The following is a 57671-nucleotide window of genomic DNA, read 5'->3' as shown; positions in this document are numbered from 1 at the left end:
AGCTCCTCCTGGCCGACCCGCACGAGCTGGGCTCGCGGATTGGCCAGTACGGCGAACTGCGCGCCCGGCACCCAGGACTTGGCGTGCGACTTGAGGGAGACGGGCACCCGGTCGAGCTTGGCGACGGAGCCGAGGTGGGCGCCGGCGTAGATGTAGTGGGCGAGCAGCCGGGCGGCGGAGGCGAGCACTCCCGGACTGAAGTCGCACACGGAGAGCTGCCTCAACTGCTGGGCGAGCAGGGCGAGTCCGAGAGGCGGCAGATCGACGGCGAGCAGGGCGATCCGGTCGCTCTCCAGGACGGAACGCACGGTGTGCAGCCGCCGGGTGACGGCCGGGTCCGTGGACGCCGGGTAGAGGGCGATGACGTAACCGTGCTGCTCGACGAGCGTGTGCAGCCCCATGAGGGCGCCGTCGAGGGTGTCGAGGGACGGGACGGCGGCGGGCGGGGTCTGCCGGTCATGCGGTGGGAGCACCAGGTCGGAACTGGTGACGGCTATCGCGGTCGGCACGCTGCACACCACCCCGTTCACTGCGGCGGGGTGGTCGGCCACCGCCTCAGATCGCCTCTGTGACGCCTCTTGAACCAGCACCTTATCCACGGCATGGCCCGATCAACACTGAATCTTCGAGAACATCTAACGGATGGTGGAGCTTGATCGACGGAGAGTACCGGGAGAGTAAGGCGAATATGCCACAAGTCGGGTGCGGGGGAGGGTAGTTGAAGGGGTACTCCCATCGGGGCCGATGCACCCTTCACCGACAGGTCTGCCAGATTTCTTCACACCTTCGACAACTTCCCGCGTAAACCTCACCCTTGGAATTGTGGCCTCCGTCACAGCGCGAGCGGTTGGCTCCTGATCCACTGCCCGAATGCTGATCAACGTGATACTCCGCCTCCTTCCCTGGTGGCTCCGCGAACCCATCGTCATGGCCATCTGCCTCGCCCTCGGCGGCTCGTGCCTCTACAGGACCATCACGGACGGAGGCTGGGCCGTTTTCGGCTTTGCCGTCTTCTTCCTCGCCGTCGCAGTCCTTCGGGCGTTCGTCCTCAGAGGGGAGTTGAGAAAGTGGCAGGCCGGTAGAGGCGGCGGCGCGAAGAGCGCGGGTGCGCCTGCGGGTTCTCCGGCCTCCCCGGCGGCCGACGGCGGCTGAACCGAGTCCGTGTCCGACAGCGATGGCCGGCGACCGCGTTGCGGTGACCGGCCTTTGCCGTTGCCAGAGCGCAACTTCCCTGCCTGGCGCGAGCACCGGCCGCACCGATAGCGTCGTGGCTTCACCAGCACATCTGTCGCACGGGGAGTCCACTGTGAAGCGCCGCTCTTTGCCCGTTGCTGCCGCGCTCGTCGCGTCCGCCGCCTTGCTGTTGACCGCCTGTGGCGGCGACGACAGCGGCGGCGGCTCGAAGGCCAACGACAAGATCGCCGGGGCGAACACCGGGAACGGGGCCTCGGCGTCCCCGACGGCGTCCGCGTCCGCGCCGGCTGCTTCCGCCGACCGACCGAAGATCGAGCTGCCGTCCGACGTCACGGACACGTTCGAGAGCTGGAAGACAGGCGACGCGGCCAAGGACGCTGTCCTCGCGGATACCGCCGGGCGTATCGACGCGACGAACGACGCCATCCTGCGCGGCGACACGGGTGCGCCGGGCCTTTCCTTCTACTACCGGGACAAGGCGCTGAGCGACGCGGTCGCATGGGTGCAGGCGTACGTCAACGCCAACATGACTTTCACCGGGACAACTCGGTACTACGCACCGCAGGTCACCTTGTCGGGCAAGACGGAGGCGTCCGTCGTCTACTGCGCCGATGAGAGCAAGGGGTTCAACAAGAACCGGAAGACCAACAAGGTCGACCGGACGCCTTCGGGCGAGAGCCCGTACGTGCTGTACAACACCCGCCTGGAGAAGAGCGCGCGGGGCGTGTGGCAGTCGATCAACCTGGTCTCGAAGCGAGGGGACGAGACGTGCACGGCGTGACCAAGTGGAGCAGGGTCGTGGCACTGGGCGCGACCGCGGTCGTGTGCGCCGCAGGACTGTCGGGCACGGCGGTGGCGTACGGCCCCGGTGACGGGCAGGGTTCCACCACGGGCCCCTCCGGCAATACGGACGGCAAGGGCACGCTCTCCGCGACCGCCGGGGTCGTCGTCTTCAACCGCGACAACAACGGCTCCGGCCGGTCGACCGGCCGTGTCACTTCGGCGTCGACCTGGACTCCGCCTGCCTGTTACTACGCACCTATGTACACCCCGGAGCAGTTGCAGAAGGCCAGGGAGCCGGTCTGGAACGCCGATTCGACCGGCCCCGAATGGGACGCCACGCAGCGGGACCGGTTCGTCAACGGCAAGCCCTACAAGGACTTCAACAAGGACAAGGCCGGCAAGGGCTACTTCTGGGGCTCTTACGTCAGTGAAGGCCGCGCGGGGGACCCCGGTGCGCTCGACTGCACCGAGGATTACTTCTGGGTCGACACCGGCGACGCCCCTCCGGCCGACATCCCCGAAGCGATCACACCGAAGATGCTCGCCGCCCTCGCCTACGCCGAGATCCGCGTCCCCTCCACCAAAGTGACCCTCGCCCCCGCGGGCCCCACCAAGGTGAACCTTCCCACCTGGGCCTGGCTGGACGCGGCGCAGTTCAAGCCCGTCTCCGTGACCGCGTCCGTGCCGGTGCTCGGGATCCAGGCCACCACCGTCGCCGAGCCCGTCTCGCTGAGGATCGAACCCGGTACCGCCGACGCGCAGGTCTACCCCGCGTCCGGTGTGTGCGCGTTCGTCGGCGGGCGTATCGGGGAGCCGTACGCCACCGGGAAGGCGGGCCGGACGCCGCCCTGCGGAGTGCGGTACCTGCGCTCCTCCGGTGACGGGTCCTACCCGCTCCGCGCCACGATCACCTGGAAGATCCACTGGACCGGTACCGGCGTCAACAACCCGCAGGCGCTGCCCGACGGTGAGTTCGGGGCCGAGCAGGCCGTCGTCGTCCAGGAGATCCAGTCGCTCAATCACTGAAACATTTCCCCCTGTTCACCGCGTCAAGGAGGTGAAGGCAGACCACGCGCCCACGACCTGAGCGCGACGCGGGCAACAGGGGGACGTATGAGAAAGGTTCGCGCGGACGAGTACGCGGAGTTCGCGGTGGCCCGTGCCGGGCATCTGTACCGCTCCGCGTGTCTGCTCACCGCCGGGGACACGTATCTCGCCGAGGACCTCGTGCAGGAGACGCTCGGGCGGCTGTACGTCAACTGGGGCCGCGTCTCCCGGGCCAGCAACCCCGTGGGGTACGCGCAGACCGTGCTGACCCGCGTCTTCCTCACGCATCAGCGGCGCCGCAGCAGCAGCGAGCGGGCCACCGACGTACTGCCCGACATGGCCGCCCCCGCCGCCGGATCCGACGTGACCATACGGCTCACCCTCGTCGAGGCACTCGCCCAACTCCCGCCCAAGGACCGGGCGGTGGTCGTCCTGCGCTACTGGGAGGACCGTTCCATCGAGGAGACGGCGGGCGCGATGAACGTCAGCTCGGCCGCCGTACGCACCCGTTGCGTCCGCGCACTCGCCCGGCTGCGCACCCTCCTCGGCGAGGAACTCGGCGAGTACGCCCTCCACTGACGCCCGCCTCCCTCCTCATGCCTCCCGGTACACAATTCCCGTACACAGCAGAAGTGGTGGTTGCCCATGTCCGTTGACCATCGAGACGACCAGTTCGAGGACCGGCTCGGCGCCGCCCTGCGCGACGCGGGTGGTGCCTTCGACGCCGATCGTGCCGCCCTCGTCGCCGGGGGCGAGAGCCGGGGGCGCCGGCTCCGCATGCGCCGCCGAACCGCTGTCGTGAGCGGCGCCGCCGCCATCGCGCTGGTGGGGGTGGGCGGCGCGCTCGTCGTGCCCTGGGGCGGCGACGGCTCCGGACAGCGGGCCGTGGCCGGCGGGACCACGGTCGGGCCCGGCGATGCCACCGGCACCGCCACCTCGACCACGGGCACCGCCACCCCCCTCTCCGGTCCCCAAATGCTCGGCATCCTCAAGGCGTTGCTCCCCGAGGGGAAGCTCAGCGAGGAGTCGGCGCGGGGCACGGACTCGAAGCTGGGTCCGCACGCGTATGCCGTGTTCGACGACGGGAAGGGCGCCGCTGCCCTCTCCGTCGGCCTCGGCCGGGTCGAGCCGGGAAGCGGGCCGCTCCGGGAGGAGACCTCGTGCCCGGACCGCGCGTTCGTCCCGTACGACGACTGCACGAGGAGCAAGCTGCCCGGCGGCGCGGTGCTCAGGATCGTCAAGGGGTACGAGTACGCGAACCGCGCCATCGACACGAAGCTGTGGACGGCGGACCTCGTCACACCCGGCGGGGAGCATGTGTCGGTGAGCGAGTGGAATGCCGCCGCCGAGAAGGGCGCGCCCGTCAGCCGCCCCGAACCGCCGCTGTCCGGAAGCCAGTTGAGGGCCTTCGTCACCGACCCGGCGTGGCTGAGGGCTGCCAAGGCCATTCCCGCGGCCACCGCGACGGGCACCCCACCAACCCCATCGGCCCCATCGACCTCGTCACCCACATTTGTCCCTTCGGCCCCGTCGACCCCGTCGACCCCAGCAGCGTCTTCCACGCCTCCGGCGTCGAACGGCAACCCGGCGGCCGATGGCGGCGCCATCGTGACGGCGCTCTCCGGTCTCCTCCCGAAGGGCCTCACCGTGGTCGGCAAGAGCGACGGCGACGGGACCGAGTACGGCTATGTCGTCGTCGACGACGGCAAGGGCAAGAGCTTCGTCCAGATCAATGTGCAGCCCGATATGGGTGACGTCGAGGAGGAGTTGTTCGGTGCGGGCTCCGGCGCCGTGACCATGCCCGACGGCGTCAAGGTCGTCGTCCGGCAGGGGCCCGGCGACGACAAGGGCCTGGGGCTCGTCATGCGCACCGCCGACGTCTACTGGCCCGACGGTCTGCGGGTGGTCGTCAGTGCCTTCAACTCCGCCAGCCAGATCACCGGCCCGACCCGGAAGAATCCCGCGCTGACCCTCGACCAGCTCAAGAAGATCGCCACCGACTCGAAGTGGCAGCAGCTCCAGCCGCCCCCCAACTGAGGCTCACTGTCGCCCGGTTCACGCCAACGGCCTTTATGCGGTCTTGACCTGCCCATGTCAGAGCAGCACCATGGCGCCACACCCGCACCAGTACGTCGCACCGAAGAACCACCCCCACGCTCCACTCCCCAGCTTCCGGAGAACCCGGAACTCCCGGAGAAATCAGGAGACTTCATGCGACTTCGCACACGCGGCTCAGGCGCTCGCGGCGCCAGACGGTCCGCCGCCGTCGGTCTGCTGTCACTCGCTCTCGCCGTCGGTGTCACCTCCACGGCACCCGGCACCACCGCGACCGCCACCAGCGCCAAGCGCCCGGCGGCCTCGGCGGACGACATCCACCAGTACGAGATCGACTTCGCGAACTCCACGTCCGCCGTCCGCACCGACATCATGGCGTCGGGCGTGACCGTGGACGAGGCCGACGAGGAGCACGTCGTGGTCTCGGGCCGCGCCGACCAGGCCAGAAGACTGGCCCGGCGCGGCTATCAGATCACCCTGCTGGGCTCGGCCCCGAACCGCTCCAACGGCCCCGGCGACGTACGGCCGTTCGACTTCCCCTCGGCCGACTCCCGCTATCACAACTACGCGGAGATGACGGCGGAGATCAACTCCATCGTCGCGGCGAACCCCTCCATCGCCAGCCAGCAGGTCATCGGTACCTCGTACTCGGGCCGGAACATCGTCGCCATCAAGCTCAGCGACAACGTCGGCACCGACGAGGCCGAGCCCGAGGTGCTGTTCACCCACCACCAGCACGCCCGGGAGCACCTCACCGTAGAGATGGCGCTCTACCTGCTGCGCAATCTGACGTCCACCTACGCCACCGACCCCCGGGTCAAGGCGATGATCGACTCCCGCGAGATCTGGATCATCCCGGACCTCAACCCGGACGGCGGCGAGTACGACATCGCGACCGGCTCGTACCGGTCATGGCGCAAGAACCGCCAGCCCAACAGCGGTTCGTCGAACGTCGGTACGGACCTCAACCGCAACTGGAACTACCGCTTCGGCTGCTGCGGCGGCTCCTCCGGCTCGACCGGGTCGGAGACGTACCGAGGCAAGTCGGCCGAGTCCGCGCCCGAGGTCAAGGTGGTCGCCGACTTCGTACGCAGCCGGGTCGTCGGCGGGGTCCAGCAGATCAAGACCGGCATCGACTTCCACACGTACAGCGAGCTGGTGCTGTGGCCCTTCGGGTACACGACCGCCGACACCGCGTCGGGCATGACCCAGGACGACCGGGACGCCTTCGCCACGGTCGGCGGGAAGATGGCCGCCAGCAACGGCTACACGCCCGAGCAGTCCAGCGACCTGTACATCACGGACGGCTCGATCGACGACTACCTCTGGGGCACGCAGAAGATCTTCTCGTACACCTTCGAGATGTATCCGGAGTCCGGCGGTGGCGGCTTCTACCCGCCCGACGAGGTGATCGACCGCGAGACCGCGCGCAACCGGGACGCGGTGTTGCAGTTGCTGGAGAACTCCGACTGCATGTACCGGTCCATCGGGAAGCAGGCGCAGTACTGCTCCTGAGAGGACCTGCCGGTCTGAGGTGGTGAGTGGGGAACTGCGGGCCGTTGTGGCCGGTCGCGCAGTTCCCCGCGCCCCTTAAGAGGCACTCTCCGCGGCCTTGACCTCGGATTCGTCCTCGTCCTCGACCTCGCCCTCAGCCGCGGCCCCGGATTCGTCCTCGCTCGCGTCCGCGTCCTCGAAGTAGGCGTCCAGGACCGCGTCCAGTTCCGTTTCCCACTCCTGGAACTGGGACTTCGCCTTCGCCTCGATCTCGACCGGGTACCAGCGGCGGTCCGGGGTGTGGACCGTCACCGTGAACCGCTTGCCGAAGCGTGCCGTCTCCGTCTCCACGGCCCCGATCTCGTCCCAGCGGAACTCGCACTCCTGGTCGTCCAGGAAGAGCCGTACGCCACGGTGGTCGGCGATGATCTTCGCCCGGCGGTCGGAAGCCTCGAAGACGGGCCCGTCCGGGGCGGCTGCCTCCGGGGCTGCCGCCTCCGGGGCTGCCGCCTCCGCGTCCGTGGCCGCCTCCGCGACCACCTTCGCGTCCGAACCGGTGTCCGAATCCGTGTCTGAGTCCGCCTCCGTGGTGATCTCCTCCGGTGCGGCTTCCTCCACCGGGTCCGGAATCCCGTCCTCCGGCTCGGCCGGCACGGGTGAAGTGAGCCCGGGGATGGCCGCAGGGTCGATCGCGGCGGTTTCCAGGGGCTTGCTGCTCGAACCTATGCGCTGCTCCACAGGCGGAAGTATGGCGGACATTGCTGTGTCATGGGACAGCAGGGGCCAGAGAGATCCGGAGAGCGGGCAGAGGACAGGCGGAGGACGGGCGGAGAGATCCCTAGTTGTCCAGTACCGCCAGCGCGTCGATCTCGATCAGCAGGCCTGCCGGGAGGCCCACGTACACCGTGGTGCGGGCGGCGGGGGGCGCGGTCAGGGCCTGTTCCTCGAAGTACGCGTTGTAGATCGCGTTCATCTCGGCGAAGTGGTCCACGTCCGTCAGATAGACGCGGATCATCATCACGTCGTCCCAGCTCGCGCCGCCCTCCTCCAGGATGGACTTGACGTTGGCGAGCGTCTGGAGGGTCTGCTCGGCGAGGGTCGGGCCGGCGGGTGTCGGGGGCTGCCCCTCGACAGCGGGCAGGAAGCCGACCTGCCCGGCGACCTGGAGGATGTTCCCCTTGCGCACGCCGTGCGAGAACCTGGCGGGCGGGGTGGTGTGGGTCTTGGGAACGAGAGCGATCTTCTCGGACTTCTCCGACATCTCTGACTTCTCTGTCATGAACCGTTGTCCTTTGCGGGCGTGGTGGCCCTGCCGGAGTACTCGCCGCTGATGGCGTCGGCCGTACGCCGCAGCAGCGGGAGCAGGGCGAGGAGTTGTTCGGCGGTGACGACGACGTTGGGGGCGGAGACGGACATGGCGGCGACCACGCGTCCGTCGGTACCGCTGATGGGGGCGGCGACGCAGTTGATGGACTCTTCGTGACCGCCGAGGTCGGCGGCCCAGCCCTGCTCGCGCGCCTTCTCCAACTCCCGTAGGAAAGCGGGCGCGTTGGGGGTGGAGCGGGAGGTGTACAGGGGGTAGTCGAGCTTGTCGGCGACGGCACGCCGCTCGGGCTCCGGCAGATCGGCGAGGAGCAGCTTGGCGACGGCGGCGACGGTGATGGCGACGGGTTTGCCGATCCGCGAGTACATGCGCACCGGGTAGCGGCTCTCGACCTTGTCGATGTAGAGGACCTCGCCCTCGGCGTACACGGCGAGGTGGACGGTGTGCCCGCAGTGCTCGTTGAGGCGTACGAGGTGGGGGTGCGCGATCTCGCGGATGTCGAGGTTCTCGACGGCTTCCTGGGCGAGCGCGAAGAGACGGGCGCCGAGCCGGTAGCGCTGGTCGGACTGGCGGTAGACAAGTCCGTGTTCGTGCAGGGTACGCAGCAGCCGTAGCGCGGTGGACTTGTGGACGCCGAGCCGGTCGGCGACCTGGCCGAGGTCGGCGGGGCCCTCGGCGAGCAGCGGCAGGATGCTCAGCGCGCGGTCGACGGTCTGGCTCACTCGGTGCCTGCCCCCTTGGGGGCCTGCGCCTCTTCCGTCCAGCCGGGGCCGAGCCGGAGCGTCTCCCACACCTTGTCGTCGAGAGCCACCAGCCGGTCGGCGTGGTCGCGGGCGGGCGGTGCGGCCAGGTCGCCGGGGGAGGTGAGGGCGGCGGCGGCCATGAGGTGGCCGTGCCGGATGCGGTCCCGTACGGGGAGGTCGCGAAGGGTGGCGGAGAGGAACCCGGCGGCGAAGGCGTCCCCGGCGCCCACCGCCGCGACGACGTCGACGCGGGGCGCCGGCACGCGGACGGCATCGGTGTCCTTGCCGAAGGCGACGGTCACGCCCTCGCCCTGCTTGACGACCACGAGACCGGGCTCGGGCAGCGCGTCCGCGATGGCACGCTCCCCTTCCAGCCCCCAGGCGTCCTCCGCCTCGTCGGCCCCGACGAAGACGATGTCGGCCCGTCGCGCCAGCTCCAGCAGAACCTTGGGGCTGTCGCCGTCGGCCCACAGCCTGGGCCGGAAGTTGATGTCGAACGAGACGACCGGCCGGTCCGCCCCGGGCTCGGTCAGCTCCCACAGCAGGTCGAGACAGTCACCGGACAGGGCCGCGGTTATCCCGGACAGGTGCAGCACCCGCCCCGCCCGCACGGCCGCCAGATCCAGGTTCTGCGTCGACATCGCCGAGGCCGCCGACCCCGCCCGGTAGTACGCCACCTCGTGGGCGTCGGTCGCCCGGTCCCCGGCGGTACGGAAGTACACGCCCGTCGGACGTGCCGGATCACGGCGTACGGACGCCACGTCGACCCCGTACGACCCGATCGCCTCGACCAGGTGGTCGCCGAAGCCGTCGGCGCCGACGCGGCTGATCCAGCGGGTGGAGTGGCCGGCGGCGGCGAGGGCGCAGGCCAGGTTGGACTCGGCGCCGCCGATGCCCCGCGCGAAGGACGGTACGTCGGCGAGGCGGCCCGGCCGGGAGGGCAGGAAGGTGACCATGGACTCGCCGAGCGCGACGACGTCCACGACGTCAGGGGCGTTGTCGGCTCCGTTGCCGGTTCCGTTACCGGTTCCGTTGCTGGTCACGATCGTCGTAGCTCCTCGGTGAGGCGGGAGAGGCGGTGGAGAGGCCGTGGAGAGGCGGTAGCTCCGTTGACCCCGCGTTGGCGAGATGTTAGACAGCGGTGAGCGATATACGCAATGGCCATTGCAGATGACGCAACGCATCCGACCAGGGAGGCCCCATGGGAACCGAGAGCAGTGAGACCACCGGGACACTCACCGCACTCACCTCGCTCGCCGGGCTGGCGGCCGAGCGCGTGGACGCCCGTTTCAAGGGCCTCCCGCCGGACGCGGACGGGCTGACCGTCGGCGAGCTGGCCGCTCAGCGCCGCAACCTCTTCACCGGCGGCTTCAGCACCCCCGTACTGACCCTCTCCGCCGAGCGCCTCACCCACAACCTGGAGCTGATGGAGACGTACGCGGCCCGGCACGGCCTCGCGTTCGCCCCGCACGGCAAGACCTCCATGGCCCCCCAGCTCTTCCACCGCCAGATCGAGCACGGCGCCTGGGGCATCACCCTCGCGGTCCCCCACCAGGTACGCGTGGCCCGCGCCTTCGGCGTCCAACGAGTGGTCCTGGCGAACGAGTTGGTGGACCCGGCGGCCCTGCGCTGGATCGCCGCCGAACTGGCCGCCGACCCCGGCTTCCACTTCGTCTGTTACGTCGACTCCGTGCGCGGGGTGGAACTGATGGACGCGGCTCTGACGGAGGCGATGGCCGGGGCGGGTGCGGGCGGCCGTCCGCTGGACGTGGTCGTCGAACTCGGCGCCGGGGAGGGCGCCCGGACGGGCGTGCGCACGGAGGCGGAGTGCGCGGCGGTCGCGGACGCGGTGGCCGCCGTACCGACGCTGCGGCTGGTCGGGGTCGCGGGGTACGAGGGCGAGGTGCCGCAGGCGGACCCCGAGCGGGTACGGGCGTGGCTGCGGCGGCTGGTGGCACTGGCGGCGGAGTTCGACAAGGCGGGGCGGTTCGAGGTGGGGGCCGGGGAGATCATCGTGAGCGCGGGCGGCAGCGCCTGGTTCGACGCGGTCGCCGACGTCTTCACGGAGATCCCCGAACTGTCGCTCCCCGTACTGAAGTTGCTGCGCTCGGGGGCGTACGTCTCGCACGACGACGGCCGCTATCGCGAGGTCACCCCCTTCAACCGGGTGCCCGAGGAGGGCGCTCTGGAGCCCGCCTTCCGCCTGTGGACGCAGGTCGTCTCCCGCCCCACCCCCGAGCAGGCCTTCGTGAACGCGGGCAAGCGGGACGCGGCGTACGACCTGGACCTGCCGGTCCCCCAGGTCGTACGGAGGGAGGGCGCCGGGGAGCGGCCCGCCATCGGCATCTCGGTCACCGGGCTGTCCGACCAGCACGCCTGGCTGAGTACTGCCCCGGAAGCGGACCTGGAGGTCGGCGACTGGGTGGGCCTGGGCCTGTCCCACCCCTGCACGTCCTTCGACAAGTGGCCGCTGATCCCGGTCGCGGAGGCGGACGGGACGGTCGTCGACTACATCCGTACGTTCTTCTAGGCACGCTTCTAGACACGCTTCCAGGCAAGTTTCTAGGCACAGGAGGCCCGGGGTGGAAGACCTGGTCATTCGGGACGCGGACGTCGTGGACGGCTCCGGCGGCCCGTCCTACCGCGCGGATGTGGTGATCGACGCCGGCCGGATCGTCGGGATCGTCCAGGAGGCGGCGGCTGCGGGCTGTCAACGCCCCAGGGCGCGAAGGGAGTTGGACGCGGAGGGCCTGACCCTCTCCCCCGGCTTCATCGACATGCACGCCCACAGCGACCTGGCCCTGCTCCGGGACCCCGACCACAGCGCCAAGGCGGCGCAGGGAGTGACCCTCGAAGTCCTGGGCCAGGACGGGCTGTCGTACGCCCCGGTCGACGACCGGACCCTCGCCGAGGTCCGCCGCGCGATCACCGGCTGGAACGGCCACGGCGACGGCATCGACTTCGACTGGCGTTCCGTGGGCGAGTACTTGGACCGCCTGGACCACGGTTTCGACGGCGAGGGCATCGCCGTCAACGCGGCCTATCTGATCCCGCAGGGCACGGTACGGATGCTCGCGGTCGGCTGGGAGGACCGGGAGGCGAAACCCCAGGAGCTGGACCGGATGCGGCAGTTGGTCGCGGAGGGGATGGAGCAGGGCGCGGTGGGCATGTCGTCGGGGCTCACGTACACGCCCGGCATGTACGCCAAGGACGCCGAACTGACCGAACTCTGCCGGGTGGTGGCGTCGTACGGCGGCTACTACTGCCCGCACCACCGCTCGTACGGGGCGGGGGCACTGGAGGCGTACGCGGAGATGGTGGAGCTGACCCGCGAGGCGGGCTGCGCGCTCCATCTGGCCCACGCCACCATGAACTTCGGCGTGAACGAGGGCAGGGCACCGGAACTGCTGGCGCTGCTCGACGAGGCGCTGGCGGCCGGCGCGGACCTGACCCTGGACACGTACCCTTACACTCCCGGCTCCACAACCCTCATGGCGCTGCTGCCGAGTTGGGCGAGCGAGGGCGGCCCGGAGGAGATCCTGCGCCGCCTGACGGACGCCGACACGGCCGAGCGAATCCGCCACGACCTGGAGATCGTCGGCGCGGACGGCTGCCACGGGGTGCCGGTCGACTGGAACACGGTCGAGATCTCGGGGGTGACGGACCCGGCGCTGGGCGACTTCGTCGGCCGTACGGTCCTGGAGTCGGCGGACGCGAGAGCGGAAACCCCCTGGACGACGGCCCGCCATCTCCTCCTGGCCGACCGCCTGGGCACGACGATCCTCCAGCACGTGGGCCACGAGGAGAACGTCCGCGCGATCATGCGCCACCGCGCCCACACGGGCGGCTCGGACGGCATCCTCCAGGGCACGAAACCGCACCCGCGCGCCTACGGCACGTTCCCGGAGTATCTGGGCCGCTACGTACGGGAGTTGGGCGTCCTCTCCATGGAGGAATGCGTGGCCCACCTGACATCCCGCCCGGCGGCAAGGCTACGGCTCCCGGACAGGGGCCTGATCCGCGAGGGCTACCGGGCGGACCTGGTCCTGTTCGACGCGACGACGGTGGCGGCGGGGTCAACGTACGAGAACCCGCGCACACCGCCGACAGGCATCCCGTACGTCCTGATCGACGGCCGGTTCGTGATGGAGAACGGCCGCAGGACGGACGTACTGGCGGGGCGGGCGATCCGCCGGAATCCCAGGTAACGAACGCCCACCCCAACCCCCTGGGGGCGCGGGGAACTGCGCGACCAGCCACAACGAAGCAGCAGGTCGCGCAACGACAGATCCACCCCCCACAGAGCGCTACGGCTTCAGCAAGGTGCAACCATCAGCACCGAGGTCCAGCTTGTTGCCCACACCGAAGCAGGCCGGTATCTGGTACGTCTCCTGGGCATAGTTGATGCCCTCGCGCACGGTCACCGTGCCGTCGGCGTCGACCTCGCACGGGTTGTTGTCCGTGCACCGCGCCCCGTCCTCGTTGCCGGTGTTGTTGACGGCGACGACATTGCCGGTGGCGTTGTCGACGACCGGCGAGCCCGAGGTACCGCCGATGGTCTTGCAGGCGGGGGTGTAGCGGACCGAGTCCTTCCAGGTCCACTCGCCTTCCTTGAGGCGGTAGGCGAAGCCGTCGACGTTGCAGGCGTACGTCCGCTTCCAGTAGCCGGAGACGACGGTGATCGGGGTGCCGACGACCGGGTGGGTGTCGTTGACCGTGAGCGGGCTGATGTTGTACGAGCTCTTGATCGCCGCGTAGGTGGTCGTGAGCTGGTAGATCGACACGTCCGTGTCGGTCATCGTCGCGTACGCGATCTTGCTGGCGCGCAGGGTGGCGACACGGGTGGCCGAGGCGTTGAGCAGCCCGAAGGTACGGGTGGACCGCTGGTCGACGATGACCTCACCGGCCGCCGGGAAGCCCGTCTCCAGGCAGTGCCCGTTGGACATGACCAGTGCCGGGTCGTTGGCCGCGGAGTTCGGGAAGCGGATGAGGGAGCCGGAACAGTTGGAGAGCGAGACGGTACCGGCGAAGTTCACGGCACGGACGGCCGGCGCGGCCTTGGTGGCCGGAGCCGCCTTGGTGGCGGTGGCGGCGCTCTGCGCGGCGGGCGCGGACGGTTCGGCCTGCGCGGCGAGCGCGGGTGCCGCTCCGGCCCCGGTGATCACCAGGGCTGCGAGCGCGGCAAGGAGAGGCTTGCTCATGTGGGGGTCCCCTCGTACGAAGAAGCGACCGGAGGTTTTCCGGCCGCTCATTTCCTGTTCGCGTTTTGTCATGCGCATTGTGATGCTGGAGGGGCTGCTGGGGCAAGGAACCATTTCCGGCCGGGAGTTGGCGGGATTGTGCGCATGGGGTGGTCGTGAGAGGGGTGTGAGGGGGTGTTGGGGCGTGTTCTACGACGGGGTCGAGGAGCCGACGGGCGTCTCGCTCGACGGAACGCGTGCGGGCTCCGACCCATGACCCTCCGGCTCCGCCCCATGCCCCTCCGGGGCGCCGAACCAAGCCACCGCCACCGCGCCCGTGACCGCCAGCACGAAGCCGAGGACGGCCAGCCAGGCGAAGCCCGGGCGGGAGGCGTCGCCCAGCCACCACACGCCGATCATCCCCGGCACCACGGTCTCGCCGACCACGAGCGCCGCCGTCGCGCCGTTCACCGAGCCGAGCTGAAGTGCGACCGTGTGCAGGTACATGCCGCCGACGCCGGCCACGAGGACCGCGTACAGGGCCGGGTCCGTCAGGAGCGCGCCAAGGTCGAAGGGGTCGATGCCGTTCAGGATCCGCACCCCGATCCCGAGCGCGCCGAAGCCGAGGCCCGACAGGAGGCCCGCGAGGATCGCCGCCCGGGCACCGAGCACCCGTACGAGGACCGTGCCGCCGAGCATCAGCAGCACCGAGACCGCGAGCAGCCACCAGTGCGTCGCGATCGGGGTGCGCCCGCTGCCCTCCGGGCCCGCCGCGCTCGCCAGCAGCACCAGGGCCGAGCAGACCACACCGATCGAGGTCCACTCCGCGCGGGTCAGCCGGATGCCGAGCAGCCGCACGCTGAGGACGGCCGTGATGACCAGGTTGGCGCTGATCACGGTCTGGGAGAGGAACAGCGGGAGCAGGCGGGCGGCGAGCGCGCCGAGGCCGAAGCCGACGAAGTCCAGGATCGTGCCGACGATGAACTCCCAGGTCATCGCGGCGTTCGCGGTCGACGCCAGGCTCGGCCCGCCGTGCTGGGTGGTCTGCCCCGCCGTGGCCGCCTCGCGCCGGGCGGACTTTCGGGAGCCCACGGCCTGCAGTACGGATCCCGTGCCGTAACAGATCGAGGCGGCGACGGCGGTCAGCAGTCCTATGAGCACCAGCGGGCTCCCTTCACAGAGTGGGGGATGGTCCGCCCAGTTTGTTCTCCGCTTGGCAGACGTCGGATCGGGCGCCCGCGTTGCCTCCGGCCTCCGACCTCAGGCCTCCCACCTCAGGTGAAGGGGCGCCCCTACGGGTGCGGCTTCTCCCCGGCCGCCAGCATCGCCACGAACTTCTCGATCCGGCGCGCCCTCGTCTCGGCCCGTTTCGGCTCCTGGACGCGGTGGAGGATCGAGTAGCGGTTCGCCCCGTTCAGGGTTTCGAAGAACGCCGCCGCGGCCGGGTTCGCGGCCAGGGCCGCCGCGAGGTCGTCGGGCACCGTGGCGTTCTTCGGGCTGTCGTACGCCGCATCCCAGCGGCCGTCCGCCTTGGCCCGGTCGATCTCCGCCTGCCCCGCCGGACGCATCCGGCCCTGTTCGATCAAGGCGGCCACCTTGTCCCGGTTGACCTTGGACCACCGGCTGCGCGCCCTGCGCGGCGTGAACCGCTGCAACCACCACTGATCGTCGAACGCGGCCTTCTGACCGTCGATCCAGCCGTAGCAGAGCGCCACGTCGAGCGCCTGGGCGTAGTCCAGGGCCACGATTCCGGGGCCCTTCTTGCGCAGCTTGAGCCAGATGCCGGGCGAGTCTGCGTGGTTCGCACCGAGCCACGCCTCGAACGCCTCGGCGGATTCGAATTCGACGGTCTCCCGGCCCTGATCCCGGTCCTGGTCCTGAGTCATGTCGGCAGCGAACCACATGCCACTGACATCCAGGCCGAATCCGCGTCGCGAACGGCCGCTCAGGGGCGCGGACAGGGACAGCCCCGACCCCCGTCGGCGGGGGCCAAAGGCAGGAACAGCACAGGCCGGGCGGACCACTCGACACGCGTGTCCCCCGAGGACGCGACGAACGCGTACGGTTCACCGGCCCTGAGCCGCATGACCGCCTCCCACTGACCGTGGTCGAACCACCGGTACGCCCGCTCGGCGTCCTCGGGGTCGAAGGCCGAGAGCAGTGGGCGCACAGCGAGGCGCATCCACACCAGCGCCCGTTGCGGAGTATCGACCGCGTGCGCCCGGAGTCTCGCCCCGGCTTCACGGCCGTCCGCCATCGAGTACGCGCTGAACTCGCACCACCAGCCCTGCCGAAGGCCGGACGCGGGGCGGTGCATCAGGCTGCGGCGCATGTCGCCTCCCGGGCGGCGTCGTGGCATACGAGGACAACGGGGGCGGCGGCGAGTACGTACCGCACGTCGCCGTCGTGGATCGTGTAGGCGTACGTCTCCTGCCGTCCGAGCCGCAGCAGGGCTCGGGCGTGCTCCTGGCCGTCGGACGTCCACGCCCGCACCGGAGCGTCGGCGGGCGGGTCGAGCTGGTCGGCGATGTCACCGGCCCGCCGCACCAGCCAAACCATGGCGAGCCAGGCGGAGTTGGCGCGGTGGCCGCCGAGTTCGTACAGCGAACGGCCAGGGACGCTGTACGCCACACAGCCGACGTCGAAGGCGACGGGCGGGGCGGGCCACGCGTTCAACACGCCACTCCCCCACGGTTGATGGCCAGGTGGGCCCAGACCGTCTTGCCGGACTCCCGGGGCCGCACGCCCCACTTGTCGGACAGCCCCTCGACGAGGACGAGCCCGCGCCCGCAGGTGTCGTCGGGATCCGCGTCGCCCCGTACCGGCATCCGCCACTGGAACGAGTCGGACACCTCGACGACCAGTACGCCGTCGCGGCGGCGCAGCCCCACCTCGAAGAACTCGCCGATCCCCTTGGCGTGCACGACGGCGTTGGCGGCCAGCTCGCCGACGATCGACTCGGCGTCGTCGGCGAGTTCGCCGAGCAGCCAGAGGGTGAGTATCGAGCGAACGTGCGCGCGGGCGACCGGCACCGAGCCCTTCCGCAAACGGAACCTTTTGCTGTGCGTGCGCCCGGACATGCGGCCTCCTGCGGGTTGCGGTTGCGGACACGCGGAACCAGTCACCCTCCGCACCGATTCAGGAACGGACGGTCACGCAATGAAGGTAGCGTGGGATAGTGGAGCCACGCAATGAATCACCACGCAAGCTTGCGCGAGAGTGGTGCATCAACACGCTGGCGACCACGCTGAGTCGCCAGGCAGACTGAGAACCTGCATCAAGAAAGGGGGCTGAATGTCATCAGACGGACGGCCTGCGATTCGCGGCCGACGGCTCGGAACCGCGCTGCGCAAGCACCGCGAGAGCCTTCGCTTCGACTTGAAGGACGCGGCCGAAGCGGTCGGTTGCTCCACGTCCAAGATCAGCCGACTGGAGTCGGGGCTGTCGCCCGCGCGCGTAGGGGACGTACGCATCCTGCTGGACCTCTATCAGATCCATGACGCGGAACAGCGCGTCCGGCTCGAGAGTCTGGCGCGCCAGAGCAACAAGCGCGGCTGGTGGGCGAATTACCAGACGACACTCAAGGACGGCTTCACCGACTTCGTGACGCTGGAGGCGGACGCGTCCTTCATCCGCACCTGGCAGACCATGTTCATCCCCGGAATCCTGCAGATCCCCGAGTACACGCGGGCGCTCTTCGAGGGCAATCCCATGGCGATGCCGGAGGAGATGATCAAAGAGGCTCTCAAGATCCGTCAGGAGCGACGCCGGACCGTCGAGGAGGCGGGCACGCGCATCGCCGCCGTCATCTGGGAGCCCGCGCTCACTTCCCCGATGCCGGGTTCGGATCACCGTAAGCAGATCGAGTACATCGTCAAGATCGCGCGCCGGAAGAGCACGACGGTCCAGATCCTGCCGCAGAGCCAGTGGGCAGCGGCGAGGGTCGTCGGCCCCTTCGTCGCCTTCTCGTTCGACGAGGTGTGGGCTCCCGAGGCCATCGCTCTCGACGCGTTGGGAGGCATGTTGATCGTCGACGACGACGAAGAGCTGGCGCGCTATGGGCATGCCTTCGACGCGCTGCGGTCCGCAGCGCTGAGTCCCGATGAAAGCCTCGCGTTCCTCCGGCAGACCGCAGACGGCATCTCCCAGGAAGAAGCGGCAAGTGAGTAGGAACCGGAACATCGTCACGGCCTTCAGGAAGTCTTCGGCTTCCGGGATGGGTGCCAACGACGACTGCGTAGAGATAGCCCAAACCGCCGACGGCGGCCGCGCGATACGCGACAGCAAGGCCCCCCACGGCCCTATCCTCTTCTTCACCCCCACGGAGTGGAACGCCTTCAACGTGGCCGTCAGTGATGGAGAGTTCGGCGGCTGAGGACTGAGCGACAGGGACAACAAGTGATTCGCGTGCTCTTGGCCGACGACGAGGCGTTGATCCGCGCCGGGATCCGCCTCGTGCTCGAACTCGCCGATGACATCGAGATCGTGGCCGAGGCGAACAACGGTGCCGACGCCGTCGAGCTCGCTCGCAGACACCTCATCGACGTGGCGCTGCTGGACATTCGTATGCCCGGCGTCGACGGGCTTGCCGCAGCCGTCGAGATGAGAAAGGTGGCACCGCGGACGAACGTGGTCATGCTGACCACGTTCGGCGAGGAGGAGTACGTCACCCGGGCGTTGCGCTGCGGCGCTGCGGGGTTTCTCCTCAAGGACACCCCGCCCGAAGACCTGATCAGGGCTGTCCAGGTGGCGGCGGCCGGTGAGCCCGTCCTGTCGCCCCGGGTCACCAGGCAGTTGATCGAACGTTACGTCAGCCGCGACCTGAGCCAGGCCGACGAGGCGCGGCGCCGTGTCGCGGCCCTGACCGACCGCGAGCGCGACGTGCTGTTCCTGCTCCGCGAGGGCTGCTCGAACGGTGAGATCGCCAAGGCGCTGCTGGTCAGCGAAGGCACCGCCAAGTCCCTCGTCAGTCGCATCCTCTCCGCACTTGACTGCACCAACCGGGTCCAGGCGGCCATCCTGGCGCACGACGCCGGAATCCTTCCGCCGGACAGCCGTTCCTGATCCGCATCCCCATCCGCCTCGTCCTAAGGCGTCCGAATCTCGCGCTTCTGTGTGAGCTTGGCGTCCTTGAAGCAGAACCGGAACACGCTCTCGAAGCCCTCGGCCGACGCGTACCAGCACGTGGTGCCGGCCGGCGCCGCCGGCTGCTCAGCCCGGTCCGCTGCGCGGGCGATCATGCTGTCGCCGCCGGTCAGCTCGCGCACCCTGTCCCGGGTGTCGCCGATCTTGATCTGCTGGTAGGTCTGTGGCGAGACGGCAGACCCGGAGTAGTAGGCGCGGAAACCGAGGCCGCCGCAGACCAGGACGGCGACGGCGGCGAGGGCGAGGAAGGCCGTCTTGGTCTTCCTCCGGGATGCGTCGTGGAAGGGCACGTCCCCGGCCCCGGCACGGGACGGGAGCATCTGCCGGTCGGCCGGAGCGGATCGATCGATGGCCGGGCTCCTTGTGCCCGGGCTTCCGAGGCGCAGGGGAAGCTCGGCGGTGACCGTGTGGTCGCCGGTGATCGGGTCCGCGCCGGCGGTGAACTCACCGCCGGCCAGGCGGACGCGTTCGCGAAGGCCGACCAGCCCCAGGCCGCTGCTGGGCGGCGGAACGGCGGGCGGGCGGGCGGCGTTGCGTACGTCGATGGTGAGTTTTTCGGTGTCGACGGTGACGGTCAGCCGCGTTGGTGCGCCCGGGGCGTGCTTGTGCACGTTGGTGAGGGCTTCGCGCACGATGCGGTTCACCGCTCGGCGGATGCCGACGTCGGCGTCGGTGAGGTCGTCGCCCCGCCAGGACAGCGTGATGGGCAGGGCCGCATGCTGTGCCTCGGCGACCAGGTTGCTGACATCCTCGCGAGTGCCGACCACCGATTCGGCGCCGTCCGGTCGTTCGGCGCCGTCGATGCGCAGGATGCCCAGCACGGTGCGAAGCTCGTCGAGTGCGGTCCGGGAGGTGGTCCGTAGCAGGTCGGCCTGCTCGTTGATCTCCGGGGCCGCGGTGCGGGTGCGCATCTCCAGGGCCCCGGCGTACAGGACGATCAGGCTCAGCCGATGCCCGAGCAGATCGTGCATCTCGCCGGCGATGCGCGCCCTCTCCTGCATCCGGGCCTGCGACTCGCCGAGCTGGTTGGCGCGTTCCAGCAGTACGTTGCTCTCATGCAGAGCGTCCATGGCCCGGGCTCGCTCCCCCTGCATCAGGCCGATGGCGCCCGGCAGCACCACCAACAGCACAGTGACGACAACGATCGGGCCGGCATCCTCCAGACCGACCTCCGGTGCTGCGAGAAGTTCGACAAGGTTGGCCGCGGATTGCACGCCGGTGGCGAGCGCCAAAGCGGCCACGGCGCGGCGAATGTCCGGCACCTGGCGGCCCACCGCATAGGTGAGCATCACGCTCACCGGCCACAGAAGGGCCGACAGGGTCACACTCGGCCAGATCAACGCCATCACGGTGACGACGAACCCGACCAGCAGCGAGGGGATCGGCCGGGTGAATCGGCAGAGCAGGGCGACCGAGGCGGCAAGCAGGCCGATCGCCGTGGCGGGCCGCCCAGGCACGTTGACGACGCCGATGACGATCGCCGTGACGGGCAGGAACAACGACCACGCCAGCAGCAACCTGCCCTGCCGTGCCAGGTACTGCCAGGTCGTCACCGCCTCTGCGATGACGACCTCGGCGAGTCTCGCCCAACCAGCCACGGCACCTCCACGACGACGGTGACCGGCGAGCCGGGCGGTCACCCGACCGATGAGCGCAGCCGCGTCCGGGCCGCACAGGCCGGGATCAGCAGCCACGGCGGTGCGGTGGTGCTGACCGGTAGCCCGTGACCGGCGCCGACCGTACCCGAGGACAGGGGCCGTGGTCATCGTATCCGGGCTCGGCCAGGGCCGGCCTCTTGCGAGTGAAGGGCGAGCGCCCCCTTGACACACCGCGTCTCACCGGACGAACTTGGCCAGTTTGGTGGTGCTGTTGAGCAGGTATTCCAGCGGTCCGCGACGGAAGAAGCGCGACCAGACGGTGGCGAACAGGATCGCCCCGGCGATGAACCCGAACAGCGGCACAAAGGTTTTGGTGGCCCCGTCGGGCAGCATGGCGTAGGCCGCGACGTGGGCGACGTAGAGCGTCAGGGACATGGTGCCCACGGCAACCAGCGGGCTCACCAGCCGGCGCAGCCACGGCAGCCGGTCCATGGCCACGGTCGCGCAGACGAGCACGACGATCGCCACACCGAGGCTGCCGACGATGTCGAAGGTCGTACCGCTGTGCGAATCGGACCTCAGCAGGTCCAGGGCCGTGTTCGAGCTCGCGTCAAGCCTGTCCCGGATGGCGTTGAAGTTGGCCTGGATGGCCTCGAAGGCCGCCGATCCCGGTTTCAGGGAACTCGGATCCACGTTCGCGAAGAGGTCCTTCACACTGGCCTTCTCCGCCTCGCTCGGACCGGCCTGGTGTGCCTGAAGTGCCGGGAACAGCTTGGGCAGCAGCCAGGCGACACCGTATCCGAGCGCCATCAGCGCGGCGCCGAGCGCGACGAGCCGTCGTTGCACCACGCCGGCGGCCAGGTCGAGCCGGGCCAGCGCCATGCCCGCGATCACGTACGGCATCCAGGTGATCACCGGATAGGTACCGTTGAGCAGCAGACCGAGCAGACCGTCGCCTCCGAGCCGGGCTATCGGGTCGTACGAGTTGATGCTCTGCGTGAGCGACGCGCTCAGCAGTTGCTTGAGACCGAACGCCGCCTGCGGCGCGACGACGGCGAGTACGGCCGCGATGATCGCGAGGGTCCTGGCCCGCAGTCCGACCAGGGGCAGTGCCAGCAGGAAGTACACCCCGTAGAAGGCGAGGATCACCAGGATCCCGTTCTGGAGGATCGTCAGCGCGGTGCCCAGTACCAGCAGGACCAGGGCGCGGATCACGATCCGGGCCTTCGCCTGCCGGCCGGCCAGCCCGGCCTTCGGCTCCCGACGGCCCGCGATCAGCATCAGCGAGAACCCGGCGAGGGTGGCGAACAGGACCGACGACCTGCCGAAGGCCAGTTCCAGCAGCCGGCCGCTGAAGCCGCTCACATCCTCGGGCGCCGGGGCGACGTGTACCGCGAACATGCCGAACACCGCCAGCGCGCGGGCCAGGTCCACCCCGACCAACCGCCCCATCGACGGCCTCTGCTCGACCATGCCCGCGGGCTCAACCGGTGCCGCGTGCCGCGGCGGTGACGATTCGTGCGAGATCTCGATCTGGGTCATGTGCTCAAAGTCGCCGGTTCGGACGCCGTGCCGCGTCTGGCAACCTTCCGGACCACCCCCGCCGAGTGGCGGGGGGCCGCCGAGCCGATCGGCCATCACCTGGCCGGGGCGGTGTCCGGCCCGGTATGAATCCGCTGGGGTGGAGATCGGGAGATCGGACGAGTACTCGCGGTTCATCGCCATTCGTTCGCCCTTCCACGAATGTTTGAACGATCGCCGACTCGCCGATCTTGGGAATCGACAGGCCCCCGTCCCACGTGGCGGATAACACCACGCCCCGAGCGTTACCCCGCCGTAAACTCTCGCCATGCAGCTGATCCAGTCGACCAAGCTCGCCAACGTCTGTTACGAGATCCGGGGCCCGGTTCTCGAAGAGGCGATGCGGCTTGAGGCGGCGGGGCACCGGATCCTCAAGCTGAACACCGGGAACCCGGCGGCCTTCGGTTTCGAGGCGCCGCCCGAGATCCTGGAGGACATCCTCCGCAACGTGTCGTCGGCCCATGGGTACGGGGACGCGAAGGGGCTGCTGGCGGCGCGCCGGGCGGTCGTCATGCACAACCAGACCCTCGGCATCGAGACGGACGTCGAACACGTCTTCGTCGGCAACGGCGTCTCCGAGCTGATCGTGATGGCGATGCAGGCCCTGCTCGACGACGGCGACGAGGTCCTCGTACCCGCCCCGGACTACCCGCTGTGGACGGCGGCCGTCTCCCTCTCCGGCGGTACGGCGGTCCACTACCGCTGCGACGAGCAGGCCGACTGGATGCCGGACCTCGCGGACATCGAGCGCAAGGTCACCGACCGCACCAAGGCGATCGTCATCATCAACCCGAACAACCCGACGGGCGCGGTGTACGACGACGCCATGCTCCGGGGACTGACGGACATCGCCCGCCGCCACAACCTCCTCGTCTGCTCGGACGAGATCTACGACAAGATCCTGTACGACGGCACCACACACACCTCGACCGCGAAGATCGCCCCCGATCTCCTCACGCTCACCTTCAACGGCATGTCGAAGGCGTATCGCGTCGCCGGTTACCGGGTCGGCTGGATGTCGATCTCCGGGCCCCGCGCGCACGCCGACTCGTACATCGAGGGCCTGACGATCCTCGCGAACATGCGCCTGTGCGCGAACATGCCAGGTCAGCACGGTGTCGTCGCCGCGCTCAGCGGACGCCAGACCATCAACGACCTGGTGCTGCCGGGCGGGCGGCTCAAGGAGCAGATGGACGTCGCGTACGAGCTGCTCACCCAGATTCCGGGCGTCAGCTGCGTGAAGCCCAAGGGCGCTCTGTACCTCTTCCCGCGTCTCGACCCGAACGTCTTCAAGATCAAGGACGACCGGCGGATGGTCCTGGACCTGCTCCGCCGCGAGAAGATCATGGTCGTGCACGGTACGGGCTTCAACTGGCCCGAACAGGATCACTTCCGGGTCGTGACCCTGCCCACGGTCGGCGACCTGCGTGACGCGGTGACCCGGATCGGCACCTTCCTGGACGGCTACAGCCAGCCCTAAACCTCATCGGCACCACTTTTCACGAGCGCGCTCAACTTTAGACTGAATCCAAGCTAGGATGGTTTCCTGTCAGCGCACAGGAGGCCAGCTCCCATGTACGAACCGATCCGCACCCCGCCGGTGCACAGCGCCCGCACCGCCCGCAGCGCGCCGACCGGCATCGCCTCGGACTTCCCTCACAGGTCGCGCGAGGACGAGCTGGACATCCAGTTGGCCGTCCATCTCACCGCACTCCTGACGGCGACCGACGAGCTGCGCGCCCTGGCGCCCTCCGCCGACCTGGACACCGCCGCCGAGCGCCTCGCCGGGCAGGTGAGCCGGTTGCGCCGGGGCAGTACGCCGGTCCGTGCCTCGGCCCCCGCCCCGACCGCCTCCCCCGATCTCGCCGCCCTGCACCGGCGCGCCCACGCGCTCGCCGGGCGGGCCCTGGTCGTCGCGGCCTCCCGGGCCGACACGGCCGCCGCGATTCTGGCCGCCGAACGCATGGACGCGCATGCGGAGGCCAGCGGGGCGCGTGCGCTCGCGGCGCGCTGAGCCCTTCCTTTCTTCGCTGGGCTCCCTTGACGGCCCCGGTCCGCACGCTCCCGCAGCGACGTGCGGGCCGGGTGCCATGGCACTGCGTTGGCTTGGGCAGGGGCGCCTTTTCGCCGTGGGGGTTCGTGTTGTTCGGCGGGTGCGGGTGCGTTGTGGCTTGTCGCGCCCACGCGGCGGAGCCGCACATCGATACAGCCCCACGCCCCTTAGACCACGCGTCGTGGGCTTTCGCGCAGTTCCCAGCGCCCCTTAAAAAAATGGCCGGCGGTGGCTTTTAGAATTTGTGGCATGGCGACACGACTTGTGCAGATCAATATGAAGGCCCAGGACGACTCCGTGCTCGGCCGGTTCTGGGCGGAGGCACTCGGCTGGGGTGTCGACAGCGAGGGACCCGGTGTGACCAACCTCGAACCCATCGGGTTCGCCTACCCCGACCCCACGGCCGTCTGTATCGACATCATCGCCCGTCCGGAACCCAAAACGGTCAAGAACCGGGTGCACCTTGATCTGGCCACCACCTCGACCGCCCATCAGGCGGAGCTGGTCGCACGCCTGATGGATCTCGGCGCGACGCTCGCCGACGTGGGTCAGGGCGACGTCCCCTGGACGGTCATGGCCGACCCGGAGGGCAACGAGTTCTGCGTCCTGGAGCCCCGCCCGGTCTACCGGGACACCGGGCCGATCGCCGCGGTCGTCATCGACTGCGCCGACCCACGAGAGATGGCCCGGTTCTGGGACGAGGCGATGGACTGGACGCTGCACGAGGTCACCGATGACCACGCGACCATGCGCTCCGCCAAAGGCGTCGGCCCCTACCTGGAATTCCTCCGCAGCACCGACACCAAGAGCGGGTGGAACCGCGTCCACCTCGACGTCCGCCCCTACCCCGGTGACGACTTGGCAGCGGAGGCCGATCGACTGCGCGCCCTGGGAGCCACCGACCCCGGTATCGACCAGTCCGCCATCTCCTGGACGGTCCTGGCCGACCCGGAAGGCAACGAGTTCTGCCTCCTCACCCCGCGCTGACCCTTACCCGAGGGGCTCAAAGACGCGCTGACAGGGGCGCGTTGCGTACCGGGACCGGTGGTTCACCCTCCGTTCATTCGTTTTGTTGGGGAACGTTGGATTCCGGGAGCACGCTCCCGGCGTGAGACGAATCGCAGGGATTGTCCTCGCGGTCCTGCTGATCTGCGGCGTGGTGGCAGCCGTGTTGGCGGGCCGGGACAACGGGGACCAGGGCACGGCAACGAAGACCGTGCGTGGAGTTGTCGGGTCGGAGAAGGCCGAGTTCTTCGCCGATCCCGACGTGGTGAAGGCCCTGGCCACCAAGGGCTACACCGTGAAGACGGAGACCTCCGGGTCGTGGGCCATGGAGGGCCTCGACCTCAAGGGGTACGACTTCGCCTTCCCGTCCAGCAAGGCGCCCGCCGACGAACTGGCCGCCAAGTACAAGGCACGGCAGCCCTTGCCGCGCCCCTTCTACTCGCCGCTCGTCGTCGTGGCCCACCGCAACGCGGCCGAGGTGCTCGCCGCCAATGGGCTCGCCGTGCTCGACAAAGGGCAGCACCGGGGCACCCTCAAGATGGCCGCCTATCTCGCCGCCGCCGGCAAGGACCGGACCTGGCAGCAGCTCAAGGGGGCTGACAGGTATGGGGAGTTGACCGGAACCCTCTACATCGCCTCCACCGACCCCGAGAGTTCCAGCTCCGGTGCCCTCTACCTCGCCGCCACCAGCTATGTGGCCAACGGCGGCCGGGTGGTCGCGAGTGAGGCCGACGTCGACCGCACCGCGCCCCTCATGCACAAGCTGATCAGCGTGCAGGGTGCCCAACAGCCCAGCTCGGACGCGGCGTTCCGGGACTTCGTGAGCGGCGCCGGGAATCCGCTGGTCATGGTGTACGAGTCGCAGGTGGCCGCGTTGCTCGGTGATCGGCAGAGCGCCGGTGACCTCACCGTCCTCTACCCGGACACCACGGCCAACAGCGACCACACCGTCGTACCGCTGACCGAAGAGGGCCGCGCGCTCGGTGAACTCCTCAGCGACGACCCGGTGTTGCGCAAGCTCGCCGTCCGCCACGGGTTCCGGCCGCAGGGCGACGCCGCCGAGTTCGTCGCGGCCACCGCGGCCCACGCCGCCTACCTCAACCAGACACTGACCGGCGTCCGGCAGCCGCCCGTGCCCACCTCCAAGGTGCTGCACGAGATCGCGCTCCGGGCCCGGGGGCAGTCGTAACCAGGGGGATCACACATGAACTATCAGAAGCCGGGCGAATGGCCCGACCAGAACACGAGCCAGAACAGCAGCCAGAGCGGTGACGACGTCTTCACCCTCACCCCGCCCGAGCCCGTCTCCGCCGTCCCGCGCGAGAAGGCCGGCGGTCTCGTCCCCGTCGACGACAGTGTCCGTACGGACATGGCCCGCAAGGCCGCCGAGTACGTCGGACAACTCGCCGCCCTCGACGCCCGCTCGCCCGAGTTCGCGGGCCGGGTCGGGGAGATCACCGGCCTCGGCGCTGGGGAGATGCGGACCGCCGCCGCGCAGTCCAACCGCATGCTGGAGCGGGCCGTGCGCAGCCTGCCGAGCAACGGCGGCGACGCCCAGTCGCAGGTCGCGGGCTCCCTCGTCGAACTCCGGCGGGTCGTCGAGGACCTGGACCCGCGCGAGCTGCCCACCGGCAAGGGGCGGAAGTTCCTGTCCAGACTGCCCGGTGGCAACAAGCTGCGTGACCACGTCGCCAAGTACGCCTCCTCGCAGGCGACCCTGAACAAGATTGTCGGCTCGCTGCGCGGTGGGCAGGACGAACTGCGGCGGGACAGTGCCGCGTTGCAGACCGAGCGCGTCCGGCTCTGGGAGACCATGGGCAAGTTGCAGGAGTACGTCGTCCTGACGGAAGCCCTGGACTCCGCCGTCGAGCGGCACATCGGCGGCGTCGAGGCGGCCGACCCGGCGGGCGCCGACAACCTGCGCGCGGACGTGCTCTTCCCGGTCCGGCAGAAGCACCAGGACCTGCTGACCCAGCTGGCGGTGTGCGCACAGGGCTACCTCGCCATGGACGTCGTACGCCGCAACAACGACGAGCTGATCAAGGGGGTCGACCGCGCGGCCACCACGACCGTGTCGGCGCTGCGCATCTCCGTGATGCTGGCCTCCGCCCTCGACAACCAGAAGAAGGTCATCGAGCAGGTCAACGCGTTGCGCGGGACGACCGAGGACCTCATCCGGGGCAACGCCGAGATGCTCGCCACGCAGAGCGGGGAGATCCAGCGGATCGCCGCCGACCCGGCCGTCGGGGCGGAGACCCTCAAGAACGCCTTCCAGCAGATCTACCGCACCCTCGACACCATCGACACCTACAAGGTCCAGGCGACGGAGGCGATGGCGGCGACCGTGGAGTCCCTGACCTCCGAACTCCAGCACGCCAGCGCCTACTTGGAGCGCAGCCGGTCACGCGGCGCACTGGACGGAGGCCAGTTGTGAGCACCAGGCACACGAGACACGCGAGACACACGAGACACCGGCTCACCGCGGCCACCGCCGTTCTCGCGGTCGCCCTCCTGACGGCCACCGCCTCCGCCTGTACGTCGGCACAGAAGCCGTCCCAGGACCCGGCCACCGCACCCGAGCCCGGCACCCTCCGGGTCCTCGCCTCCAGCGAACTCTCCGACATGACGCCCGTACTCGCCAGGGTCGAGAAGGACACCGGCATCAAGGTCCGGCCCACCTACATGGGCACCCTGGACGCCGTGGACATGCTGGCGGGAGGGAAGACGGACGGGGTGTACGACGCCCTGTGGCTGTCCTCCAACGACTATCTGCGGCTGCGTCCCGACGCGGCGAAGAAGGTCGTCTCCGAGACGTCCGTCATGGCGAGCCCCGTCGCGATCGGCGTAAAGGCCGCCACCGTCGCCGAGTTGGGCTGGAAGCCCGAGCAGGTCACCTGGTCCCAGGTCGAGGAGGCGGTGCAGGACGGGAAGCTCACGTACGGGATGACCGACCCGGCGCGATCCAACTCCGGTTTCTCCACCCTCATTTCGGTCGCCTCGGGGTTGTCGGGGGCGCAGTCCGCCCTCACCGACGCCGACGTGACCAAGGCGACCCCGCGACTCAAGGAGTTCTTCAAGGGGCAGAAGCTGACGTCCGGTTCGTCGGGCTGGCTGGCCGACGCGTACGAGCGGCGCGGCACCGTGGACGCCCTGCTCAACTACGAGTCCGTCCTCAAGGGCATCCCCGGTCTCACGGTGATCCGCCCGCGCGACGGGGTCGTCACCGCCGACTACCCGGTCACCTCCCTCGCGTCGACCGACGCCACGACCCGGGAGGAGGTCCGGCGGCTCACGGAGGCCCTGCGCACCCCGGCGATCCAGCGCCGTATCACCGACGTCACCCACCGCCGCCCGGTCGTCGCCTCCGTACCGCCCGCCGCCGGTCTCGACACCTCCCGGCGCCGTGAACTCCCCTTCCCCGGCAGCCGGTCCGTCGCAGACGGCCTGCTCGACGCGTACGAGAACGAGCTGCGCCGCCCTTCACGGACGGTGTACGTCCTCGACACCTCGGGTTCGATGGGCGGTGAACGGCTGTCCGCGCTGAAGGCGGCGCTGCGCGGTCTCACCGGTGACTTCCGGCAGCGCGAGGAGGTCACCCTGATGCCCTTCGGGTCTGACGTGAAGAGCGTACGGACGCATGTGGTGAGCCCCGCCGACCCGAAGAGCGGGCTCGACGCGATCCGCCGGGACACCGACGCGCTCAACGCGGACGGGGACACCGCGATCTACACCTCGCTGGAGAAGGCGTACCGCCAACTGGGCGCCGACCGCGACACGTTCACGTCGATCGTGCTGATGACGGACGGCGAGAACACGGCGGGCGCGAAGGCGTCGGAGTTCGACGGTTTCTACCGGCGACTCCCGGCCGGGCAGCGGGATATACCCGTCTTCCCCATCCTCTTCGGCGACTCCGACCGCGCCGAGCTGGCGCACATCGCCGAGCTGACCGGCGGTCGTCTCTTCGACGCCCAACAGGGCTCGCTCGACGGCGCGTTCAAGGAGATCCGTGGCTACCAGTAGGTTCGCGGAATCCATGGGGTTGATGGGGTGATGGGAGTGATGGGGGTGATGGGGTTCCTGGAGTCCCGCAAGAACATCGCCGGGAGTGCGTGCGGGCTGGTGGGCCTGGGCCTGACCTTCACCGGGGTGGCGGGACCGTACTGGCCCGTCGTCGTCGCCGGACTGTACGGCGCGGGCGCGCTGATCGCCCCGCCGGAGCGGCAGCCGCTGCCCGACTTCCCGGACCCGTCCGCACAGCTTTCCGCCCAACTCGACGAGCTGCGGGGGGACTTCGAGCGGCTGGGTGCGTATCTGGGCCAGGTGGAGCTGCCGCCCGCCGCTGCCGGGCAGGTGACCGAACTGACCGGGCTCGTCGGCGCGTTGCTGGAACCCGGCTGGGTGGCGGAGGCGTTGGCCCAGGACGCGGAGGGCGTGCACGCGCTGTCGAGGCTCGTGCGGCAGGACGTGCCCGAGGCGGTCGACAGCTTCGTACGGACACGGTGGTGGACGCGGCTGACGCCGGGGCAGGAGCCGCCGGAGCGGCACCTCGAACGGCAGCTCGGGGTGTTGCGGAACGAGGCCGAGGCGCTGGCGGCGGGCCTCAGGGAGATCGAGGCCCGCCGCCAGGAGTCCCACACCCGCTATCTGGAGGGGCGGGGGCCCCGCAGCGGCGGGCTCGGCGACTGACGTACCGAACGTACTGACGTACGCCGTTGCTGACGCACAACTGGCCGATGTTCAGGGGCAGCTGATGCGGATGTCGCCCGGGTCGGTGGTGCAGGTGTCGAAGCCGATGCCGCCGTTGGCGGTGTCGTTGCCCGAGACGCCGTCGGAGGTGACGAGGCGGTCGTTGCCGGTGTTGCCGGTCAGGGTGTCGTTGCCCGGGCCGCCGTTGAGGGTGTCGTCGCCGGAGCCTCCGTCGATGTTGTCGTCGCCGTAGTTGCCGTGGACGGTGTCGTTGCCGGTTCCGGCGCGGATGATGTCGTTGCCGCCGAGCCCGCAGATCACGTCGTTGCCGCCGGTCCCGGTGAGGGTCTCGGAGGCGCTGGTGCCGGTGATCGTGCAGCCCCGGGCGTTGTTCACGGTGGTGGTCGCCGTGGCGGAGTTGTTGCCGGGGGCCGGGTCGGTCTGGGTGGCGGCGGCCGAGGCGGTGTTCCTGAGTGTGCCGGAGGCGCGGGGTTCCACGACGACCGTCACCGTGGCGCTCGCGCCGGGGGCGAGGATGCTCAGGGAGCAGTTCGCGCCGGTGGCGGTGGTGGTGCAGCTGCCCTGGCCGGTGGTGGCGGAGACGACCGAGGCGGCGGGCCCGCTGAGCGTGTCGGCGAGGGTGACGCCGGTCGCCGTGGCACCGCCGGGGGCGTTGGTGACTGTCAGGGTGTACGTGGCGCGGTCGCCGATGCTCACCGTGCCGGTGCCGGTCTTGGTGACCGACAGGTCCGCGGCCGTGGGAGGCGGAGGCGTTGTGCCGCCGCCCTGGAAGCGGGCCAGCGCGAAGTCGCCGTTCGGTCCGCCCGCGCCGGCGGTGACGATCCGGCCGGCGGAGTCGAGCTTCACGCCGTACGCCGTGTCCGTGCCGCCGAAGTCCGCGCTCGCCCGGCCTCCCGTACCGAAGGAGCTGTCCAGGCCGCCGCCGGTGGTGTACCGCAGGACCGAGAAGTCGCCGCCGCTGCCACCGGCGGCGACGATCCGCCCGTCCGGCTGGAGCGCCATGTCGGCGGCGCCCGCGGCGGGCGTGACGACCTGGCCGTCACCGTCGAAGCTGGTGTCCAGGCTGCCGTTGGTGTTGTAGCGGGCCAGCGCGGCCCGGTCGTCGCTGGAGCCGGCCGCGACGATCCTGCCGTCGGGCTGCACGGCCAGGGCCTCCACGGCCTCGTAGCCGCCGAAGTCGGTACGGACGATGCCGTCGCCGTCGAAGCTCGTGTCGACACTGCCGTTGGTGTTGAACCGCATCAGGGCGAAGTCGAAACGGGTCGTACCGACCTCACCGCCGACGACGATCTTCCCGTCGGCCTGCAACGCGAGCGCGCGGCCGTCGCCGCCTTCCTGGAGGCTCGGCCCCGCCGGATTGGCGGTGACCGTGCCGTCGCCGCCGAACGTGGTGTCCGGGGTGCCGTCGGCGGTGAGGCGGAGCACCGCCATCTCGCCGCCGGTGACGCCGGCCGCGACGATCCGGCCGCCGGCGTCGATCGCCACGTCACGGGCCTCGGTCGGGGCGTCGAAGTCGGCGAAGACCCTGCCGTCGCCGCTGAAGGTGTTGTCCAGGGTGCCGTCGGCGTTGTAGCGGGCCACGACGAACCAGCAGCAGTCCTCGTAGTCCCGCCAGCTCATGCCCACCACGACGATCTTGCCGTCGGCCTGGAGCGCCACGGCGTTGGCCTCGCTCCACTGGAGGCCCGGGTTCATGTTGTTGACGGCGGTCGTGACCGTGCCCGGCTGGTCGCCGTCGGCGCCGCCGAAGGCCGGGTCCGGGGTGCCGTCGGCGTTGTGGCGGGTCAGCGCGAAGCGGCCCTCCGTCACCGAGTTGTCGGCGGAGGCGCCGACGGAGACGATCTTCCCGTCGGGCTGTACCGCCACGTCACGGGCCTGGTCGTCGTCGGCGAGGCTGGTGAGCACCTTGCCGTCGCCGCTGAAGGTGGGATCCAGGTCACCGGGGGCGGCGAGCGCGGTGCCGGGCAGGACCAGGACGAGCGCGACGGCGAGGCCGGCGGCCGCCGCGACGGACGATGATCCGCGCCTGAGACGCGAGAGAAGCGATGTGGGCATGTCGGCAGCCTCGCGCCGGACACGCGGCGTTCCGCCCGCCGGAGGGCCGTATTGCGCCCTCTGGCGGCCGGAAATCCATCACCACGAGTGATCAATCGTACGAACGATCGACAACCCGGTCGTTCAATAGTTCGACTGCTCGGCGTCCGGCTGTGGTGAACCGCGGCCGGCCATGACGACATCGCAGGTCAGGGCAAGTCCGGCCGGCCGCGGAGCTTCGGTCACCCCTGGGGGTGCGGGCCTCAGCCCAGGCGCTGCACCAGCGACCGGTACTCGTCCCACAGTTCCTTCGGGGTGTGCTCGCCGAACGTGTTCAGGTGCTCGGGGACGAGAGCCGCCTCCTCCCGCCACACGTCCTTGTCGACCGTGAGCAGGAAGTCGAGGTCGGACTCGGAGAGTCCGAGACCGTCCGTGTCGAGCGCGCCCTTGGCGGGCAGCACACCGATCGGCGTCTCGACACCCTCGGCCTTCCCGTCCAGCCGGTCCACGATCCACTTCAGGACCCGGCTGTTCTCCCCGAACCCGGGCCACACGAACTTGCCCGCGTCGTCCTTCCGGAACCAGTTGACGTAGTAGATCTTCGGCAGCTTGGACTGGTCCTTGTCCTTCGCCACGTCGATCCAGTGCGCCATGTAGTCGCCCATGTTGTAGCCGCAGAACGGCAGCATGGCGAAGGGGTCGCGACGCAGCTCGCCGACCTTGCCCTCGGCGGCGGCCGTCTTCTCGGAGGCCACGTTGGCGCCCAGGAAGACACCGTGGTTCCAGTCGAAGGACTCCGTGACGAGGGGTACGGCGGTGGCGCGCCGCCCGCCGAACAGGATCGCCGAGATCGGCACGCCCCGGGGGTCCTCCCACTCGGGCGCGATGATCGGGCACTGGGCGGCCGGGGTGGTGAAGCGGGCGTTCGGATGGGCGGCCGGGACTCCCGACTCCGGCGTCCAGTCGTTGCCCTTCCAGTCGGTCAGGTGGGCCGGAGTGTCCTCCGTCATGCCCTCCCACCAGACGTCGCCGTCGTCGGTCAGCGCGACGTTGGTGAAGACCGAGTTGCCCCACAGCGTCTTCATCGCGTTGGCGTTGGTGTGCTCACCCGTGCCGGGCGCGACGCCGAAGAAACCGGCCTCCGGGTTGATGGCGTAGAGCCGGCCGTCCTCACCGAAGCGCATCCACGCGATGTCGTCGCCGATCGTCTCGACGGTCCAGCCACGGGTCGTCGGCTCCAGCATCGCGAGGTTCGTCTTGCCGCAGGCCGACGGGAAAGCGGCGGCGACGTACTTCGACTCACCCTGTGGGGGCGTGAGCTTCAGGATGAGCATGTGCTCGGCGAGCCAGCCCTCGTCGCGCGCCATGACGGACGCGATGCGCAGGGCGTAGCACTTCTTGCCGAGCAGCGCGTTGCCGCCGTACCCGGAGCCGTACGACCAGATCTCGCGGGACTCCGGGAAATGCGAGATGTACTTGGTGGAGTTGCACGGCCACGGAACGTCGGCCTCGCCCTCGGCCAGCGGCGCCCCGAGCGTGTGCACAGCACGCACGAAGAAACCGTCGGTACCGAGTTCGTCGAGGACCGGCTGTCCCATGCGCGTCATCGTGCGCATGGACACGGCGACGTACGCCGAGTCCGTTATCTCGACGCCGATCGCGGACAGGTCCGAGCCCAGCGGACCCATGCAGAACGGGACGACGTACATCGTCCGGCCCTTCATCGAGCCGCGGAAGACGCCCTTCTCCCCCGCGAAACTGTCTTCTTCCCGCGTAAAGATGGCCCGCATCTCGGCGGGGTCCTTCCAGTGGTTGGTCGGACCCGCGTCCTCCTCCTTCTCCGAGCAGATGAAGGTGCGGTCCTCGACGCGTGCGACATCGGTCGGGTCGGAGGCCGCGTAGTAGGAATTGGGGCGCTTGACCGGGTCCAGTTTCCTGAACGTGCCTTTTTGGACGAGCTCCTCGCACAGTCGCTCGTACTCGGCCTCTGATCCGTCACACCAGACCACGCTGTCCGGCTGTGTCAGTTCCGCGATCTCGTTGACCCACGAGACCAGTTTCTTGTGGTTGGTCGGGACGGTGTCCGAGAGGAAGGTGCCTGAGGGGACGGTGTCAGGGGAAACGGGAGCCGCGATGTCGCGCGCCACGATTGCTCCTTGAATGAGGGTTTTCTGTTGACTGCCCCTTGGGGGCCGCGACCCGGATGCTTCACGGTTTGCTTCACGCTGTTGATCATTGGCGCTCATCCGGTGCCGACCGCACTCATTTGATCATCCGACTGGAGCGCCCATCTGTCCAGAGGGCTGCACACCTGAGCGACGTGACCATCGCCACTCATTCGCCGCCCGCCCGGGCGTTTCCTCCGGGTCACCCCCCATTCACCTGGCAACCCCGAGGCCCAACGCACATGAGAGGCTGGCCACTTCCACCCCCTCCCGCCGCCGGACTGACGCGTAACTTACGGTTACGTAGGTACGATGCCCGTCATGACTGCGTCCGCCCCAGACGCGCCCCTGGACTCCCCGGCAGTCGGCCGCGGTCCCATGGCGCTCTCGCTGCCACATTCCGATGAGATCAAGCCCAAACTGCGCGGCTGGCTGCATCTGGGCATGTTTCCGGCCGTACTCATCTCCGGTCTGGTGCTCACCGCGCTCGCCAGTTCGAGCCGGGCGCGCATTGCTTGCGGAATCTTTACCCTCACCGCCTGCCTGCTGTTCGGCGTGAGCGCGCTGTACCACCGGGGCACCTGGAGCCCGCGCATGGACGGCGTCCTGCGCAGGCTGGATCACGCCAATATCTTCTTGATCATCGCGGGCACCTACACCCCGCTGACGATGCTGCTGCTCCCTGCGAGCAAGGGGCAGTGGCTCCTGTGGGGCATCTGGGGCGCGGCCGTGGCCGGCATCGCCTTCCGCGTCCTGTGGGTCGGCGCCCCGCGCTGGCTCTACACCCCGTGCTACATCGCGATGGGCTGGGCGGCCGTCTTCTTCCTGCCGGACTTCATGCGCGCGGGCGGCATCGCCGTCCTGGTACTGGTCATCGTCGGCGGGCTGCTCTACAGCGCGGGCGGCGTGATCTACGGACTCAAGCGCCCCAACCCGTCACCCCGCTGGTTCGGCTTCCACGAGGTGTTCCACTCCCTCACCCTCGCGGCCTTCGTCACGCACTACATCGGCATCTCGATGGTGGCGTACCAGCACGGGTAGCGCCTGAGCGGACTCCGCCCCCTCCTGAATGGCCATGGCTTTCGAGCCGTGGCCATTTTTTCGTATGCCTGCGTTTCGTGTGCCTGCGTTTCGTATGTCCGCGTTTTCGTATGCCCGCGCACTTATCCACAGCGGTTGGCAGTCGCTCCCTTTTGAGAGTTACTGTCGTTTCTGTGTCTCCAGGCGGTCCTGGTGGCAGTGAGGTGCTGGGCACGGGCGTACGGCTGCTGCCGCGGACGGCCTCCACGCCCTCCTGGCCCGGCGGTCACGGCAGAGGGCGCGCCCACCTGCGCGGGCGCGCCCTCCGGGAGCCGGGGCCTGGACCCCGTACCTCTCCGTACCTCTCCGTACCTCTACAGGTCCTGGTACCTCTACGTACCTCTACAGGTCCTGCCTGTCGCAGACCACCCCGTTGCGGTTCGGGTCGAGGCCAAGGGGGTCGTCCTTGCCGTTGACCTTCAGGCGGCCGTAGTCGTTGGCCTTGAGCCAGGCGCAGCGGGCGGCCGTCGTCTGCTCGACCTGCGGCGGGAACACCGTCGGGACGCAGACGTTGATCGAGCCGTAGTGACGGTCGCAGCCCGAGAGGGTCGGGCTGACCTTCTGCGAGGCGCGCTTCCTGCCGGGTCCGGTGACCTTGCCCGTCAGTCCGTCCGCGAAGGAGTGGACGTGGGCGGAGGGGGTCAGCGGGGAGGTGGAGTCCGCGGGCACGGGCCTGGACATGGCCATCGCCTTCGGCGCCAGTGCCGCCGGGCCCTGGAGGTGGACCCACTTCGCCACCGACGGGACGCCGCCCGCGTCGACCGCGAAGAGCATGTACCAGCCGGGCGGGGCCAGGTTGGGGTTGCTCGTCACATTGAGGTCGATGTTGTTGCCATTGACCGACAGGGGCAGGTCCACGAACCGCTGGTTCGGGTCCGAGGAGTGCGTGACCGCCGCCGGGCGGATCAACTCGGCCTTGGCGATGGGCCGGTTGACCGTGATGCGCTGTGTGTCGCCGTACTTCCACTCGCTGTCGATCACCGAAGTGATCGTCGGGCGGGCGCCCTTGAGGAGGTAGGGCGGGGTGTAGATCGACACGTTGTGGTTCCAGGTGCCGTTGCCCGGGTTGTCACCGGTCGACATCACCCGGCCGTCGGGCAGCAGGAACGACGAGGAGTGGTAGCCGCGCGCCTGTGGGTCGGCGGCCACCGGGTCGAAGGTGTTCGACGCCGGGTCGTAGATCGACGACTCGAAGACCGGGTTGGCCCGGTTGTGCAGCCCGCCGCCGGTCTCCAGGACCTTCCCGTCGGGCAGCAGTACGGCGGAGACGTACATCTTGCCCTGGTTGCCGGTCTCGGCCACCGGGCCGTTGCCGAGGTCGACCGTGCCCTGCGGCAGCGGCGGACCGGCCACGTACGCCGGGTTGGCCGCCTTGAGGTCGATGAGGTCGGTCAGCCGGTTGGCGTCCGGGTTGGAGTCGATGTTGCCGCCGCCGAGCGTCAGCACCCGCTGGTCCTGGGCGGGCGGCAGCAGCACGCTCGCCGACTGGTCACGCTCGTCCTTGTTCCGGAGCCCGGAGATCGCGGTCGTCGTGTTGGCCGCGTAGTCGTAGACCGCCGACCCGGTGCCGGGCGTGCCGTTGCCGAAGACATGGCTGCCCGTGTAGAAGAGGCGGCCGTCCTGCATGAGGATCATCGACGGGTACAGACCCCAGTACGACCAGGTCTGGTTGACCTTCCACAGCGGCTGCCACTGCTTCTCGGCGGCCGACCACAGCTCGGCCGTCACCGACCCGGTCGAGTCCTCGCGCAGCCCGCCGAAGGAGATCACGTCACCGTTGCCGAGGACGGTCGCCGACGGGTACCAGTGACCGTCGACCAGGTCGTTCGTCTTGCTGTACTTCTCGGTCACCGGGTCGAAGATGTACGAGTCCTTGAAGCCCTCGTAGCCGTGCCCGCCCACGACCGGGTACGCCTTGTTGCCGCTCATCACCAGCACGCGCCCGTCCTGGAGCTGGACGTGTCCGGAGCAGAACATGTCCTTCGGCGTGGGGATGACCTTGTACGTGCCGTTGGCCGGGTTGTACACCGCGCTGGTGAACGTGCCCGCGTTGAACTGTTCCTCGCTGTTGCCGGAGCCCGCGATCAGCAGCACCTTGCCGTTGTTGAGGACGACGGAGTGCATGGAGCGGACCGGGTTCTGCGTGGGCAGGACCGTCCACTTGCCGTTGGCGCACTGGTCGGGGGTGGAGGTGCAGTTGGCGGGCGGGACCGGGTCGGTGACCTGCTCCATCGTGAAGTCGTCGGTGGTCGCGGAGCCCGTGCCGTAGACCGAGACACCCCAGGTGATGCGGTCGGTGCCGGCCGGGACGGCCGGGGTGCGGACCGTGGCCTGGGTCCAACTCCCCTGCATCTCCAGGGTCTTGAGGTCGGCCCAGTACTGCCAGCCGAGCGTCGTGTCGTGCCGGAACAGGGTGATGCCCGCGTCCGGGGTGGTCGTCTTGTACCAGAGCCCGAGGTCGTACTGCTTGCCCGCCGACACCACGGGCGCACAGGTCGTGTCCTCGGTGATCAGCGCCTTGCGGTCACCGCTCACCCGCCGGGTCAGCTCGACCTTCATGGCCTTCGAGCCCGAGTGCGCGCCGCCGACGGTGGAGAAGGTGAAGTCGTTGTCGCCCCAGCCGGACTGCTCCCAGCAGTACGGCATCCCGTCGGTGCCCGCCGTCTCGAAGCCCGGATTGACGACGAGGTTGGCGGCGGACGCGGACTGGGGGGAGACGAGGAGAAGACCGGCGGTCAGGGCGCCCACCCCGACAAGTGCCGTTCTCCGCCGGGAAACAGCTCTCCCCCGGGCTCTGGCTGACGATCGGCTGAACAGTGTCACGCGGCTCTCCTAGCTGTTTCGCTTTCGCGTACGGGGGCTCCCTGGTGACCCCGGCGCGGCAGATAGACCAGCGCTTCGGTTCCGACGAAGCGCAGGACGAAGGTCGTCACCAGTGCGAGCGCGGTGGCGGGCAGGGCTCCCATCCCCAACCGGTCCACGAACAGCGCGATCAGCGGCAGCCGCAGGACGAGGTCGAGGTTGGCGAGCAGCGCGAACCGGCCGGCGCGGTCCCACCAGTTCCGGTGCCGGCGGCGGTCGCGGAACAGCAGATGCTCGATGAGCAGGAAGTTCCAGGCGACGCCCAGCTGGTTGGCGATGATCTCGGCCGGTACGTAGTGCAGTCCGGCCGCGGTGAGCCCGTACAGCCCGAGCAGGTTGGGCAGGAAGCCGGTGGCGCCGATCAGGCCGAAGCCGATCATGCGGGCGGCGGGTGAGGCGGCGCGCAGGCCGACCAGGTGGCGCAGGAAGCGCAGGCCTTCCTGGGCGGTGGACTTGGACTCGCCGGCGTAGCGGTCCTGGAAGACGAAGGGGACCTCGGTGACCTGGCGGGGGCGGCTGCGGACGGCCAGTTCGAGGAGGATCTTGTAGCCGAGCGGCTGGAGGATCTCGGCGGTGACCGCGCTGCGGCGGATCGCGAAGAACCCGCTCATCGGGTCGCTGATGCCGTGCAGCCTGCGCGGGAAGAGGGACTTGGTCAGCCAGGTCGCGCAACGGGACACGGCCACGCGGTAGTTGCCCGCGAGCCCGGCCCGGCTGCCGCCCTTGATGTACCGGGAGGCGACCACGAGCCCGGCGCCCGCGCGTTCACCGGTGGCCACCAACTCCGGTACGAGGGACGGCGGATGCTGGCAGTCGCCGTCCATGACGACGATCCAGTCCGAGGTCGCCGCCTTGATGCCCTCGACGACCGCGCCGCCGAGCCCGCCCACGGCTTCCTCGCGGTGGATGACGGTGACCGGGAACGGGCAGTCCTGCGCGGCCTCGGCTATCACCTCGGGGGTGTCGTCCGTGGAGTCGTCGACGAAGAGGACCTCACAGGGCAGCCGCGACGGCACCGACTCGGTGATCCGGTGCAGCAACTCCCCGATGTTCGCGGACTCGTTGAAGGTCGGTACGACGATCGTGACCGCCCCCGGCTCGGCGACTTCAGCGGCACGTACGGCCGGATCGCCCAGTTCGCCGGGGACTGTGAACTCGAAGCTGCTCATCGGGCGCCTCCCGAGGCGTCGATACTGCGGATCTCGATCCGGCCGTCGCCGGTGCCGAAGGTGGCCACCGGGCTCGAATGCTTCATCGCTGCCCTGACGTTGGGCAGATTGACAGCGTCGCGCCGTACGGTCGGAGAGGCGACGACGTAGTCCAGGTCCTTCCAGCCCCTGGGCATCGTCTTCGTCACGGCCGGGTCGAGGTCGGCCTTGTAGAACCAGATGACGCCGTGCCCGGGCTCGTACCCGGCGTGCACGAGGTCGAGCCAGAGCGCGTCGTCGACGAGCACCCGGGTTCTCGCGGGGTCGGCGACCTCGGTCGCGAGCCACTTCGAGGCGGCCCGGTAGGGGGCGTTGGCCCTGGCGGTGACGGCGGTACGGTCGCCGTCGTACCAGCGAGGTACGACGTACGCGGCTGAGACGCCGAGGAGGACCGCCGCGACCACGTACCGCGCCCAGGTGAACGGCCGCCTCTCCCCTTCGGCGCGCCGTCGGCGCAGTACCGCGTGGGCGACGCTCGCGACGCCTCCGGCGAGGACCAGGGAGAGGAAGGGCAGCGCCTGGATGACGTACATCGCCGGCAGATAGCCGTTCGGGCGCATCGCGACCAGGGCGAGGATGCCGATGGTGAGGGCTGGTCCTGCCAGTGCGCGGGCGGTGACCGACCAGCGCCAGGACACGATGAGGAGCAGGGCGCCGGCGAGGCCGCCGAGGGGCAGGACACGGTCGTAGTAGAGCCAGGACTGCACGACGCCGTACGAGCCGGAGCCCGGGTCGAGGATGAAACCCGAACCCGGCCTGGTCATCTGGTACTTGAGCCCGTCGAAGAGTGAGACATGCCCGCCGCCCGGGAACAACTCGCCCTTCAGCAGGGCGAACAGGGGGTAGGCGAAGCCGATCAGGGCGCAGGCGGTGATGGCTCCGGTGAGCGCGAACTTGCGGGTGTCGCGGTGGCCGTGGCGCCACATGGTGACCAGCAGGGCGGGCAGGATGACGAGCATCGTCTCCTTGGTGAGCACCGCCGCCGCGGCCGCGAGGCCGGCGGCGAAGTGGTGCCACAGGTGGCGGCTCGGGGAGGCGGCGAGGGTGAAGGCGACCAGCACCCACATCACCGCGATGTTGTCGAGGAAGATCTCGCGCTGGAGCACGACCGACAGCGGCGAGAGTCCGAACAGCGCCATGGCCAGGCCCGCGGCCCAGCGGGGCAGCGAGAGCCGGCGCCCGAGGACGTAGACGAGGACCGCGCTGACGGCGCTGACCAGCAGCATCACGGCGCGCATCGAGCCGACGGTCATCGAGTCGGGGCTGAGCAGCGACGGTATCCAGGTCAGGGCGGCTATCTGGATCCAGCCGAGGGGTGGATGGTCGTACCAGTAGGTGTAGTGCGCGAGGCCCCTGCCCTGCTGCACGGCCCACGCCTGCGAGAGATAGGTGCCCTCGTCGTCGCTGAGGGTCGGATAGTCGGCGATGTTCCAGCCCTGCACGACCATGATGGCCACGAGCAGAAGACCGCAGGTCAGCAGGTCGGGGCGGGCGGATCGGAGGCGGCTTGCGCGGCTCGGCGGCAAAGGCGGGCGAGGGGCCGGGGCCGTTTTGGACGCAGGCTGCCGCTGCGTGGGGACCTTGACGGTCACCACGGGAAGGGTGGAAGTCACGCGTGAACGTCCTCTCGGGACTCACTGGAGTTGAGGTGGGCGCCGACGTGACTGGTCAACTCCCAGTCGTTTCTGCCGCGTTGCTCACGCCAGACGGCGCGAACGGCGGCCCCGGCGAGGAGCAGCTGGTAGAAGGGGCCGCCCACGACGAGCTTGAGATAGTGGACGGGCCTGACCCGCAGCCCGTACTGCTTGCCGAAGTCGTGCAGTCCGACGAGCTCGAAGACGAAGGTGACGAGCGCGGTGACGGCAGGCAGGAAGGTGATGAAGGCGACCCCGACGGGCACGTCGAGGAAGAGCGCGACAGCCACGTTGAGCGGGATCACCACCCCGGTGACCGCCTGGAGATACGGCGTCATCAGGGTGTAGCGGGCGAGCAACCGCTGCCCGAACGAAGGGAGTTGCTTCCAGTCGCGCTTCCGGTACACCTGGAGGAAGCCCTGGTTCCAGCGGGTGCGCTGCTTGAGCAGCGACATCAGCGAACCCGGGGTCTCCTCCTTGGTCACCATGTCGGAGTCGTAGGCGACGACGACCTTCTTGCCGACGCTGGACAGCCGCACGCCGAGATCGCAGTCCTCGGCGAGGCACTCGGGGTCCCAGCCGCCCGCGTCCCGCAGCACGTCGGTCCGTACGAAGACGGTGTTGCCGCCGAGCGGGATGAAACCTTTCTGCGCGTGCAGATGGAGCCGCGAGCGGAACCAGAAGAAGTACTCCAGGCAGTTGCGCAGGCTGTACCAGCTGGAGTGGAAGTTGATGAGCTGGACACCGCCCTGGACGACGTCCGCTCCCGTGGTCCGGAAGGCGTGGTCGACGTGCGAGAGCAGCTCCGGGTGGACCTGGTCCTCGGCGTCGAAGACTCCGACGATGTCGCCACGGCAGTGCGGCAGGGCCGTGTTCATGGCCTTCGGCTTGTTCTTCTTCTCGTGGGTGTCCACGACGACCCGGACGCGCGCGTCACGTTCGGCGGCCCGCTCGGCCACCGCCGCGGTCTCGGGGTCGTCGTGTCCGACGATGACGATGATCTCGAAGTCGGTGTGGCTCGACTCGAGGAGCCGCTGGATCGTGTGATCCAGGACGGCCTGTTCGTGCCGGGCCGGCAGCAGGAGCGAGAACGACTGCCCCTCACCGCCGTCCGGTCTGCTGAATCGGGTGGAGGCGAGCACTTCCGGCGTACGCCAGGCGTGCATCTGCCACCACAAGGTGAAGGCCGCCATCCAGAACAAGGCCAGTGAAACGGCGGCGATGAAGACAGACGTAAGCAACAGATCCCCCCAGATCCCCAAAGCCCCTGTCGCGACAGCGTGTTACATCTATCGCGTCCCCGGAGAGGACATTAGGGGGGAAGTGTGAAGCGCGAGGGTTGTTCAGATAAAAAGATTGTTTCAGAACGGCACGCCACCTAGGCGGGTATATCCGAACATGCGACCAAATCGGGCCATACGAACGGGAGTTGGATGTTGACGGCCCGTCGTTTTCCGTCGTTGGATCCCGGTTCATCCACCCAACGAGAGGCGCAGCCGCTCCGGATCGGTCGTCGGCACATCACAGGTGAAGTTACGGCAGACGTAAGCGGTGGGTTCACCGCCGACGAGAGTCCGTCCGGCGAGCAGCGGCAACTCCTCACTGTCCGCAGTCCCCACGGCGACCACGGCACCCGGAGCGGTGGCCAGAAGTGCCGTACGGTGCAAGGCAGTTGTGGCCGGATCATCGATCGCCGGCCCGACCACGGCAACCTCCCGGGGCCCGTCGAGCAACGCCTCCGCGACAGCGAGCCCCCACCCGATGAACCGCGGCACACGCGGCCCGAGCGACTTCACCACCCCCAACGCCCGCTCGGCGGCGGCCCGGTGAGGCTCGGCCCCGGTCTGAGCGGCATACGAGAGCAACGCCCCCGCGGCTGCGGTCCACCCCGAGGGCACCGCGTTGTCGGTGGGATCCTGAGGCCGCCGGATGAGCCGCTCGGCATCGCTGGCGGTGTCGTACAACGCCCCCGACTCCGCGTCGGCGAACCGCGCGAGCACATGGTCGAGCAGCAGCCCGGCGAACTCCAGCCACACCCCCTCCCCCGTCACGGAGGCAAGGGCGAGGAACCCCTCGGCGACATCGGCGTAGTCCTCCAACACCCCCGCGTTCGCCCCGACTTGCCCGTCCTTGCTGGTCCGGGCGAGGTGGGCCCGGTCGTCCAGATGAACCCGTACGAGGAGATCGGCGGCGGCCAGCGCGGCGTCCACGAGGTCGGGCCGCTCGAAGTAGGCGCCGGTCTCGGCGAGCGCGGCGATCGCGAGCCCGTTCCAGGCGGCGACCACCTTGTCGTCCCGCCCGGGAGCGGGCCGCGCGGCCCGGGCGTCGAACAGCCGCCGCTTCACGGAGTCGACCTTCTCGGCGTCGAACACACCCTCGTGCTGCGGAAGTTGAAGAACCGAGGCACCCTCCTCGAAGGTCCCCTCCACGGTGACCCCGAAGTAGTGCGCGGCAAGCTCGGCGTCCTCGGCGCCGAGCACCTCGGCGAGCTGGGCCGGAGTCCACACGTAGAAGGCACCCTCGACGTGCTTACCGGTCCCGGTCCCGTCATCACTGTCGGCATCGAGCGCGGACGCGAAACCCCCTTCGTTCGTGCGGAGTTCACGCACCATGAAGTCCGCGGTCTCCAGGGCCACACGCCGGGCCGGCTCGGAACCGGTGGCACGCCAGAGGTGGGCGTACACGCGGCACAGCAGCGCGTTGTCGTACAGCATCTTCTCGAAGTGGGGCACGACCCACTCCCGGTCCACGGAGTACCGGGCGAAGCCGCCGCCGAGCTGGTCGTAGATCCCGCCCCGGGCCATGCGCTCACAGGTGTCCTGGGCCATCTGCAGCGCCCCCTCGGCGCCTGTCCTGGCGGCGTGCCGCAGCAGGAACTCCAGGGCCATGGACGGCGGGAACTTCGGCGCCCCGCCGAATCCGCCGCGCTGGGCGTCGTACTCCCGGGTGAGCCCGAGCAGCGCCCGCGCCTGCTCCTGCTCGCCGGGTGCCTCGGACCCGCCGTACTCGATCTCGCGTCCGGCGAGGTCCCGTACGATCTTCCGCGCGACCTCGGCGACCTCGTCCCGCCGGTCGGCCCAGGCGCCGCGGACCCCCTCCAGCACCTCCCGGAAGGAAGGCATGCCACCGCGCGGGGTGGGCGGGAAGTAGGTGCCGAAGTAGAAGGGCTCGGCGTCGGGCGTGAGGAACACCGTCATGGGCCAGCCGCCCTGTCCGGTCGCCGCCTGGACGGCCTCCATGTAGACGGCGTCGACGTCGGGACGCTCCTCGCGGTCGACCTTGACGCTGACGAAGTGCTCGTTGAGATAGTCGGCGGTGACCTGGTCCTCGAAGGACTCGTGAGCCATGACGTGGCACCAGTGACACGCAGAGTAACCAACGGACAACAGAATGGGTACACCGCGCCGTTTCGCTTCCTCGAACGCCTCGGGCCCCCACGGCCACCAATCGACCGGATTGTCAGCATGCTGAAGCAGATACGGCGAGGTCACACCAGCCAACCGGTTCATACGGCCCAGCCTCTCACAGCGCCTGACGCGACCGCGGAACAGTAGGCTGGGCGCAGCAGCGCCGGACCTGTCGAGGCTCCTCGAAGGAGGTACATGATGACCGCCGAGATGGTGGCGCCCGCGTGGATGCATACGCAGATCAGTGCGGAACAGTACGACTCCTGGTCCGAGGAGCAGTGCGCCGGCATCGAGATCGTGGACGGGATGGTCGTCGTGAGCCCGAGCGCCTCCAAACGGCACAACCGGCTGGCGCGGGTCCTGGCCAATACCCTGGACGCCGCCGCGGGCCCGGACTGGAACGCGGACACGGACTTCGACGTGCGCTTGCAGGACGTCCCCCTGACCAACCGCCGTCCGGATGTCACCGTCTACCGGGCGGAGACCATCGACCTCACGCCTACCCGCCCCGAGCACGTACTCCTGGTCGTCGAGGTCGTGTCACCCGGTTCGGAGACCACTGACCGGATCGTGAAGGTGGACCAGTACGCCAAGGCCGGCATTCCCTTCTACTGGCGGGTCGAGCAGGCCGCCACCGGGGTCCCGATCATCTACACCTACGTTCTCGATCCCGCCACCAAGGCTTACCGGGACGGCGAGATGTTCACCGGCACGGTGAAGGCCACCGCGCCTTTCTCCGTCACGGTCGATCTTGGGGTCCTGTAGGCAACCGTCCTTTTCTCCCCGTTCGGTGACTGTGATCACGACAGCCGCCCGTCTCCCTCCCGTATCAACGGTGTCAACCGGCGTGACCAGCCCGGCGATCGGGCCCCATGCCTCCACGCCCCCTCGCACCAATGCGCCGTCCGCAGGACACTCGACCAAGGAACCATCGAGGATCGCTGCCAGAGGGGGACACCATGCGGGACAGCCACCGGGCGGAAGCCGAGCGGCTGTTGGGCCGGGCCGTGGAGGAAGAGGTGCGGCGGTCCGGGGGGCGTACGGACGGGAGTGTGCTGCTCACCCGGGCGCGCGGGGCGCTGGACACCATGGCGGAGTCGGCGGCGGAGGAGTACGCGGCGTACACGCGGGCGCTCGACGACGCGAAGGCCGGGCAGCTCACCTTCGGGCAGCGCTACGCCCGGGAGGGAGCCGGAACTCCCCTGCTGGTGGCGGCCGTCGCCGCCCTCGCGGCGGGCGTCGCCGACGTGGCGCTCGGCACCGGCACCGGCACCGCCGTGGGCGCGGCACTGACGGTGGGCGTCGTGGGCGCCGCCGCGACCGTACTGAAGGTGACCGCCTCCCATCTGCCGGCCGCCCATCACCGGGCCGGTGCCGTGAGCCAGCCCGGCGGTCCCGAGCAACTGCGGCTGACCTGGCTGACGGCCCTTGAGGTACGCGGTATCCGGCCGTTCCTCGACCAGCAGCGGGTGCTCAGCGCGTCCACCGGGCCGAAGAAACCGGGGCCGAGGCTGCGCGGCAGCGACAAGAGCGCTGCCGCCCGCACGCGCAGCGTCCTTGACCAGTCGTTCGCCCAACTCCCCGACCCTGACGACCCGTTCGCGGGCCGGCGGCAGGAACTGGCCCGCATCCGGCAGTGGGTGCACGCGGCCCGCGCGAGCACCGAGACCCGGCCGACCCTGGTCGTCCTGCACGGCGCGTCCGGCAGTGGCCGCAGCGCGCTCGCCATCCACGCGGCGCACGATCTGCGGGACCAGTTCCGGGGCGCGTGCGTGGTGGATCTGCGCGGCGACAGCCCGCAGGAGCCGCCGCTGCCCACCCGTGACGCCCTGCTGTACCTCCTGAACCGGCTCGGCGCCTCCCGCGAGCAGTCGCTCTTCAGGGAGCGTTCGTCACCGGACCAGCAGGTCAGAAGGTTGACCGAGCTGTACAACCAGCACCTCACGGGGGTGCCGGTGACGATCGTCCTGGACGACGCCCAGGACCCCGAGCAGGTCCGCACCCTGGTCCCGGAGCGCTCCGACAGCCTGGTCATCGTCACGGCCCGCGAGCCGCTCGCGCTCCCGGCCGACCTGCCCTTCTGGGTCCATCAACTGGCCGTCGAGCCCCTGGACGCGGCGGGCGCCGAGGAACTGCTGGCCGCTTCCGCACGAGCGGAGCCGGGGTCGGCCCCGGCGGGTCCGTACGACGCCGAATCCGTCGCGCGGGTGACGGAGTTGTGCGGCGGGCTGCCGCTGGCCCTGCGCGTCGCCGGCTCCTCGCTCGGTCTGCGCAGTCAGCGCCGGCTGGCCACCGACCTCGGCGCGTACGGCCCTGTCGAGCCGGTGGAGCGGGTGCTGTGGCTGCGCTACACCGACCAGTCGGAGCCCGCCCGGCGGCTGCTGCGCAGGCTGGCGCTGGCCGGGCGGGCCTCGCTCGGCGCGGCGGCCGCCGCCGCCCTGCTGGCCACGGACCGGACGGAGGCGACCCGTCAGCTGGACGCGCTCGCCCGCGCGGGCCTGATCGACCACGTCCGGGGCAGCCGCTACCGCCTGCACGACCTGGTCCGCGCCTTCGCGCAGGCCCGTCTCCTGGACGAGGAGGAACCGGCGGAGCGCACGGCCGCGCAGGAACGGCTGATCGTGAGCTACGGCGAGCTGGCCGACTCCGTGCTGCGCCTGGTCGACGGCAACATGTCGACCCGCTCGGACCGCTTCAGCCCGCACGGCTTCACCTCCCTCGACGAGGCGCTGCGCTGGCTGGACGACGAGTCGAGCTTCATCACGGCGACGCTGCGGCACGCCGACGGCGTCAACCAGGCCGCCGTGCTGAACCTGCTGGGCGCGCTGTGCGACTACTGCCTGCTGCGCGGCGACCTCTACCGGCTCGGCGAGATCAGCGAGCTGGCGGAGTCGGTGGACCAGGGGCTGCTGGTCCGCTCGGTGCAGTGGCGTACGGGTATCGCGGCCCGGCAGTTGGGCGAGCTGGACAAGGCTCGTACGACGCTGACCTCGGTCGTCGAGCTGTACATGGAGGCCCACCACGACGCGGGCGCCGCCCGCGCGCTGTGCTCGCTCGGCATCACGCTGCACCACCAGGGCAACCTGGTCGAGGCGGCGGCGAAGCTCCGGGAGGCCCTGGACCTCCAGCAGGCCCCCGAACTGGCGACCGACCGCGCCTGGACGATGCACGCGCTGGCCGCCGTCGAACGCGACCGCTCCCGTCTCGCCGAGGCCTGGGACCTGCTGAACCGTTCCCTGGTCCTGCATCGCGAGGGCGAGTCGATCCACGGCGAGGCGTGGGCCCACTTCCAGCTCGGGCAACTCGGCCTGCGGATGGGCGACGTACCGCGCGCCGAGTCCGACCTGCGTACGGCCCTCGATCTGTACGGCCGTACGCGCGACACCCGTGGCGAGGCCTGGGCCCTGACCCAGTTGGCGCGGGCCCGGCTGGTCGCCGGGGACGCGTCGGCGGCGGTGGACGGGCTGCGCCGGGCGGCGGCGGTCCACCGGGACAACGAGGACGCGCGCGGTGAGGCGTGGTCGGTCTACTACCTGGGCCAGTCCCTGGAGGAGACCGGCAACCTGGATCTGGCGGTCCGCGAGCTGGAACGTTCCCGCACGATGTTCTCCCGCATCCGGGACGTCTACGGCCTGGCGTGCGCCCGCCATCACTCGGCCCGTGTCACCCGTGACCAGCGGGCCGTCCAGACGGGCTCGCTGCGCAACTCCGGGTTCGCCCGCCAGCTCCTGATGGACGCCCGCGCCGACTTCCAGCGCATCGGGGTGGCCCATGGCGAGGCCTGGACCTGCCTGGAGCTGGCCATCGTCGACGCGGGCAACGCCCGCACCCAGCAGGCGCTGTCCCTGTGCGACGAGGCGATCGCCCTGTTCACCTCGTACGGCGACCGGCGCGGCGAGGACTGGGCGCGCTTCCTGCGCTGCACCCTCCTGCCGTACGCGGCCCCCGGCGGTGTCGACATCGGCACGGCGGTGGCCCAGGAGGAGCTGTCCCAGCTCTCCCGGGGCCGCCATCCGTCCCGTGACGAGAAGCTCGACGACTTCGTCGATGCCTACCGGCTCCTGCTGGAGCGCGGTGTGGCCCTGGAGTCGGGCTGGCAGGCGTGGCGCCTGGGCATGATCCCGAACCGGCACGCCCGGGAGGTCATGGGGGTACCGGTACCGGCGGCCGGCCAGAGGTGAGGACCCGGAGGCGCCGGGCCGGGTGCGGGACACCCGGTGGGCGCCTCACTCCTGCGTGGAGGCCTTGGCCGCTCCCTCGGGGGCGCCGGAGGTCTCCGCGGGGTCCGGCGCCTCCTTGAACTGGATCCTGCCCATCTGCTTGTTCATGGACTTCATCAGGGCCCACACGGCGAGAGCCATCACCGCGAACACGATGAAGCCGAGGACACCGGGGGTCACCTTGTTCTCGTCGACCTCCGCCGAGAAGGAGGCGAGGTGCGTCATTGCCAGGCTTGCGCTTGCGCTCATGTCAAGCATTGTCGCGGATGCCCGCAAAGAGGTCGTCCTCGGGGAGGGAAGTGTCCACGAGCGACTTCGCCAGCTCGTACTCCTCCGTCGGCCAGACCTCCCGCTGAAGGTCCAGCGGCACCCGGAACCAGCCTCCGTCGGGGTCGATCTGCGTGGCGTGCGCGAGCAGCGCCTTGTCGCGGATCTCGAAGAACTCCGCGCACGGAACATGCGTGGTCAGCGTGCGCTCGGTGCGCTCGAACTCCGCCCACCGCTTCAGCCAGTCCCCGTACGGCGACTCCATCCCGCGCTCCAGCAGCGCGTTGTGCAGCGCCTCGGTGCGCGGCCGGTTGAAGCCCTGGTTGTAGTACAGCTTCTGCGGCTGGTACGCCGGGCCGAACTCCGACTCCGGGTACGTCTCGGTGTCCGTGGCGCGCTCGAAGGCCAGCATCGAGATGGTGTGGGTCATGATGTGGTCGGGGTGCGGGTACCCGCCGTTCTCGTCGTAGGTCGTGATCACCTGCGGACGGAACGCGCGGATCTGCTTCACCAGCTCCCCCGCCGCCTTGTCGGCGTCCTCAAGGGCGAAGCACCCCTCGGGCAGCGGCGGCAGCGGGTCGCCCTCGGGCAGGCCCGAGTCGACGAAGCCCAGCCACTCCTGCTTGATGCCGAGGATCTCGCGGGCCTCGTCCATCTCCTTCTTGCGTACCTCGTGGATGTGCTCCTCGATGTACTTGTCGCCCTGCAGCTTCGGGTTGAGGATGGAGCCGCGCTCCCCGCCCGTGCAGGTCACGACCAGCACGTCCACCCCCTCGGACACGTACTTCGCCATGGTGGCCGCACCCTTGCTCGACTCGTCGTCGGGGTGCGCGTGCACGGCCATCAGTCGCAGCTGGTCAGTCAAGACTCAATCCTCGTAGGTCGGCATCCGGTGTGAGCGGGTGCGATGAGCGGCTTCTATAGTGACCGAACCGAGCGGCCAATAATTCCGGGGCCCGGCTTTCCAGGGCCCTCGCGGAGAGGACGATCATGAGTACGGCGACCACGCGACCTCCCGAGGGACGGTACGGCCGCTCCACGGACGCGGGCGCCGACCGCAAGCTCAGGATCGTCGCCGCTGTTCTCGGCTCGGTACTGCTCATCGTGATCGGCTGGTTCGGCTATCACTACGTCGTCGGCAGCAAGATCAGCGCCGAGGTCATCACCTTCAAGACGTACGAGAACTCGGTCAGGGTTCATCTGGAGGTCCGCAAGGACTCCGGGACGAACGGCTACTGCACGGTCCGCTCCCAGGCCGAGAACGGTGCCGAGGTGGGCCGCGCCGACTTCCGCTTCGACGGTGCCGCCACCCGCATAGACCGGCTCGTCACGCTCCGTACGACGTCGCAGGGCACCACGGCCGAGCTGCTCGGCTGCCACAGCGACTGAGGCCACCGCCGGGGTCCCGCAGGCCATCAGCGGGGTCACACTCATCACACAAGCGTTGACCTGCGCTGACGTTTTTCTGATGGCTTATGTCCTCCCCCTGTCGCCGCTGAATTGTTAGGCTCGTGGTTTCGCCCATCCGTGAAGGAACATTCTTCTTGGTAGGGCGATGCTTTGTATTCCCAGTACCTACGAGGAGCACCTGTGACCCAGACCAGCGAGAACGTCACCTGGCTGACCCAGGAGGCGTACAACAAGCTCAAGGACGAGCTTGAGCACCTTACTGGTCCTGCGCGCACGGAGATCTCCGCCAAGATCGCCGCTGCGCGTGAGGAAGGCGACCTGCGCGAGAACGGCGGGTATCACGCCGCCAAGGAGGAGCAGGGCAAGCAGGAGCTCCGTGTGCGCCAGCTGACCCAGCTCCTGGAGAACGCGAAGGTCGGCGAGGCGCCGGCCGCGGACGGCACGGTCGCGCCCGGCATGGTCGTGACGATCGCCTTCGACGGCGACGAGGACGACACGCTGTCCTTCCTGCTCGCCTCGCGCGAGTACGCCAGCTCCGACATCGAGACCTACTCGCCGCAGTCTCCGCTCGGCAGCGGGGTGAACGGCAAGAAGGTCGGCGCGGACGCCCAGTACGAGCTGCCCAACGGCAAGCTCGCCACCGTGAAGATCCTGAAGGCAGTGCCCTACCAGGCCTGACCTCCCGGACCCGGTCCTGCGGACCCGGCTCTTCGGAACCGGCTCCTCGGAACCGTCGGAATCCACTGCCTCGCCCCTTGCGATGCCCCCGGTGCCCTCTTCCTGGCGCCGGGGGCATCGTCACGCCCGGGGCACCCTCAGCCGTCCGCCGAGCGGTACTTGCGGACCGACAGGGTGCGGAAGATCGCGATGATCAGGACCGAGTAGATCACCGAGGCCAGCACCGAGTGCCGCATGGGCCAGGCGTCGGAGTGGGACACACCGGGGTCACCGAAGAGGTGACGACACGCCTGGACGGTGGCACTGAAGGGGTTCCACTCCGCGACATGGCGCAGCCAGGGCGTCATCTGACCGGAGTCCACGAACGCGCAGGAGATGAAGGTCACCGGGAACAGCCAGATCAGACCTCCCGATGTCGCCGCCTCCGGCGTGCGCACGGACAAGCCGATCAGGGCACCGATCCAGGTGAAGGCATAGCCGAGCAGGAGCAGCAGGCCGAAGCCGCCGAGGATCCTCCCGAAGTTCGTCGGTTCCACGGAACCCGGGCGCCAGCCCACGAGCAGGGCGACTATCGCCAGGACGAGCAGCGTCAGGGCCGTTTGCACGAGATCCGCGACGGTGCGGCCGGTCAGCACCGCGCCACGTGCCATCGGCAGCGAGCGGAACCGGTCGATCAGGCCCTTGTGCATGTCGTCCGCGATACCGGCGCCCGCGCCCGCGGTGGCGAAGGTGACCGTCTGCGCGAAGATGCCCGCCATCAGGAAGTTCTTGTAGACCTCGGGACTGGTGGTGTTCCCGATCTTCATCGAGCCGCCGAAGACGTACGTGAAGAGGATGACGAACATGATCGGCTGGATCAGCCCGAAGATCACCATCTCGGGAATCCTGGACATGCGGATCAGGTTCCGCTTGGCGACGACCAGGGAGTCGTGGACCAGCTGGCTGAAGGGGTTCTTGGATGCCACTGCGGGCACCGCGTCGGTGACGGCACTCACTTGACGGTCTCCTTTCCGGTCTGCTTCGCGCCCCGTCTGCCGCCTTGCTTCGCGTCCTGCTTTCCGTCCTGCTTTCCGCTCTCCCCGCCGTTCTCCGCGTCCTTGTCCTCGGCCACATGGCCGGTCAGGGAGAGGAAGACGTCGTCGAGGGTCGGGCGGCGCAGGCCGATGTCGTCGATCTCGATGCCTCGGGTGTCCAGTTCACGGATGATCTCCGCGAGGAGCTTCGCGCCGCCGGTGACGGGCACGGTCAGTTTGCGCATGTGCTCCTGCACGGTGACCTCACCCTGACCCTTGCCGAAGACGCTGAGCACCTCGGACGCGGTCGCCATGTGCTCGCGCTCGTGCACGACGACCTCGACACGCTCGCCGCCGGTGCGGGCCTTGAGCTGGTCGGAGGTGCCGCGGGCGATGACCCGCCCCTGGTCGACCACCGCGATGGAGTGCGCGAGGTGGTCGGCCTCCTCCAGATACTGGGTGGTCAGCAGCAGCGTCGTCCCCCCGGAGACCAACTGCTTGATGACCTCCCACAGTTGCTGGCGGTTGCGCGGGTCGAGGCCGGTCGTCGGCTCGTCCATGAACATCACCGGCGGCGAGACGACCAGGGCCGCCGCGAGGTCCAGCCGACGGCGCATACCGCCGGAGTAGGTCTTCGCCGGACGGTCGGCGGCGTCCGTGAGGTGGAACTGCTCCAGCAGTTCGTCCGCGCGGGCCTTCGCCGCCTTCGACTTCATCTGGTAGAGCTGCCCGACCATCTGGAGGTTCTCGCGGCCGGTCAGATACTCGTCGACCGCCGCGAACTGCCCGGAGAGGCCGATCGAGCGGCGGACGGCTTCGGGGTGTTTCAGGACGTCGATACCCGCGACGACCGCCGAGCCGCGGTCGGGCCGCAACAGGGTCGTCAGACAGCGGACGGTGGTGGTCTTGCCCGCTCCGTTCGGCCCGAGCAGACCGAGGACCGTGCCCTCCGGGACGTCCAGATCGACGCCGTCCAGAGCCTTTACGTCACCGAAGGTCTTCACCAGTCCTTCGGCGTGGATGGCACCTGGCATATCAGTTCTCCACGTCGTTGAGGATTACCGCAAAAGCCTAGATTTGTCTCCTTGGCCCCGCCCGGTGAACGGGAGGAGGATGAACAGGCGCACGAGAGTGCGGATGCGGAGGCGTGACACACACCATAACGCGATGTATCGCGTCTCTCAATGGATTTTCCCGGAGGCCACCCGTCCGAGTGATCCCGTCCGCGTGATACCCGTCCTCGCGATACGCGTCCGCGTGATCCCGAGTGAGTGGCCTCAGTCGATGACGAGGTAACCCGCCTCGCGCAGCGCCAGACCGACCTCGGCGCAGTGCGCCGGCCCCTTCGTCTCAAGGTGCAGCTCGACCTCCGCCTCCGTGAGCCCGAGCCGCGGATCGGTCCGGACATGGCTCACGTCGAGGACATTAACGTCGACCACTGACAACACCCCGAGGAGCGTCGCGAGGGCGCCCGGCCGGTCCGTGAGACGCAGCCGAACCGCCAGGTAGCGGCCCTGCGCGGCCATTCCGTGGCGCAGGATGCGTTCCAGCAGCACCGGGTCGACGTTGCCGCCGGACAGCACCGCCACGACCGGCCCCTCGAAGGCCCCGGGCTCGCTCAGCAGCGCCGCGACCGGGCTCGCGCCCGCCGGTTCCACGACCAGCTTGGCGCGCTCCAGGCAGAGCAGCACCGCGGCCGACAGTTCGTCCTCACTGACCGTGCGGACCTCGTCGACCAGTTCGCCGATGATCCCGAACGGCACGTCGCCCGGCCGCCCGACCTTGATCCCGTCGGCCATGGTGGCCGGGTTCGCGACCGACACCGGCCGGCCGGCGGCCAGCGAGGGCGGATACGCGGCTGCTCCCGCCGCCTGCACGCCCACGACGCGGACGTCGGGCCGCACCGACTTCACGGCGACCGCGATCCCGGCGGCCAGACCGCCCCCGCCGATCCCGACGAGGATCGTGCGCGCCTCGGGGCACTGCTCCAGGATCTCCAGGCCCACCGTGCCCTGCCCGGCGATGATGTCGGCGTGGTCGAAGGGGTGGATGAACACCGCGCCCGTGCGCTGCGCGTACTCCTGGGCGGCGAGCAGTGTCTCGTCGACGACCTGGCCGTGCAGCCTCACCTCGGCGCCGTACTCCCGGGTGGCGCTGATCTTCGGCAGCGGGGCGCCCAACGGCATGAACACGGTGGCACGCACCCCGAGCAGCGCCGAGGCCAGCGCGACGCCCTGCGCGTGGTTGCCGGCGCTGGCGGCGACGACACCGGCGGCCCGCTCCTCGGGCAGCAGCCCGGCGATACGGACGTACGCGCCCCGCAGCTTGAAGGATCCCGTGCGCTGGAGGTTCTCGCACTTGAGGTGCACCGGCGTGCCCACGAGCTGGGACAGATGCCGGCTGCTCTCCATGGCCGTCACCCGCGCCACACCCATGAGCATCTTCCGCGCACCGCGTACGTCGTCGAGGGTGACGGGCCCCAGGGAGTGCAAGGAGTCAGCCGTGCTGTCGCTCATGACTCAAGTCTCGCAGTTCACAGGCGCGGACTCGCGGTGTGACCAAGCTCCGAGATCGGTTTTGGCAGCGCCGGTACGGCCCGCCTTCCGGCCGCGTACCCTGTCCCCCAACCCAGCACCCCTTTGATGAAGCGAGCCCCCGGCCATGCCCACAACACCTGAAATGTCGATGGACATGACGACCGTCGGTGACACCGGTCTCCTCGACACGTTGCAGCACGAGGTCGCGGTGTTCGCGCGCCGTGCCGAACAGACCCGGCTCGGGGGAGTCGGGCAGGTGCGCAACTCGATGGACCGCGCCGCGTATCTGCTGCTCAACCGCCTCGACAACGAAGGCCCGATGGGCGTCAAGGCGCTCGCCGCGAGCATGGGCATCGACTCGTCGACGGTCACCCGGCAGGTGGCTCCGCTCGTCGACACGGGCCTCGTCAAGCGCACCTCGCACCCCGAGGACGGGCGGGCGGTGGTCCTCCAGCTGTCCCCGCGCGGGCTCGCGCGGCTGGAGGAAGTGCGGTCGTCGAGGCGTCAGCTGATGGCCGAGCTGACGCAGGAGTGGTCACCGGAGGAGCGCGAGGTGTTCTGCACGCTCCTCACGCGCTTCAATACCGCGCTCTCCGCCCGCCAGGCCTCCCAGGGCCTCCCGGCGGGGGAACCGGAGTCCGCCTCCTGACGACCGGCCCCTGCCTCCCGCCCGACGGCCCCAGTGCCCGGCCTCTTGACCGGCGGGCGGCATCTGGCCTCAGATGAGACCGGGTCCTTGTCGTACGGCGGGAGGCACGGTGCGAGAACGGCAGGCGTCCCAAGGTGCCGGACCGGCCCGGGACTTCGAGGCGTTCGTCGCGGGCGCGGCGGGCCGGCTGCTGCACACGGCCACGCTGCTCACGGCGGAGGCGCCGCACGACAACCCGCGCGCGCGGCGCCTGCTCACGCACGCCCTCGCGCACACGTACGCGTGCTGGGACCGGATGCGCGGTGAGGACCCGTACGACCTGGCCCGTCAGTGTCTCGCCGTCCGTTTCGCGCGCGGGGCCTGGCACCGGTACGGCGCGCTCGGCCGGGCCCGCCCGCACCCCGGGAGCCCGCTGGCCCTGCTGGCCCCGCAGCAGCGGCTGATCCTGGTCCTGCGGCTGTACGAGGGCGTCGGTGAGGAGCAGACGGCGGCGCTGCTCGGGCTGCCCACCGAACGCGTGCACGCGGTCTGCGACCGGGCGACGGCGACGCTGCTGCACCCGCCGCGCGGCCCGGCGCCGGCGGTGACCGGACCGAAGGTGGTGCCGTCGTGAGCCGGCGGGACCGGGAGAGCGCCGCGCGGCAGCGCATGGAGGGGACACCTCCTCCGGTGCCGCCCGACCTGTACGCGGAGGTCGTACGGCGCGGCGGCCGCATGCTGCGGCGCAGACGGGCGGCGCGTCGGCTGATGTGGGTGCTGCTGTTCGCCGCGGCGGTCGCCTTCACGGTGTGGGCGTCGATGGTGCACCCCTGGGTGGAGCCGCCGTCGGAGACGACTCCACCTCTGAGGGGCTGGTGAGACCGGGCCGGGAAACCGGGTCGCGGCCGGTGATCAGCCGAGTGCCTGCTGGAGGTCTTCCAGAAGGTCCTCAACGTTCTCGATGCCCACGGAGAGGCGTACGAGGTCGCCCGGCACCTCCAGGGCCGAGCCGACGACGGACGCGTGCGTCATGCGTCCGGGGTGCTCGATCAGGGACTCCACGCCGCCGAGGGACTCGCCGAGCGTGAACACCTTGGCGCGGTTGCAGACCTCGACGGCCGCCTCCTCGCCGCCCTGGACCTGGAACGACACCATGCCGCCGAACGCCCGCATCTGCTTGGCGGCGACCTCGTGACCGGGGTGCTCGGGCAGCCCCGGGTACAGAACGCGCGTCACGCGCGCGTGCCGGGTGAGCATGTCGGCGATCTTCGTGGCGTTCTCGCTGTGCCGGTCCATCCGCACGGAGAGCGTCTTGGCGCCGCGCAGCACCAGCCAGGAGTCGAAGGGCCCGGCGACCGCGCCCATCGCGTTCTGGTGGTACGCCAGTTCCTCGCCGAGTTCCTGGTCACCGGTGACCAGCGCGCCGCCGACGACGTCGGAGTGGCCGCCCATGTACTTGGTCAGGGAGTGCACGACGACGTCCGCGCCGAGGGCCAGCGGCTGCTGGAGGTAGGGCGTGGCGAAGGTGTTGTCGACGACGAGCCGGGCACCGGCCTCGCGGGCGACCTGGGAGACGGCGGCGATGTCGGTGATGCCGAGGAGCGGGTTGGAGGGGGTCTCCACCCACACGACCTTGGTCTTCGGGGTGAGGGCGGCCCGTACGGCGGCCGGGTCGCTGGTGTCGGCGACCGACCACTCCACGCCCCACCGGGCGACGACCTTCGCGAAGAGACGGAACGTGCCGCCGTAGGCGTCGTCGGGGATGACCACGTGGTCGCCGGGGCTGAGCAGCGTACGCAACAGGCAGTCCTCGGCCGCCAGTCCGGACGCGAACGCGAGACCGCGGCGACCTCCCTCCAGCGCCGCGAGATTCTCTTCGAGGGCGGTACGGGTCGGATTCGCGCTGCGGCTGTACTCGTAACCGCCGCGCAGCCCGCCGACGCCGTCCTGCTTGTAGGTCGAGACCTGGTAGATCGGCGGGACGACCGCGCCGGTGAGGGGATCCGCGGTGTTGCCCGCGTGGATCGCGAGGGTCTCGAAGTGCTGACTGATGTGCCTGTCGCTCATGTGCCCGAGGGTAATGCGCCCGGGGGTCCGGTGACGGCCACGGCCCCGGGAGGCGGGCGGCGGGGGCTCCGGGGGCCTGTGTCCCCACCGGGTTGGCCAATTGTCAGAGGCGTCTGGTTCGCTTGAGGCATGGAGATTCTCTGGGTCCTGATGGCGCTGGTCATGCTCGGCTTCGTCGTGCTGCCGTTCGTGCGGCGCGGGCGTGCCGGTATTCAGCAGGTCGCCCCCGGTGACCCGGACGCCGCGGACCCGGCGGACTACGGCTTCGTCCGGCAGGAGGCGCTGGACATCCGTATGCCCGGCCCCGACCAGGATCTCCTGGACGTCCTGGACGTGGTGCAGCGCACACGGGACTACAGAGCGGCGGCGCAGTTGCTCGCCGGTACGGAGCGGGACGGCGAGCGGCGCTGGCAGCGCGTGCAGGCCTTCGCGGGCGCCGCGTCCCTGGAGCTCCAGCAACGCCCCGGCGGGGTGAGCGAGTCGCCGGGCGGCCAGTGGCTGCGGGTCTGGCGGGCGGAGGCGCCCAAGGACGCGGGCGGCGCGGCGGTGCAC

52 protein-coding genes and 1 pseudogene (1 of these 53 running past the window's edge) are annotated in these 57671 nt (G+C 69.7%); 27 read left to right on the top strand and 26 right to left on the bottom strand.

Annotation, left to right across the window (positions count from 1 at the left end; genetic code table 11):
• Positions 1-551 carry the 5' portion of a hypothetical protein gene (locus AOK08_RS46330; RefSeq protein ID WP_055523337.1) on the bottom strand. 388 nt of this gene lie to the left of the window's left edge, so 551 of the gene's 939 nt are visible here — the first part of the coding sequence; its start codon is at positions 549-551; its stop codon lies off the left edge, out of view.
• A 319-nt stretch (positions 552-870) separates the two neighbouring features.
• Between AOK08_RS46330 and AOK08_RS02970 the strand changes: the two genes are divergently transcribed.
• From AOK08_RS02970 to AOK08_RS02945, 6 genes are all read left to right on the top strand, one after another.
• Complete coding sequence (locus tag AOK08_RS02970) at positions 871-1152, top strand: hypothetical protein (protein WP_055523335.1); 282 nt, start codon at positions 871-873, stop codon at positions 1150-1152.
• 154 nt (positions 1153-1306) lie between these two features.
• Positions 1307-1975 (top strand): hypothetical protein, encoded by a 669-nt coding sequence (locus AOK08_RS02965; RefSeq protein WP_055523333.1) that lies wholly within the window; start codon positions 1307-1309, stop codon positions 1973-1975.
• Positions 1963-3003: a hypothetical protein gene (locus AOK08_RS02960; protein WP_055523331.1), complete on the top strand. Its 1041-nt coding sequence runs from the start codon at positions 1963-1965 to the stop codon at positions 3001-3003. The genes AOK08_RS02965 and AOK08_RS02960 overlap by 13 nt, the downstream gene beginning before the upstream one ends.
• A gap of 87 nt (positions 3004-3090) precedes the next feature.
• Entirely contained in the window at positions 3091-3603 is a 513-nt protein-coding gene (locus AOK08_RS02955) for a SigE family RNA polymerase sigma factor (protein ID WP_055523329.1), read from the top strand.
• Positions 3604-3669: 66 nt separating this feature from the next.
• On the top strand, positions 3670-5061 hold the full coding sequence (locus AOK08_RS02950; RefSeq protein ID WP_055523327.1) for a hypothetical protein: 1392 nt from the start codon (positions 3670-3672) through the stop codon (positions 5059-5061).
• Between the two features lie 174 nt (positions 5062-5235).
• Complete coding sequence (locus AOK08_RS02945; RefSeq protein ID WP_055523325.1) at positions 5236-6594, top strand: M14 family metallopeptidase; 1359 nt, start codon at positions 5236-5238, stop codon at positions 6592-6594.
• 75 nt (positions 6595-6669) lie between these two features.
• On the opposite strand, the gene AOK08_RS02940 is transcribed toward AOK08_RS02945, so the two are convergent.
• The 4 genes from AOK08_RS02940 to AOK08_RS02925 form a co-directional block, all read right to left on the bottom strand.
• On the bottom strand, positions 6670-7311 hold the full coding sequence (locus AOK08_RS02940; RefSeq protein WP_055523383.1) for a hypothetical protein: 642 nt from the start codon (positions 7309-7311) through the stop codon (positions 6670-6672).
• Positions 7312-7411: 100 nt separating this feature from the next.
• Positions 7412-7834 (bottom strand): RidA family protein, encoded by a 423-nt coding sequence (locus tag AOK08_RS02935; protein ID WP_055523323.1) that lies wholly within the window; start codon positions 7832-7834, stop codon positions 7412-7414.
• Positions 7835-7848: 14 nt separating this feature from the next.
• The gene (locus AOK08_RS02930) at positions 7849-8619 is read right to left on the bottom strand and encodes an IclR family transcriptional regulator (RefSeq protein WP_055523321.1); all 771 of its coding nucleotides are present in this window, start codon (positions 8617-8619) and stop codon (positions 7849-7851) included.
• Entirely contained in the window at positions 8616-9683 is a 1068-nt protein-coding gene (locus tag AOK08_RS02925; protein WP_241826792.1) for a sugar kinase, read from the bottom strand. Before AOK08_RS02925 ends, AOK08_RS02930 begins: the two co-directional genes overlap by 4 nt.
• Positions 9684-9841: 158 nt before the next feature.
• Here AOK08_RS02925 and AOK08_RS02920 point away from each other — a divergent pair, with 158 nt between their 5' ends.
• Positions 9842-11170, top strand: a complete 1329-nt coding sequence (locus tag AOK08_RS02920) for an amino acid deaminase (RefSeq protein WP_055523319.1) — start codon at positions 9842-9844, stop codon at positions 11168-11170.
• A 52-nt stretch (positions 11171-11222) separates the two neighbouring features.
• On the top strand, positions 11223-12848 hold the full coding sequence (locus tag AOK08_RS02915; protein WP_055523316.1) for an N-acyl-D-amino-acid deacylase family protein: 1626 nt from the start codon (positions 11223-11225) through the stop codon (positions 12846-12848).
• Between the two features lie 99 nt (positions 12849-12947).
• Here the strand turns inward: AOK08_RS02915 and AOK08_RS02910 are convergent, their stop codons facing one another.
• The 6 genes from AOK08_RS02910 to AOK08_RS02885 all read right to left on the bottom strand — a co-directional run bounded on the left by AOK08_RS02910 (position 12948) and on the right by AOK08_RS02885 (position 16900).
• Positions 12948-13841 (bottom strand): S1 family peptidase, encoded by an 894-nt coding sequence (locus AOK08_RS02910; protein WP_055523314.1) that lies wholly within the window; start codon positions 13839-13841, stop codon positions 12948-12950.
• A gap of 189 nt (positions 13842-14030) precedes the next feature.
• A complete protein-coding gene (locus tag AOK08_RS02905) occupies positions 14031-14981 on the bottom strand; it encodes a DMT family protein (protein WP_055523312.1) in 951 nt (316 codons plus the stop codon).
• A 131-nt stretch (positions 14982-15112) separates the two neighbouring features.
• Complete coding sequence (locus AOK08_RS02900) at positions 15113-15724, bottom strand: YdeI/OmpD-associated family protein (protein WP_055523310.1); 612 nt, start codon at positions 15722-15724, stop codon at positions 15113-15115.
• Between the two features lie 41 nt (positions 15725-15765).
• Positions 15766-16152, bottom strand: coding sequence for a hypothetical protein (locus tag AOK08_RS02895; RefSeq protein ID WP_055523308.1), 387 nt, complete (start codon positions 16150-16152; stop codon positions 15766-15768).
• Positions 16137-16496 (bottom strand): hypothetical protein, encoded by a 360-nt coding sequence (locus tag AOK08_RS02890; protein ID WP_055523306.1) that lies wholly within the window; start codon positions 16494-16496, stop codon positions 16137-16139. Before AOK08_RS02890 ends, AOK08_RS02895 begins: the two co-directional genes overlap by 16 nt.
• Positions 16493-16900, bottom strand: a complete 408-nt coding sequence (locus AOK08_RS02885) for an ATP-binding protein (RefSeq protein WP_079053781.1) — start codon at positions 16898-16900, stop codon at positions 16493-16495. The genes AOK08_RS02890 and AOK08_RS02885 overlap by 4 nt, the downstream gene beginning before the upstream one ends.
• Before the next feature lie 214 nt (positions 16901-17114).
• Between AOK08_RS02885 and AOK08_RS02880 the strand changes: the two genes are divergently transcribed.
• Genes AOK08_RS02880 through AOK08_RS02875 form a run of 3 tightly spaced genes read left to right on the top strand, consistent with a single transcriptional unit; the run spans position 17115 to position 18884 of the window.
• Positions 17115-17990, top strand: a complete 876-nt coding sequence (locus tag AOK08_RS02880) for a helix-turn-helix domain-containing protein (RefSeq protein ID WP_063793995.1) — start codon at positions 17115-17117, stop codon at positions 17988-17990.
• Complete coding sequence (locus AOK08_RS46985; protein ID WP_277816003.1) at positions 17983-18195, top strand: DUF397 domain-containing protein; 213 nt, start codon at positions 17983-17985, stop codon at positions 18193-18195. Before AOK08_RS02880 ends, AOK08_RS46985 begins: the two co-directional genes overlap by 8 nt.
• Positions 18196-18218: 23 nt before the next feature.
• Positions 18219-18884, top strand: coding sequence for a response regulator (locus AOK08_RS02875; RefSeq protein WP_055523304.1), 666 nt, complete (start codon positions 18219-18221; stop codon positions 18882-18884).
• A 23-nt stretch (positions 18885-18907) separates the two neighbouring features.
• Here AOK08_RS02875 and AOK08_RS02870 read toward each other — a convergent pair whose 3' ends face one another.
• Both AOK08_RS02870 and AOK08_RS02865 read right to left on the bottom strand, forming a co-directional pair.
• A complete protein-coding gene (locus AOK08_RS02870; RefSeq protein WP_241826790.1) occupies positions 18908-20659 on the bottom strand; it encodes a sensor histidine kinase in 1752 nt (583 codons plus the stop codon).
• A gap of 141 nt (positions 20660-20800) precedes the next feature.
• Positions 20801-22105, bottom strand: a complete 1305-nt coding sequence (locus tag AOK08_RS02865; RefSeq protein WP_198539088.1) for a DUF418 domain-containing protein — start codon at positions 22103-22105, stop codon at positions 20801-20803.
• Between the two features lie 307 nt (positions 22106-22412).
• On the opposite strand from AOK08_RS02865, the gene AOK08_RS02860 reads away from it, so the two are divergent.
• The 7 genes from AOK08_RS02860 (at position 22413) to AOK08_RS02830 (ending at position 29888) form a co-directional block, all read left to right on the top strand.
• Positions 22413-23624, top strand: a complete 1212-nt coding sequence (locus AOK08_RS02860; RefSeq protein ID WP_044474148.1) for a pyridoxal phosphate-dependent aminotransferase — start codon at positions 22413-22415, stop codon at positions 23622-23624.
• Positions 23625-23717: 93 nt separating this feature from the next.
• Entirely contained in the window at positions 23718-24158 is a 441-nt protein-coding gene (locus tag AOK08_RS02855; RefSeq protein WP_055523300.1) for an SCO4983 family protein, read from the top strand.
• 288 nt (positions 24159-24446) lie between these two features.
• Entirely contained in the window at positions 24447-25184 is a 738-nt protein-coding gene (locus tag AOK08_RS02850; RefSeq protein ID WP_055523298.1) for a VOC family protein, read from the top strand.
• A 121-nt stretch (positions 25185-25305) separates the two neighbouring features.
• A complete protein-coding gene (locus tag AOK08_RS02845) occupies positions 25306-26391 on the top strand; it encodes a substrate-binding domain-containing protein (RefSeq protein ID WP_055523296.1) in 1086 nt (361 codons plus the stop codon).
• Between the two features lie 15 nt (positions 26392-26406).
• A complete protein-coding gene (locus AOK08_RS02840; RefSeq protein WP_055523294.1) occupies positions 26407-27636 on the top strand; it encodes a toxic anion resistance protein in 1230 nt (409 codons plus the stop codon).
• Between the two features lie 77 nt (positions 27637-27713).
• Positions 27714-29222, top strand: a complete 1509-nt coding sequence (locus AOK08_RS02835; RefSeq protein WP_241826793.1) for a vWA domain-containing protein — start codon at positions 27714-27716, stop codon at positions 29220-29222.
• Positions 29223-29270: 48 nt separating this feature from the next.
• Positions 29271-29888, top strand: coding sequence for a hypothetical protein (locus AOK08_RS02830; RefSeq protein WP_055523374.1), 618 nt, complete (start codon positions 29271-29273; stop codon positions 29886-29888).
• A 51-nt stretch (positions 29889-29939) separates the two neighbouring features.
• Here the strand turns inward: AOK08_RS02830 and AOK08_RS02825 are convergent, their stop codons facing one another.
• Positions 29940-31964 carry a DUF11 domain-containing protein gene (locus AOK08_RS02825; protein ID WP_055523290.1) on the bottom strand — a complete coding sequence of 675 codons (2025 nt, stop codon included), beginning with the start codon at positions 31962-31964 and terminating at the stop codon, positions 29940-29942.
• 242 nt (positions 31965-32206) lie between these two features.
• Positions 32207-34090: a phosphoenolpyruvate carboxykinase (GTP) gene (locus tag AOK08_RS02820; RefSeq protein WP_422125717.1), complete on the bottom strand. Its 1884-nt coding sequence runs from the start codon at positions 34088-34090 to the stop codon at positions 32207-32209.
• 339 nt (positions 34091-34429) lie between these two features.
• Between AOK08_RS02820 and trhA the strand changes: the two genes are divergently transcribed.
• On the top strand, positions 34430-35149 hold the full coding sequence (gene trhA, locus AOK08_RS02815) for a PAQR family membrane homeostasis protein TrhA (RefSeq protein ID WP_055523371.1): 720 nt from the start codon (positions 34430-34432) through the stop codon (positions 35147-35149).
• Between the two features lie 381 nt (positions 35150-35530).
• On the opposite strand, the gene AOK08_RS02810 is transcribed toward trhA, so the two are convergent.
• From AOK08_RS02810 to AOK08_RS02790, 5 genes are all read right to left on the bottom strand, one after another.
• Complete coding sequence (locus tag AOK08_RS02810; protein WP_198539087.1) at positions 35531-37936, bottom strand: galactose oxidase family protein; 2406 nt, start codon at positions 37934-37936, stop codon at positions 35531-35533.
• A gap of 71 nt (positions 37937-38007) precedes the next feature.
• The gene (locus AOK08_RS02805; RefSeq protein ID WP_055523289.1) at positions 38008-39219 is read right to left on the bottom strand and encodes a glycosyltransferase; all 1212 of its coding nucleotides are present in this window, start codon (positions 39217-39219) and stop codon (positions 38008-38010) included.
• Positions 39216-40871, bottom strand: coding sequence for an ArnT family glycosyltransferase (locus AOK08_RS02800; protein ID WP_055523287.1), 1656 nt, complete (start codon positions 40869-40871; stop codon positions 39216-39218). The genes AOK08_RS02805 and AOK08_RS02800 overlap by 4 nt, the downstream gene beginning before the upstream one ends.
• Entirely contained in the window at positions 40868-42133 is a 1266-nt protein-coding gene (locus AOK08_RS02795; RefSeq protein ID WP_055523362.1) for a glycosyltransferase, read from the bottom strand. The genes AOK08_RS02800 and AOK08_RS02795 overlap by 4 nt, the downstream gene beginning before the upstream one ends.
• A 231-nt stretch (positions 42134-42364) precedes the next feature.
• Positions 42365-44401 (bottom strand): thioredoxin domain-containing protein, encoded by a 2037-nt coding sequence (locus AOK08_RS02790; protein WP_055523285.1) that lies wholly within the window; start codon positions 44399-44401, stop codon positions 42365-42367.
• 96 nt (positions 44402-44497) lie between these two features.
• On the opposite strand from AOK08_RS02790, the gene AOK08_RS02785 reads away from it, so the two are divergent.
• Complete coding sequence (locus AOK08_RS02785; protein ID WP_055523283.1) at positions 44498-45064, top strand: Uma2 family endonuclease; 567 nt, start codon at positions 44498-44500, stop codon at positions 45062-45064.
• A 194-nt stretch (positions 45065-45258) separates the two neighbouring features.
• On the top strand, positions 45259-48480 hold the full coding sequence (locus AOK08_RS02780) for a tetratricopeptide repeat protein (protein WP_055523281.1): 3222 nt from the start codon (positions 45259-45261) through the stop codon (positions 48478-48480).
• Positions 48481-48525: 45 nt separating this feature from the next.
• Here AOK08_RS02780 and AOK08_RS02775 read toward each other — a convergent pair whose 3' ends face one another.
• Together AOK08_RS02775 and mca are read right to left on the bottom strand one after the other, a co-directional pair.
• Entirely contained in the window at positions 48526-48777 is a 252-nt protein-coding gene (locus AOK08_RS02775) for a hypothetical protein (RefSeq protein WP_055523279.1), read from the bottom strand.
• Complete coding sequence (mca, locus tag AOK08_RS02770; RefSeq protein ID WP_055523360.1) at positions 48770-49630, bottom strand: mycothiol conjugate amidase Mca; 861 nt, start codon at positions 49628-49630, stop codon at positions 48770-48772. Before mca ends, AOK08_RS02775 begins: the two co-directional genes overlap by 8 nt.
• A 146-nt stretch (positions 49631-49776) precedes the next feature.
• On the opposite strand from mca, the gene AOK08_RS02765 reads away from it, so the two are divergent.
• Positions 49777-50175 (top strand): DUF4307 domain-containing protein, encoded by a 399-nt coding sequence (locus tag AOK08_RS02765; RefSeq protein ID WP_055523277.1) that lies wholly within the window; start codon positions 49777-49779, stop codon positions 50173-50175.
• 201 nt (positions 50176-50376) lie between these two features.
• Positions 50377-50874, top strand: coding sequence for a transcription elongation factor GreA (greA, locus tag AOK08_RS02760; protein ID WP_055523276.1), 498 nt, complete (start codon positions 50377-50379; stop codon positions 50872-50874).
• A 137-nt stretch (positions 50875-51011) separates the two neighbouring features.
• On the opposite strand, the gene AOK08_RS02755 is transcribed toward greA, so the two are convergent.
• The 3 genes from AOK08_RS02755 to ilvA all read right to left on the bottom strand — a co-directional run bounded on the left by AOK08_RS02755 (position 51012) and on the right by ilvA (position 54403).
• Positions 51012-51869, bottom strand: coding sequence for an ABC transporter permease (locus tag AOK08_RS02755; protein WP_055523274.1), 858 nt, complete (start codon positions 51867-51869; stop codon positions 51012-51014).
• Complete coding sequence (locus AOK08_RS02750) at positions 51866-52921, bottom strand: ATP-binding cassette domain-containing protein (protein ID WP_055523272.1); 1056 nt, start codon at positions 52919-52921, stop codon at positions 51866-51868. The genes AOK08_RS02755 and AOK08_RS02750 overlap by 4 nt, the downstream gene beginning before the upstream one ends.
• A 243-nt stretch (positions 52922-53164) precedes the next feature.
• On the bottom strand, positions 53165-54403 hold the full coding sequence (gene ilvA, locus AOK08_RS02745; protein WP_055523270.1) for a threonine ammonia-lyase: 1239 nt from the start codon (positions 54401-54403) through the stop codon (positions 53165-53167).
• A gap of 163 nt (positions 54404-54566) precedes the next feature.
• Here ilvA and AOK08_RS02740 point away from each other — a divergent pair, with 163 nt between their 5' ends.
• From AOK08_RS02740 to AOK08_RS02730, 3 genes are all read left to right on the top strand, one after another.
• Positions 54567-55073: a MarR family winged helix-turn-helix transcriptional regulator gene (locus AOK08_RS02740; protein ID WP_198539085.1), complete on the top strand. Its 507-nt coding sequence runs from the start codon at positions 54567-54569 to the stop codon at positions 55071-55073.
• A 109-nt stretch (positions 55074-55182) separates the two neighbouring features.
• On the top strand, positions 55183-55686 hold the full coding sequence (locus AOK08_RS02735; protein ID WP_055523268.1) for a sigma factor-like helix-turn-helix DNA-binding protein: 504 nt from the start codon (positions 55183-55185) through the stop codon (positions 55684-55686).
• Positions 55683-55931, top strand: coding sequence for a hypothetical protein (locus AOK08_RS02730; RefSeq protein ID WP_055523265.1), 249 nt, complete (start codon positions 55683-55685; stop codon positions 55929-55931). Before AOK08_RS02735 ends, AOK08_RS02730 begins: the two co-directional genes overlap by 4 nt.
• Positions 55932-55964: 33 nt before the next feature.
• Here AOK08_RS02730 and AOK08_RS02725 read toward each other — a convergent pair whose 3' ends face one another.
• Positions 55965-57119: a cystathionine gamma-synthase gene (locus tag AOK08_RS02725; protein ID WP_055523264.1), complete on the bottom strand. Its 1155-nt coding sequence runs from the start codon at positions 57117-57119 to the stop codon at positions 55965-55967.
• A gap of 129 nt (positions 57120-57248) precedes the next feature.
• Here AOK08_RS02725 and AOK08_RS02720 point away from each other — a divergent pair.
• A pseudogene (locus AOK08_RS02720) lies at positions 57249-57671 on the top strand (hypothetical protein); the annotation flags it as partial.

It is taken from the genome of Streptomyces graminilatus, assembly GCF_001418565.1.
In the GTDB taxonomy this organism is placed as follows: domain Bacteria; phylum Actinomycetota; class Actinomycetes; order Streptomycetales; family Streptomycetaceae; genus Streptomyces; species Streptomyces graminilatus.
Note: the sequence above shows the minus strand (reverse complement) of the source record. Positions and strands in the feature narration are given on the sequence as shown.

What these genes read in the sequence shown, in the direction of transcription:
- AOK08_RS02825 (WP_055523290.1), bottom strand. Translation starts at nt 31,964, where the DNA reads ATGCCCACATCGCTTCTCTCGCGTCTCAGGCGCGGATCATCGTCCGTC.
- AOK08_RS02950 (WP_055523327.1), top strand. Translation starts at nt 3,670, where the DNA reads ATGTCCGTTGACCATCGAGACGACCAGTTCGAGGACCGGCTCGGCGCC.
- AOK08_RS02855 (WP_055523300.1), top strand. Translation starts at nt 23,718, where the DNA reads ATGTACGAACCGATCCGCACCCCGCCGGTGCACAGCGCCCGCACCGCC.
- AOK08_RS02840 (WP_055523294.1), top strand. Translation starts at nt 26,407, where the DNA reads ATGAACTATCAGAAGCCGGGCGAATGGCCCGACCAGAACACGAGCCAG.
- AOK08_RS02860 (WP_044474148.1), top strand. Translation starts at nt 22,413, where the DNA reads ATGCAGCTGATCCAGTCGACCAAGCTCGCCAACGTCTGTTACGAGATC.
- AOK08_RS02780 (WP_055523281.1), top strand. Translation starts at nt 45,259, where the DNA reads ATGCGGGACAGCCACCGGGCGGAAGCCGAGCGGCTGTTGGGCCGGGCC.
- AOK08_RS02850 (WP_055523298.1), top strand. Translation starts at nt 24,447, where the DNA reads ATGGCGACACGACTTGTGCAGATCAATATGAAGGCCCAGGACGACTCC.
- AOK08_RS02910 (WP_055523314.1), bottom strand. Translation starts at nt 13,841, where the DNA reads ATGAGCAAGCCTCTCCTTGCCGCGCTCGCAGCCCTGGTGATCACCGGG.
- AOK08_RS02750 (WP_055523272.1), bottom strand. Translation starts at nt 52,921, where the DNA reads ATGCCAGGTGCCATCCACGCCGAAGGACTGGTGAAGACCTTCGGTGAC.
- AOK08_RS02935 (WP_055523323.1), bottom strand. Translation starts at nt 7,834, where the DNA reads ATGTCGGAGAAGTCCGAGAAGATCGCTCTCGTTCCCAAGACCCACACC.
- AOK08_RS02785 (WP_055523283.1), top strand. Translation starts at nt 44,498, where the DNA reads ATGACCGCCGAGATGGTGGCGCCCGCGTGGATGCATACGCAGATCAGT.
- AOK08_RS02765 (WP_055523277.1), top strand. Translation starts at nt 49,777, where the DNA reads ATGAGTACGGCGACCACGCGACCTCCCGAGGGACGGTACGGCCGCTCC.
- AOK08_RS02790 (WP_055523285.1), bottom strand. Translation starts at nt 44,401, where the DNA reads ATGAACCGGTTGGCTGGTGTGACCTCGCCGTATCTGCTTCAGCATGCT.
- AOK08_RS02740 (WP_198539085.1), top strand. Translation starts at nt 54,567, where the DNA reads ATGTCGATGGACATGACGACCGTCGGTGACACCGGTCTCCTCGACACG.
- AOK08_RS02885 (WP_079053781.1), bottom strand. Translation starts at nt 16,900, where the DNA reads ATGTCCGGGCGCACGCACAGCAAAAGGTTCCGTTTGCGGAAGGGCTCG.
- AOK08_RS02805 (WP_055523289.1), bottom strand. Translation starts at nt 39,219, where the DNA reads ATGAGCAGCTTCGAGTTCACAGTCCCCGGCGAACTGGGCGATCCGGCC.
- trhA (WP_055523371.1), top strand. Translation starts at nt 34,430, where the DNA reads ATGACTGCGTCCGCCCCAGACGCGCCCCTGGACTCCCCGGCAGTCGGC.
- AOK08_RS02830 (WP_055523374.1), top strand. Translation starts at nt 29,271, where the DNA reads ATGGGGTTCCTGGAGTCCCGCAAGAACATCGCCGGGAGTGCGTGCGGG.
- AOK08_RS02955 (WP_055523329.1), top strand. Translation starts at nt 3,091, where the DNA reads ATGAGAAAGGTTCGCGCGGACGAGTACGCGGAGTTCGCGGTGGCCCGT.
- AOK08_RS02865 (WP_198539088.1), bottom strand. Translation starts at nt 22,105, where the DNA reads ATGACCCAGATCGAGATCTCGCACGAATCGTCACCGCCGCGGCACGCG.
- AOK08_RS02880 (WP_063793995.1), top strand. Translation starts at nt 17,115, where the DNA reads ATGTCATCAGACGGACGGCCTGCGATTCGCGGCCGACGGCTCGGAACC.
- AOK08_RS02920 (WP_055523319.1), top strand. Translation starts at nt 9,842, where the DNA reads ATGGGAACCGAGAGCAGTGAGACCACCGGGACACTCACCGCACTCACC.
- AOK08_RS02900 (WP_055523310.1), bottom strand. Translation starts at nt 15,724, where the DNA reads ATGTGGTTCGCTGCCGACATGACTCAGGACCAGGACCGGGATCAGGGC.
- AOK08_RS02725 (WP_055523264.1), bottom strand. Translation starts at nt 57,119, where the DNA reads ATGAGCGACAGGCACATCAGTCAGCACTTCGAGACCCTCGCGATCCAC.
- AOK08_RS02895 (WP_055523308.1), bottom strand. Translation starts at nt 16,152, where the DNA reads ATGCGCCGCAGCCTGATGCACCGCCCCGCGTCCGGCCTTCGGCAGGGC.
- ilvA (WP_055523270.1), bottom strand. Translation starts at nt 54,403, where the DNA reads ATGAGCGACAGCACGGCTGACTCCTTGCACTCCCTGGGGCCCGTCACC.
- AOK08_RS02775 (WP_055523279.1), bottom strand. Translation starts at nt 48,777, where the DNA reads ATGCTTGACATGAGCGCAAGCGCAAGCCTGGCAATGACGCACCTCGCC.
- AOK08_RS02945 (WP_055523325.1), top strand. Translation starts at nt 5,236, where the DNA reads ATGCGACTTCGCACACGCGGCTCAGGCGCTCGCGGCGCCAGACGGTCC.
- mca (WP_055523360.1), bottom strand. Translation starts at nt 49,630, where the DNA reads ATGGCCGTGCACGCGCACCCCGACGACGAGTCGAGCAAGGGTGCGGCC.
- AOK08_RS02970 (WP_055523335.1), top strand. Translation starts at nt 871, where the DNA reads ATGCTGATCAACGTGATACTCCGCCTCCTTCCCTGGTGGCTCCGCGAA.